At 45.4% G+C, this 57,671-nt stretch carries 49 protein-coding genes (2 of these 49 cut by a window edge); 30 read left to right on the forward strand and 19 right to left on the reverse strand.

Annotated elements, in window-relative coordinates; genetic code table 11:
* The 6 genes from QF041_RS21190 to QF041_RS21215 form a co-directional block, all read left to right on the forward strand.
* A protein-coding gene (locus tag QF041_RS21190; RefSeq protein ID WP_307415543.1) for a DUF8202 domain-containing protein crosses the window boundary here: on the forward strand, positions 1-2,032 show its final stretch. It extends 2,156 nt beyond the left edge of the window; the window shows 2,032 of its 4,188 coding nt (coding positions 2,157-4,188); its start codon lies off the left edge, out of view; the stop codon is at positions 2,030-2,032.
* 337 nt (positions 2,033-2,369) lie between these two features.
* Positions 2,370-4,478, forward strand: coding sequence for a TerD family protein (locus QF041_RS21195; protein ID WP_307415544.1), 2,109 nt, complete (start codon positions 2,370-2,372; stop codon positions 4,476-4,478).
* Between the two features lie 168 nt (positions 4,479-4,646).
* Positions 4,647-5,519 carry an AraC family transcriptional regulator gene (locus QF041_RS21200; protein ID WP_307415545.1) on the forward strand — a complete coding sequence of 291 codons (873 nt, stop codon included), beginning with the start codon at positions 4,647-4,649 and terminating at the stop codon, positions 5,517-5,519.
* A 351-nt stretch (positions 5,520-5,870) separates the two neighbouring features.
* Positions 5,871-7,496: a rhamnogalacturonan lyase B N-terminal domain-containing protein gene (locus QF041_RS21205; protein ID WP_307415546.1), complete on the forward strand. Its 1,626-nt coding sequence runs from the start codon at positions 5,871-5,873 to the stop codon at positions 7,494-7,496.
* Between the two features lie 214 nt (positions 7,497-7,710).
* The gene (locus QF041_RS21210) at positions 7,711-8,661 is read left to right on the forward strand and encodes an SMI1/KNR4 family protein (protein ID WP_307415547.1); all 951 of its coding nucleotides are present in this window, start codon (positions 7,711-7,713) and stop codon (positions 8,659-8,661) included.
* Positions 8,662-8,714: 53 nt separating this feature from the next.
* A complete protein-coding gene (locus tag QF041_RS21215; RefSeq protein WP_307415548.1) occupies positions 8,715-9,089 on the forward strand; it encodes a winged helix-turn-helix transcriptional regulator in 375 nt (124 codons plus the stop codon).
* 60 nt (positions 9,090-9,149) lie between these two features.
* On the opposite strand, the gene QF041_RS21220 is transcribed toward QF041_RS21215, so the two are convergent.
* Positions 9,150-10,220: an SDR family oxidoreductase gene (locus tag QF041_RS21220; protein WP_307415549.1), complete on the reverse strand. Its 1,071-nt coding sequence runs from the start codon at positions 10,218-10,220 to the stop codon at positions 9,150-9,152.
* A gap of 248 nt (positions 10,221-10,468) precedes the next feature.
* A complete protein-coding gene (locus QF041_RS21225) occupies positions 10,469-10,966 on the reverse strand; it encodes a DinB family protein (RefSeq protein ID WP_307415550.1) in 498 nt (165 codons plus the stop codon).
* A 175-nt stretch (positions 10,967-11,141) separates the two neighbouring features.
* Between QF041_RS21225 and QF041_RS21230 the strand changes: the two genes are divergently transcribed.
* The 5 genes from QF041_RS21230 to QF041_RS21250 all read left to right on the forward strand — a co-directional run bounded on the left by QF041_RS21230 (position 11,142) and on the right by QF041_RS21250 (position 17,795).
* Positions 11,142-12,299 carry a response regulator gene (locus QF041_RS21230; RefSeq protein ID WP_307415551.1) on the forward strand — a complete coding sequence of 386 codons (1,158 nt, stop codon included), beginning with the start codon at positions 11,142-11,144 and terminating at the stop codon, positions 12,297-12,299.
* Between the two features lie 3 nt (positions 12,300-12,302).
* Complete coding sequence (locus tag QF041_RS21235; protein ID WP_307415552.1) at positions 12,303-12,662, forward strand: hypothetical protein; 360 nt, start codon at positions 12,303-12,305, stop codon at positions 12,660-12,662.
* The gene (locus QF041_RS21240; RefSeq protein ID WP_307415554.1) at positions 12,650-15,442 is read left to right on the forward strand and encodes a hybrid sensor histidine kinase/response regulator; all 2,793 of its coding nucleotides are present in this window, start codon (positions 12,650-12,652) and stop codon (positions 15,440-15,442) included. Before QF041_RS21235 ends, QF041_RS21240 begins: the two co-directional genes overlap by 13 nt.
* A 168-nt stretch (positions 15,443-15,610) precedes the next feature.
* Complete coding sequence (locus tag QF041_RS21245) at positions 15,611-16,930, forward strand: ATP-binding protein (protein ID WP_307415555.1); 1,320 nt, start codon at positions 15,611-15,613, stop codon at positions 16,928-16,930.
* Positions 16,902-17,795 (forward strand): response regulator, encoded by an 894-nt coding sequence (locus tag QF041_RS21250; protein WP_307415556.1) that lies wholly within the window; start codon positions 16,902-16,904, stop codon positions 17,793-17,795. The genes QF041_RS21245 and QF041_RS21250 overlap by 29 nt, the downstream gene beginning before the upstream one ends.
* 275 nt (positions 17,796-18,070) lie before the next feature.
* Here QF041_RS21250 and QF041_RS21255 read toward each other — a convergent pair whose 3' ends face one another.
* Positions 18,071-18,688: an NUDIX hydrolase gene (locus QF041_RS21255; RefSeq protein ID WP_307415557.1), complete on the reverse strand. Its 618-nt coding sequence runs from the start codon at positions 18,686-18,688 to the stop codon at positions 18,071-18,073.
* 212 nt (positions 18,689-18,900) lie between these two features.
* Here QF041_RS21255 and QF041_RS21260 point away from each other — a divergent pair, with 212 nt between their 5' ends.
* Positions 18,901-19,269, forward strand: coding sequence for a DUF4180 domain-containing protein (locus QF041_RS21260; RefSeq protein WP_307415558.1), 369 nt, complete (start codon positions 18,901-18,903; stop codon positions 19,267-19,269).
* Between the two features lie 64 nt (positions 19,270-19,333).
* Complete coding sequence (locus tag QF041_RS21265; protein ID WP_307415559.1) at positions 19,334-20,458, forward strand: SGNH/GDSL hydrolase family protein; 1,125 nt, start codon at positions 19,334-19,336, stop codon at positions 20,456-20,458.
* A gap of 118 nt (positions 20,459-20,576) precedes the next feature.
* Here the strand turns inward: QF041_RS21265 and QF041_RS21270 are convergent, their stop codons facing one another.
* Positions 20,577-21,143, reverse strand: coding sequence for a dihydrofolate reductase family protein (locus QF041_RS21270; protein ID WP_307415560.1), 567 nt, complete (start codon positions 21,141-21,143; stop codon positions 20,577-20,579).
* 69 nt (positions 21,144-21,212) lie between these two features.
* On the opposite strand from QF041_RS21270, the gene QF041_RS21275 reads away from it, so the two are divergent.
* From QF041_RS21275 to QF041_RS21285, 3 genes are all read left to right on the forward strand, one after another.
* Entirely contained in the window at positions 21,213-22,121 is a 909-nt protein-coding gene (locus QF041_RS21275; RefSeq protein WP_307415561.1) for a helix-turn-helix transcriptional regulator, read from the forward strand.
* Positions 22,122-22,382: 261 nt separating this feature from the next.
* Positions 22,383-22,652: a CD3324 family protein gene (locus QF041_RS21280; protein ID WP_307415562.1), complete on the forward strand. Its 270-nt coding sequence runs from the start codon at positions 22,383-22,385 to the stop codon at positions 22,650-22,652.
* Between the two features lie 233 nt (positions 22,653-22,885).
* Positions 22,886-23,389, forward strand: coding sequence for a hypothetical protein (locus tag QF041_RS21285; protein ID WP_307415563.1), 504 nt, complete (start codon positions 22,886-22,888; stop codon positions 23,387-23,389).
* A gap of 49 nt (positions 23,390-23,438) precedes the next feature.
* Here the strand turns inward: QF041_RS21285 and QF041_RS21290 are convergent, their stop codons facing one another.
* On the reverse strand, positions 23,439-24,299 hold the full coding sequence (locus tag QF041_RS21290) for a GNAT family N-acetyltransferase (protein WP_307415564.1): 861 nt from the start codon (positions 24,297-24,299) through the stop codon (positions 23,439-23,441).
* Positions 24,300-24,567: 268 nt separating this feature from the next.
* On the opposite strand from QF041_RS21290, the gene QF041_RS21295 reads away from it, so the two are divergent.
* Complete coding sequence (locus QF041_RS21295) at positions 24,568-25,161, forward strand: hypothetical protein (RefSeq protein WP_307415565.1); 594 nt, start codon at positions 24,568-24,570, stop codon at positions 25,159-25,161.
* A gap of 168 nt (positions 25,162-25,329) precedes the next feature.
* Here QF041_RS21295 and QF041_RS21300 read toward each other — a convergent pair whose 3' ends face one another.
* Positions 25,330-27,198, reverse strand: coding sequence for an AbfB domain-containing protein (locus QF041_RS21300; RefSeq protein ID WP_307415566.1), 1,869 nt, complete (start codon positions 27,196-27,198; stop codon positions 25,330-25,332).
* A 245-nt stretch (positions 27,199-27,443) separates the two neighbouring features.
* Between QF041_RS21300 and QF041_RS21305 the strand changes: the two genes are divergently transcribed.
* Positions 27,444-28,856, forward strand: a complete 1,413-nt coding sequence (locus QF041_RS21305; RefSeq protein ID WP_307415567.1) for a DKNYY domain-containing protein — start codon at positions 27,444-27,446, stop codon at positions 28,854-28,856.
* 145 nt (positions 28,857-29,001) lie between these two features.
* On the opposite strand, the gene QF041_RS21310 is transcribed toward QF041_RS21305, so the two are convergent.
* The 4 genes from QF041_RS21310 to QF041_RS21325 form a co-directional block, all read right to left on the reverse strand.
* Positions 29,002-30,249, reverse strand: a complete 1,248-nt coding sequence (locus QF041_RS21310) for a TerD family protein (protein WP_307415568.1) — start codon at positions 30,247-30,249, stop codon at positions 29,002-29,004.
* A gap of 191 nt (positions 30,250-30,440) precedes the next feature.
* Positions 30,441-33,542 carry an AAA domain-containing protein gene (locus tag QF041_RS21315; RefSeq protein ID WP_307415569.1) on the reverse strand — a complete coding sequence of 1,034 codons (3,102 nt, stop codon included), beginning with the start codon at positions 33,540-33,542 and terminating at the stop codon, positions 30,441-30,443.
* A gap of 309 nt (positions 33,543-33,851) precedes the next feature.
* Positions 33,852-35,297: a DEAD/DEAH box helicase gene (locus tag QF041_RS21320; RefSeq protein ID WP_091035459.1), complete on the reverse strand. Its 1,446-nt coding sequence runs from the start codon at positions 35,295-35,297 to the stop codon at positions 33,852-33,854.
* A gap of 232 nt (positions 35,298-35,529) precedes the next feature.
* On the reverse strand, positions 35,530-35,886 hold the full coding sequence (locus tag QF041_RS21325; protein WP_307415570.1) for a hypothetical protein: 357 nt from the start codon (positions 35,884-35,886) through the stop codon (positions 35,530-35,532).
* Between the two features lie 427 nt (positions 35,887-36,313).
* Here QF041_RS21325 and QF041_RS21330 point away from each other — a divergent pair, with 427 nt between their 5' ends.
* Complete coding sequence (locus QF041_RS21330) at positions 36,314-37,252, forward strand: macrolide 2'-phosphotransferase (protein WP_307415571.1); 939 nt, start codon at positions 36,314-36,316, stop codon at positions 37,250-37,252.
* A 53-nt stretch (positions 37,253-37,305) separates the two neighbouring features.
* Positions 37,306-37,992: a hypothetical protein gene (locus tag QF041_RS21335; protein WP_307415572.1), complete on the forward strand. Its 687-nt coding sequence runs from the start codon at positions 37,306-37,308 to the stop codon at positions 37,990-37,992.
* A gap of 139 nt (positions 37,993-38,131) precedes the next feature.
* Here QF041_RS21335 and QF041_RS21340 read toward each other — a convergent pair whose 3' ends face one another.
* Positions 38,132-40,414, reverse strand: a complete 2,283-nt coding sequence (locus QF041_RS21340) for a 5'-nucleotidase C-terminal domain-containing protein (RefSeq protein WP_307415573.1) — start codon at positions 40,412-40,414, stop codon at positions 38,132-38,134.
* Positions 40,415-40,676: 262 nt separating this feature from the next.
* Between QF041_RS21340 and QF041_RS21345 the strand changes: the two genes are divergently transcribed.
* Positions 40,677-41,639, forward strand: a complete 963-nt coding sequence (locus tag QF041_RS21345; protein WP_133386336.1) for an endo-1,4-beta-xylanase — start codon at positions 40,677-40,679, stop codon at positions 41,637-41,639.
* A 136-nt stretch (positions 41,640-41,775) separates the two neighbouring features.
* On the opposite strand, the gene QF041_RS21350 is transcribed toward QF041_RS21345, so the two are convergent.
* From QF041_RS21350 to QF041_RS21360, 3 genes are all read right to left on the reverse strand, one after another.
* Complete coding sequence (locus tag QF041_RS21350) at positions 41,776-42,936, reverse strand: MFS transporter (protein ID WP_307415574.1); 1,161 nt, start codon at positions 42,934-42,936, stop codon at positions 41,776-41,778.
* 309 nt (positions 42,937-43,245) lie between these two features.
* Positions 43,246-44,586 carry a glycoside hydrolase family 30 protein gene (locus tag QF041_RS21355; RefSeq protein WP_373461353.1) on the reverse strand — a complete coding sequence of 447 codons (1,341 nt, stop codon included), beginning with the start codon at positions 44,584-44,586 and terminating at the stop codon, positions 43,246-43,248.
* A 273-nt stretch (positions 44,587-44,859) separates the two neighbouring features.
* Positions 44,860-46,377: a leucine-rich repeat domain-containing protein gene (locus tag QF041_RS21360; RefSeq protein ID WP_307415575.1), complete on the reverse strand. Its 1,518-nt coding sequence runs from the start codon at positions 46,375-46,377 to the stop codon at positions 44,860-44,862.
* 379 nt (positions 46,378-46,756) lie between these two features.
* On the opposite strand from QF041_RS21360, the gene QF041_RS21365 reads away from it, so the two are divergent.
* The 7 genes from QF041_RS21365 (at position 46,757) to QF041_RS21395 (ending at position 52,823) form a co-directional block, all read left to right on the forward strand.
* On the forward strand, positions 46,757-47,647 hold the full coding sequence (locus QF041_RS21365; protein WP_307417024.1) for a diacylglycerol/lipid kinase family protein: 891 nt from the start codon (positions 46,757-46,759) through the stop codon (positions 47,645-47,647).
* A 147-nt stretch (positions 47,648-47,794) separates the two neighbouring features.
* The gene (locus tag QF041_RS21370; RefSeq protein ID WP_076213731.1) at positions 47,795-48,712 is read left to right on the forward strand and encodes an aldo/keto reductase; all 918 of its coding nucleotides are present in this window, start codon (positions 47,795-47,797) and stop codon (positions 48,710-48,712) included.
* Between the two features lie 272 nt (positions 48,713-48,984).
* Positions 48,985-50,367 (forward strand): transcriptional regulator, encoded by a 1,383-nt coding sequence (locus tag QF041_RS21375; RefSeq protein WP_307415576.1) that lies wholly within the window; start codon positions 48,985-48,987, stop codon positions 50,365-50,367.
* Between the two features lie 238 nt (positions 50,368-50,605).
* Positions 50,606-50,776 carry an aspartyl-phosphate phosphatase Spo0E family protein gene (locus QF041_RS21380; RefSeq protein ID WP_017691550.1) on the forward strand — a complete coding sequence of 57 codons (171 nt, stop codon included), beginning with the start codon at positions 50,606-50,608 and terminating at the stop codon, positions 50,774-50,776.
* 99 nt (positions 50,777-50,875) lie between these two features.
* Entirely contained in the window at positions 50,876-51,256 is a 381-nt protein-coding gene (locus QF041_RS21385; RefSeq protein ID WP_036611682.1) for a GntR family transcriptional regulator, read from the forward strand.
* On the forward strand, positions 51,253-52,128 hold the full coding sequence (locus QF041_RS21390; protein ID WP_307415578.1) for an ATP-binding cassette domain-containing protein: 876 nt from the start codon (positions 51,253-51,255) through the stop codon (positions 52,126-52,128). The genes QF041_RS21385 and QF041_RS21390 overlap by 4 nt, the downstream gene beginning before the upstream one ends.
* Positions 52,125-52,823, forward strand: coding sequence for a hypothetical protein (locus QF041_RS21395; RefSeq protein ID WP_307415580.1), 699 nt, complete (start codon positions 52,125-52,127; stop codon positions 52,821-52,823). The genes QF041_RS21390 and QF041_RS21395 overlap by 4 nt, the downstream gene beginning before the upstream one ends.
* A 167-nt stretch (positions 52,824-52,990) precedes the next feature.
* Here QF041_RS21395 and QF041_RS21400 read toward each other — a convergent pair whose 3' ends face one another.
* The 4 genes from QF041_RS21400 to QF041_RS21415 all read right to left on the reverse strand — a co-directional run bounded on the left by QF041_RS21400 (position 52,991) and on the right by QF041_RS21415 (position 55,463).
* Positions 52,991-53,506 carry a hypothetical protein gene (locus tag QF041_RS21400; protein WP_307415581.1) on the reverse strand — a complete coding sequence of 172 codons (516 nt, stop codon included), beginning with the start codon at positions 53,504-53,506 and terminating at the stop codon, positions 52,991-52,993.
* Positions 53,507-53,558: 52 nt separating this feature from the next.
* Positions 53,559-53,999, reverse strand: a complete 441-nt coding sequence (locus QF041_RS21405; protein WP_373461400.1) for an isocitrate lyase/phosphoenolpyruvate mutase family protein — start codon at positions 53,997-53,999, stop codon at positions 53,559-53,561.
* Positions 53,881-54,333: an isocitrate lyase/phosphoenolpyruvate mutase family protein gene (locus tag QF041_RS31285; protein ID WP_373461354.1), complete on the reverse strand. Its 453-nt coding sequence runs from the start codon at positions 54,331-54,333 to the stop codon at positions 53,881-53,883. The genes QF041_RS21405 and QF041_RS31285 overlap by 119 nt, the downstream gene beginning before the upstream one ends.
* A gap of 77 nt (positions 54,334-54,410) precedes the next feature.
* Positions 54,411-55,463 carry a bifunctional transcriptional activator/DNA repair enzyme AdaA gene (locus QF041_RS21415; protein WP_133386327.1) on the reverse strand — a complete coding sequence of 351 codons (1,053 nt, stop codon included), beginning with the start codon at positions 55,461-55,463 and terminating at the stop codon, positions 54,411-54,413.
* 303 nt (positions 55,464-55,766) lie between these two features.
* On the opposite strand from QF041_RS21415, the gene QF041_RS21420 reads away from it, so the two are divergent.
* Together QF041_RS21420 and QF041_RS21425 are read left to right on the forward strand one after the other, a co-directional pair.
* Positions 55,767-56,144: a LysM peptidoglycan-binding domain-containing protein gene (locus tag QF041_RS21420; protein ID WP_076252012.1), complete on the forward strand. Its 378-nt coding sequence runs from the start codon at positions 55,767-55,769 to the stop codon at positions 56,142-56,144.
* 177 nt (positions 56,145-56,321) lie between these two features.
* Positions 56,322-56,900, forward strand: a complete 579-nt coding sequence (locus QF041_RS21425) for a hypothetical protein (protein ID WP_307415584.1) — start codon at positions 56,322-56,324, stop codon at positions 56,898-56,900.
* 109 nt (positions 56,901-57,009) lie between these two features.
* On the opposite strand, the gene QF041_RS21430 is transcribed toward QF041_RS21425, so the two are convergent.
* On the reverse strand, positions 57,010-57,671 hold the 3' portion of the coding sequence (locus QF041_RS21430; RefSeq protein WP_076213755.1) for a phosphatidate cytidylyltransferase. 256 nt of this gene lie beyond the right edge of the window; the window shows 662 of its 918 coding nt (coding positions 257-918); the start codon falls outside the window, past its right edge — the gene reads right to left on this strand; the stop codon is at positions 57,010-57,012.

Consider the following 57,671-nt stretch of genomic DNA (forward strand, 5'->3'; position numbering starts at 1 on the left):
CTATCTAAAAGGCGAGGGAGCAGAAGGGACATTGGTTCATGATTTCCAATTCGATTTGGAAGACCCATTCGCGAGCGCGCTGAAGATTACTGAACCATCAGGGAGTACTTCAGATAAGAAGCCAGCGGTTTCGGGTACGGTCCATACGGATACAGATACGCTGAGTGCAGTGTTGAAAGATGCGGATGGAAATGTAGTTGATGTTGCAGGAAGTTTAACCTGGAGTGCTGGGGACCCAAACTGGTCCTATCATCTAGATGAAGATCTGGCACCCGGCACTTATACCGTTGAGGTAACAGCAGTGGACGGAGGACGTTCCGTTACGAAAACGAAAACATTTGCTGTTGTAAAAGAAGCACTGATACAGCTCAGTCTGACCGATTCATTTGGGAAAAATATTGCGTTGAACCAGGCATTTGATCCAAACCAATTCAACTACGCAGCAACGGTAACCAATGATGTGTACAATCTACGTATTTATCCGACTGCTCCTGATTCTGCAGACAAAATTGAGATTTTGCATGATGGAATCTGGAAGGAAGTGGAGAGTGGCAATAGTAGCGATGATCTTGCACTTAAGGTAGGTTCAAACACAATTGTCATTAGAGTTACAGATACGAATGGTTTGCAGACGGAGTACACCACTGTTATCACCAGAGCATCCAGTGACAATGGTAACAATGGTGGAGGCAACAATGGCGGCGGGAATACAGGAGGTAACGGTGGAAGCACACCAGCACCTACACCTGCGCCAGTACCAACGCCAACTCCGGCACCCGTGAAGGATAATTTGGAAACAACTCGGGATGGTAGCCATCAACCATTTGCTACATCCAAACCATCTAACAACAAAGAAACGTTGGTTCAGGTTGATCCAGCCAAGCTGAATGTTGCCATGTCACAAGGCACAGGACAGCAGTTTGCCATTCATTCACCGAATAATGGGGATATGAAGGTGGACGGTTTAACCCTCGAAACACTGAAACAATTAGTGGACCAAGGTTCCAAACTGAACATTAGCAATCCGTTAGCGATCTATCCGGTACCTGGTGGCAAAATGGACCTGAATGGTGTATCCAAACAGCTGGGCAATGTTGCCATGAAAGATATTGCTGTACGAGTCGACATTGCCCGCTCATCGGACGCTTTGATCAGTAGCGCAAAAAGCAAGGCTGCAACGGAAGGGTACGAGCTGTTGGTGAGTCCGGTTGATCTGGATCTCACCTTTACGAAAGATGGAAAGACAGTTCGATCCGGGCAACTGAACGGTTATGCACCGAAGTATATTGCGCTTCCGGAAGGTATCGATCCGAACCGGATTACCACAGGCGTGATCATTAACCCGGACGGTAGCATCTTCCATGTACCAACGGTTGTCACGAAGATCGATAGTCGTTACTATGCACTCATTAATGACTTGCGTAGCAGCGGAAGTTACTCGGTTATCTGGAACCCGCAGGATTTTGAAGATGCCAGATCCCATTGGGGTAAAACTGATGTGAACAACATCGCTGCGAGATTAGATCTGCAAGGTAACGGAGATAACACATTCTCACCGAACCGTCAGGTTACTCGTTCCGAGTTTGCCGAGATTGTTGTGCTTGGACTGGGCTTAATGCGTCAGGATGCACCACAGAATCTATTCCCTGACGTTAACGATTCCGCATGGTTCCGCTCTGCGGTAGCCCTTGCAAATGAATTCGGTATCGTTCGCGGTTACGATAATGGGAACTTCTACGGTAATCAGGAGATCACACGTGAGCAAGGATTTGCCATGGTTGCTCGTGCCTACCGTCTGATTGAATCGGAAGCAGCAATCAGCCCGGATCAGATGAACTCTGAACTGGAACGTTACAGTGATGCAGCCGATATATCGAATTGGGCAAAAGAAGATGTAGCCCAGTTGATTGCAGCCGGAATCATCCAAGGTAATGGGCCAGAGGTGCTGAGTCCGAAGACCACGATGACCCGTGCTGAGGTCACTGCATTGATAGCAAGAATGTTGAAAGTAACAAACTTGATTGACAAGTAAACAGATCGATATGGAAAAGCCTTTGCTGACATTGGGGGTCAGCAAAGGCTTTTTTCTATTTTCATTAAATTCTTAAATTCATGTCGTAATACTTTCGCCCTGTTGGAAGATCGTGGAATCTGAGATGATGGGTTCACCAGAGGTTCGGGTGACAAACTTTGAACTGCTGGCCTTCAGGCTATTGCGATCCTTCCTTCTACAATCATTGGAGATCATAGGGTCGCAGCTCTCCTGAAGATTTATTTCAGAGAGGAGGCGTCCAGGCTATCACATTCCTTCCTTCTAACCCTAACCTTTCACGTTATATAGGGATGTGGCTTTCCTGGACTCTTTTATCATGAACAATACAATCTATTTGCGCAGAGCAAACAAACTCATTATTGAAACAAACGAAGGGGAACAACAGTTGCCGAAGACATATCTGGCGACTGCCCTCAAAAATATTGAAGCACTTGGATACACCTTCTCGGATGAGCTAATGCAGGCGATGCGGCAGCTGTCCAAGGAACAATTTGAAACAGTGTATCATCAACTCGTGGCTGATCTAAGAGTCATGGTCGGCGCACATGTGAATTACACACCGATGTATGCAGGATTCCCAATGCAGGTGATGCAAGCGGATGAGGCTGAGTTATATCTCAATGCGATTATTCATTATCTGACCAACCTGACTGTGGTCTATCCGGATCAACAATCTGTGGAAAGAATGCCTTTGCTGGAGAAGACGGACTTGAAAGTCATTGGTTTGGGAAACCAGCAAGCATTCCAGACGCTCATCCGTCAGATCATTGAAGCAAAAGGTTCCATCTCGGAAACAGACAAGGCAGATATCGACACGGTATTGGAGCATGCAGACCCGGAAGACGTGGATGCGCTATTACCCGCTGAGATTCCGTTCAAAGAAAATGTGGGCTTTGTGGTCGCCTCGCTGTTGAAGCATGAGAAGGCGAACATTGATCGAATCGGTCCGTATTTCAAAACGGCAAGTGATGTCCTGCGTCTGGCTGTTGCCTGGTCCAATGGTGATGTCAGCCTCGCAGCGGCTACTCCCTTCCGAAAATTCAAACGGCGTGAGAGACGCCTTTTGCTCGGATTGCTGGAGCAATGTGGCTCCATCACGGAGGATATGCTGCGATATAAGGATCGCTGGATTCGCCTTAGCGAAATTCTTCATCCTTCGGAATATAAGCTTCGGTATCCGCGATGCGAAGAAGCCTTTGATATTTTGCGTAATAATAAGCCGTATTCGACCTTCAACGGAAGTGTGGAGCTTGCCTTCCAATATCGGAATGTCTGGAGTCTGATCGATCTGTTGTCACAGCGTCCAGGTGAATTCGCCAGAAGACTGGATCACTTGCTGCGGATGACCGAAGATGAAGCGTATGTACTGCTGGCATTTGGTGAAGTTATACCACAGGTATCTACCCTGGTATTGTTGCAGGTGCGACAGCATTTTGCCCGCCGTAATGAACCGCAGGATCTGCGTGTCTTCTTCCCGAAGGGCAATGTAGCCAAAGCTTTTGCTGTTCCGAATGAGCTGCCAGACATCGATGAAGCCACGTGTCGTGATGTCGTGCAATTGTGCGAGCGGGCACTGGTAGAGCGCTTCGCAACCCTTCCCACGCTTGGGAAGACCTATGTCGATCCACAGCTTCATGATTATCTGGTACCTTTTTCCCAGAGATCGGCAAGTAAGGCTCTGCATACCATCGTTCGTGGAAGCCGTGTGCCTATGGCAGAGGGTGATACCATTCGTTTCTTCAACTGGTGGAAAGAGGGGGACGTGGATGGAAAGTCTACAGGGCGCGTGGACATTGACTTGTCTGCGGTGATGTACGATAAGGACTGGAACTATGTGGAGCATATTTCCTATACGAATCTGCGATCTTCTAACTATAAGGCTGTCCATAGCGGAGATATCGTGACTGCACCTAACGGAGCAAGTGAGTTCATTGATCTGCATATTCCATCCATCGTGGCCTATGGTGGACGATATGTGGTGGCAACCCTGCTTTCGTTCACCAGTCATCCGTATTGTGATCTGCCGGAATGTTTTGTAGGGTGGATGATGCGGAAGAAGCCGGGGTCTGGAGAGATTTTCGAACCGTCTACCGTAGCGAACAAAATCGATATTACCGCGGATACGCAGATTGCGATCCCTGTCATTATGGATCTGGTCGAACGCACCGTCATCTGGACAGACCTGGCGCTGACCAGATATCCAGACTACTACAATAACGTAGAGGGGAATCAGAAAGGTATCGTGCTGATGGGTAAAGCACTAACGACTTTACGCAAACCTGATCTGCATGACTTGTTCATGCTCCATGCCAAAGCTAGAGGAGAGCTGGTGGATACAATAGATCAGGCGGATACAATCTATTCGGTCGATCAAGGTGTTACACCGTACGATATCGAGCAGATTATGGCGGAGTATCTAGTTTGACCTGTTTGACTTGACTACTGGTGATATGTGAATATCAAGGTTAGAAAAGAGTAGCTGATGCTGCTCTTTTTTCTGGTTTGGGTGCAAAGAGCCTACAGAATGGTGCAGGTAATGTCGGATGCAAAGAGAATGACTTTGCTAAGCTTGAATTAACGTGGGAGGGATGATATGGATACGCTGAGGCGGTTAAATGAAGCCTTGAATTATATTGAGGAGCATCTGATGGACGTCGTGGACATGAAGGAGATTTCGCGGATTGCCTGCTGCACGGAGTATCATTTTACACGCATGTTCTCTTTTCTTAGTGGTGTAACACTATCGGAATATATTCGACGTCGCCGCTTGACACTTGCAGCCATGGAGTTAAGCCACAGTGACAGCAAAATCATTGATATTGCGCTAAAGTACGGGTATACATCGCCGGATTCTTTCTCGCGTGCTTTTCAAAGCATGCATGGCACTACGCCCTCCGAAGCGCGAAACCATGGTCCATCCCTTAAAGCCTTCCCACGGATGACATTTCAACTAACCATTCAAGGAGGAAGCGAAATGAACTACCGTATTGAAGATAAAGAGGCGTTTCGAATCGTGGGTATTCGTAAAAGGGTGCCGATCGTATTCAACGGGGTAAATCCGGAGATCGCTGCGATGTACCAGAGTCTCACACCGGAATTGATTGATACGATCAAGGGGGCATCGAACGTCCAGCCTCTGGGCTTGATCAGTGCTTCAGCCCATTTCAGTGAGGGGCGGATGGCGGAACAGGGAGAACTGGATCATTACATTGGCGCAGCTACGACAAAAGATACGCCTGAAGGACTGGAACAGCTGGAGGTTCCTGCTTCAACGTGGGCTGTATTTACCGTCGTGGGTCCGTTTCCAAGCACGCTTCAGGAGGTGTGGGGCCGGATCTACGCAGAGTGGTTTCCCTCATCGGACTATGAGCTGAGTGAGGGTCCGGAAATGCTATGGAATGAGCACAAGGATGTTACTGTAGAGCAATATAGAAGTGAGATATGGATACCTATTCGGAAGAGATGATACGTCTCTAGTTTGATATCTGCGGGCGCAGCTTTTTGAAGCTGCGTTTTTTGTATGCAGAATTTGCAATCAGATATACGGGCCGTTTTCATTGCAAATATATGTAATATAATGGTATTATTTTATTGGAATTGTAAGAATACTTGTATGTAGAAGAGTGATTTAAAAAGGGGGTGGCGAGATCAGGTTTACATGAAGTGATGACTCTATTCTATAGGCACGCAGACATAACATTCCATTGATTATGGACAGGCTCACATAGCAGACATATCGATATGAGACGGAAGTGTCAGTTATTATACATTATAATGTAAGCGCTTTATTAAGTGAGTTCCAAGGAGGGATTTACTCATGACCAAAAGTATAGTGAGAAAGGCGCTTGGCTTGTTTTTAGTCATCGTTATGATCGCAACAGCTGTTGTATACCCTGCATCTACCGGACACGCGGCAACCATTAATGTGACCGATAACGGCTCCAGAATTGAAGTAAACACCGGATCAGGATTAGTCTATGTGGTGAACAAAACCAATGGGGATATTATCTCAGCCAAAATGAACGGTACGGAGCTGAACAGCAATAGAGGATCGCATATCGGCTCAGGTTTGGGCTCCTCCGCCAATGTGACGTGGAATACCTCTCCTTCAGGATCAACTGTGTTAATCACGGTATCCACAAGCACACTAACTCACTATTATGCTTCGCGTGGTGGCGAGAACATCATATACATGGCAACGCATATCACGGCTCAACCTTCGATCGGGGAGCTGCGATACATTTTCCGCGGTAATGGTAGTGTGTTGACAGGTGTTCCGGCGAATTCAAATAATCGGGGCAACACTGGAGCGATTGAAAGTCAGGATGTGTTCGGGTTTGCAAATGGACAGTCGGCCTCCAAATATTATGGTAATGATCAGGCCAAAGACTTATCCGTTCGTGGAGTTACGGGGAATGGCGTCGGTGTATTTATGGCCTACGGCAATCGGGAAAAAAGCTCGGGTGGTCCATTCTTCCGTGATATCCAGTTTCAAAGTGGAACAGAGACGGAAGTATATAACTATATGAACTCGGGACATGCACAGACGGAGAATTGGCGCTTGGGTCTGCATGGACCATACGCTTTAATCTTCACAACGGGCGGTACGCCGAGTGTACCCGACTTCAGCTGGATGTCAGGTCTGAATCTGCAGGGTTGGGTATCCAGTCGGGGGAACGTTGTGCTTAATGGTCTCTCTGGGATGGATACAGGGTATGCTTACACAATTGGGTTCGCCAATAGCAATGCCCAGTATTGGGTGGGTACGTCTTCAAGTGGGGCCGCCGCCAAATACAGTATGATCCCGGGCACGTACACTATGACAGCCTATAAGGGAGAACTGGCCGTATATACGGAAACGGTTAATGTCACGGCAGGACAAACGACGACACTGAATACACGTACGATCAACAATGACCCAAGTAAAGCCTCTAACATCTGGCGAATCGGTAATTGGGATGGTACGCCACGGGAGCTCCTGAATGGACAGACGATTCCGATTCGTCACCCATCCGATAGTCGCAACCCAAGCTGGGGACCTGTCACCTATGCTACCGGTAGCGCGACCAATCGATTCCCGGCAATCCAGTTCCGTGGTCAGAATTCTCCAACCACAATAACGTTTAATTTGAATGCATCTCAAGCGGCATCTTCTCATACGCTCAACATCGGTATTACCGCAGCTTACAATAATGGCAGACCTAGTGTAACGGTTAATGGACATGCTTTAACCAATCCTGCTGCATCTTCACAGCCCAATTCTCGTAGCTTCACCATTGGTACGTATCGTGGGAACAACACAACCTTTAGCTGGAATGTTCCATCATCCTACTTCGTGAATGGTTCCAATACCATTACGATTACGCCAATCAGCGGTTCCAGTGACTTGGGTAACTGGTTAAGTGCAGGTTGGGTCTACGATTGTGTTGAGTTGCTGAATTGAATTAAGAATTCAATATAGTGGAAGGAATAAAGGAGGTAGCCTGCCTGGTTTTCTTAACCGGGTTCTGGTTACCTTTTTTAGCTTTGTCACCCGAAATGAAAAGATATCGATTCATGATATCCCTAAGGATCTTGCTTTGCTGGAGATGGTGATCCAGATAGTGGTATAATTTTCAATACGTAATCATGAGTGAATGAACGGGGAGGAAAAGAGAATGAGAGACGATCTGTTGGTTCAATTGCAAGAGTGGCATGAAGAAGATGAATTTCAGGAAATTGTAGATGCAATTCAAGCGATTCCTGTGGAAGAAAGAGATTATGAGCTGGTTAACCATCTGGGACGGGCGCTGAATAACTTGGAACAGTATGAAGAAGCGGTTGAACAATTCCTGACGGTTGCTAAAGAGGGCACAGGTGACCCACTTTGGCATTATCGGATTGGACTGGCTTATTATTACCTGGAGCAATATGCGCATGCGCTGCAGGCGTTTGAAAGAGCGGATGAATTGGACCCTGAGGATGAAGATACGCTGGAGTTTCTGGGATGGATTCGAAGCAAAATGGAGGAGCCGTCCGAATCTGAACCTGAAGTTGAAACGGATCCAGAGGCTGTTGAAGAATTCCGTGTACCCGTTGACGTTGTAGCGACCTTTGAAGCGGTTCCCAGACCGGAATCCGGCGAATTCTGGAACGATAGTGAGCAGGCACTGGAGCACTATGTGTCCAATCCGCCGAGTGATGGTCTCATTGAGTCTGTGGAGGAGCAATTGGTGTTCCGACTCCCTGCCTCCTACATTGAGATGATGAAGCTGCATAACGGTGGCATTCCGTACAATCGTTATTTCCCTGTAGCGAATACAGATACGGGAGCTACGGATTATGTTGAAATTGAAGGTATATTGGGCATTGGCCGTGAGAAGCCTCGCACGTTAGCTGGTGCCCAAGGCAGCTGGACTTTGATTGAACGTGAAGGTTATCCGGAGATTGGTGTGGTCATCGCGGTATCTCCTTCGGAGTCGGGGGTTGTCATGCTCGATTATCGTTCATTCGGTAATGATGGAGAACCTGAGGTCGTTTATGTGAAGAGGGAGAATCCCAAAGAGATCCTTCCGCTGGCACCGAACTTTGAGACGTTTATCCAAGGGCTGATGACTCCAGAAGTCTAAAAACTCGACATAGATTCTTTAAACTGTTGTGTGGAAGGGAGACAGAAGGTGATATGGAGGAACCGCTCAAAGTATATAACACCGCAGTTGAAGCTTTTCTTGAAGTAATCGGGGGAAAGTGGAAGCCTGTTATTCTATTCCATCTTACCTTTGGCAAGAAACGTAATGGTGAGCTGATGAAACTGATCCCTGCGATCACCCAGAAAGTGTTGACTCAGCAACTTGGTGAACTAACGGAGGCGGGGATCATTGTCCGTATTTCCCATCACCAGGTTCCGCCTAAAGTGGAGTATGAGTTAACAGCGTATGGATGGAGTCTTAAAGAGATTCTTCATCTGATGTGTAGGTGGGGCGATATACATGTGGAGAACGTATATGGAGATCGAGGGAAAATTCTGTTTAAGCCGTCAACTACTACTGACCGTTGAGGTACTTATATAAGCCGATTCTGCAATTCAGGAATCGGCTTATTATGCATTTTATCTACTTTACGGAAGGATCTTACGATCACGCAGATTTCTGAAAATATCCATAAACATAGTCTCAGTGTCGATGAAATCATGGAATCCGAAGCGGCGAGCTTTGGAACCATCCGCGAAGAAATCGTAATCCCACGAGAAGACAAAGTCACCAAATGCCCAGGAAGAGACATCGTCATAAGGGGTGTTTACCAAACCATACTTTTCAATCATTGAATTCCAAAGATTTTCTTTATCTGCCATCACTGTTGCAAGTGAAAGGGGCAGTGGAGGGGCTGTTTCCAGTTCGAAAAACGCAGCGATTCTGGGCCATAGCTCATTCCAGCGAAACAGATCGCCATTAGTGATATTAAATGCCTGATTGGCACATCGCGGATCGGTTGCTGCCCATACGGTTGCATGAGCCAGCAATGTTGCATCAGTCATTTCAAGAAGCGAATGATACGCTCCTGGTTTCCCGGGGAATCGTAATGGCAAGCTAAGCTCCTTGGAGATAGACGCATACACGCCAATAACCATGGCAAGGTTCATTGGATTACCCAGGGCGAATCCGCATACCACAGAAGGGCGCAGAGCTGACCAGGTCCAGCTGCTTCCGGGTTGCCGATCCTCGAGAAACCGTTGCTGATCGACATTGAATTCGGGGGGCATATGATATGCGTCCGTTTCTTTGGCAGGTGTTTTGAATGGCCCCAGATGTGCACCGTACACTTTATAACCTTGCATTAGGCTAATATGTTGGAGATTTGGAGCGATCGGTTCGATGGTATTCACCACATTGACGAGCATGGCCAGGTTGGGCTGTACCAACTCGGCCCAAGTTGGGCGATCCTGATACGCGGCGTAGAAAATATGCGTAACGGTCGTTAAATGACTCAGTTTGTCTTGTGTGTCTGCTTCGTTCAGTAAATCAGCTGATATATAACGCAACCCAGGGGCATCTTCCCCTCCGCGGCGAGATACACCAATGACATTCCATTGCGGAAGTGTCATCAGATAATCAATAAGGTTTCCTCCAATGACGCCTCCAGCACCAATGACAAGTGCGGTATGACGGGTAACGGATTGTTCAGGTTTCAATGGACATGCTCCTCTCTTCTTCTGTTCATATTGTGGGTCAGAAAAAGAGGGATGAGAAGTACGCACCTCAAAGTCATATACGCACCTTGAAGTAATATATGAGCCTGGTACAGGATATGAGCGTTACAATTGGCACTTCAATGGAAGTTACTTGCCTATAACCACAAGAAGCTGCAAAAGGAACAATCGTCCTTTCACAGCTTAGATGTGTCTGTATATTCGTCCAATAGATCTGTTGTAAATATGCTTTACGCCGGATATCCGCCACCTGGAGGCGGCCATGCGCCGTAGAAGCGACGCAGCAGAACAATCTCACCCAGATGGTACGAGTTATGGGATGCGATATTGCGCAAAAGTCCTGCTTTAGTTTCACCCGGGAAATAGAGCAGTGAATCATCTAATTGTGCAGTTTCTGCAATGGCTACGGCTTGATCAACCCCATCCAAGAATGCCTGAATATCTACCTTCCACGTGGCTTCGTCCTGTGGACCCTTCTCCTCAGGCCAGCTCTCACTCACGTTAGCAGGGAGCTGTGGTTTGCGTCCTTCCAAGTGATCGAGCATGAATTGCTGCCAATAATGCATGTGCTTCACCAACTGATAGATCGTATATGGCATGGTATCGTGCGTACGAGCAGCAAGTGTGACATCGATATCGGGTAGAGCACGGGCGATGCGGATATGACCGCGTTCCCCCACTAATGATTTGACAAGGGCTTGCCCAAAGCTTTGATTCGAATCTGACATATGGTACCTTCCTCTCTTCCAAGACCGGATCTGATAACCTGTCTTCTATTTAGTATTATACAATTAAATTGCTAAAAATTAAAAATGGATAACCAAGAACGCTAAATACTTAAAATGCCTATGATATAATAGTGAAAATAAATCTCAAGGCCTCAGGGTCGAGGAGGAAGCTCCTGTGAAAGTGATATTGGTTGACGACGAACGTCTAGCGTTGATAGGCCTTCAAAAATCACTAGAAAAAGAAGTAAGCGGCATTGAAATTATTGCTACATATATGAATCCAACAGAGGCTGTGGCGGGTATTGTGGAGCACCGTCCTGATGTTGTTTTTCTGGATATTCATATGCCGGAGATGGATGGGATGGATCTGGGAAGACAGATTCAGGCAGCAACACCGGGCACCGAAATTATATTTGTGACCAGTTACGATCAATATGCGGTGCATGCTTTCGAACTACAGGCTTTGGATTATGTGATGAAGCCCATCCAAAAGGATCGATTGAAGCAGACGGTAAGCCGCGTAAGAGAGAAATTGAGCGTGAAACTGGAGCAGCGGTCAAAGGATACAAACGTACCTTTAATTTGCTGTTTTAATCAGATTCAGTTTAAGCTTCCAGGAAAGGATATCCAGGCTGCCAAATGGCGTACAAGCAAGGCGCAGGAGCTGTTTGCATACTTGCTTCACCACCGGAACCAGGTCATCCATCGCAGTGTTCTGCTGGAGCTTCTGTGGCCGGGAATGGAAGAGGAGAAGACGGCACACCAACTCTACACTGCGATTTATCATGTCCGCCAAACCCTGAAAACTTGCAATATGAATATGATCACGATTCAGAGTGGACACCTGGAGGCAGGCTATCGACTCGAATTGGGTGAGGCTCAGTTGGATAGTGAGCAGTGGGAACGGGAAATCAGGCAATGGAAAGTCGTAGACGCAAGTACCGTTCATGCCTATGAGCAAGCGCTTCATCTATATAAGGGTACCTATCTTGGCAATTATGAATACATGTGGGCTGAACCTGAGCGGGAAAGATTACGCTATCTGTGGCTGTATCATATGAGACAACTAAGTCTGTATTACCAGCAGCATGGGCTGGCGGAGAAATTGGTCGAGAGTACACAACGTATCCAGCATATGCTTCCGGATGAAGAAGAAAGTTATTTTATGCTAATGAAGTTATATGATGAAATGCACAACGATCTCGGTGTGGAGGAGCAATATCGTCTCTTAACCACCAGAATGGAGCAAGATTTGGAGATACCGATCAGTGAGGACATTACCGAATGGTATCAGGACTGGAAGCTCGGTTTAACCAAAGTCATGAAAAAATAATTAATGAAATTAACTCAAACGAAACGTATGGACCGTTACAAATATTTGTTCATTGTGCTAATCATTTTTGGAGTGTTAATTGGCATGCGCTCGGTATGGTCAGAGTTATTCAACACAGTAGATGAGCATCGCGCCGTTAACGGGGTGCTGGATTTGAGAGGTGTGGATCTGGATCAGTCCCCTGTCATGTACTTGAATGGGGAATGGGAAATATACCCGGATGAGTTGCTGACCCAACAAGATATTGCGAAGAGGGGTGTGGCGGCGCGAAGGCTGTCCAGGTCCCTGGGGACTGGGGGAGTGCACAGAGTCAGGAACAAGAGAATTCTTTCGGATACGGAACGTATCGATTGCGCATTTTAACAGATCCACTTCAGACTCCTGTTACCTTCTGGTTCAAGGGAATCCGAAGTTCATCCGAGGTTGAGATGAATGGATACAACGACGGGGGCATGGGTGAGATCTCCGCGGATAGCAGTACATATATACCCAGAAGCACTTCATATACAGCGACCTATGATCAGGAAGGAACAACCTCCATTGAACTATTGGTCCGTGTAGCCAATTACGACAGTCCGTATATGGGCGGAATTAGCAAACCTGTTCGCTTCGGTTCACAGGCAGCCGTTGATTTTTCGCGTTGGTATTCCATTGGTTTTCAGATGCTCACCTTTCTGGTTCTGCTCCTCCACGGCATATATGCCTGTATTCTTTACGCATTTAATCGACAGGAACGTTCCTTGCTGGTTGGAGCCGTATTAACTTTATCTGTTGGCATCACGGTTACGATGGGTCATGACAATATATTGATGTTATGGCTTCCAATTAATTATACTTGGGGCATTAAAATTCGATTGATCTCATTGTTACTGCAAAATGCTTGTATCCTTCTGTTATTCCAGAGATTAACGGTGGTTCATGTACGAAAGGCATGGCTAAAGTGGCATGTTGTCATGACCTTGATCTATACGGCCGTGATTGTGGTGGTGCCCATTCATATTACATATGCCATGATCTATTACAACGTCATTAACCTATTCTTTCTTCTATCCCTGATCTGGTTTCTATATATCGTTGGAACGATGATCTTCAGGAAACAGTCGGACCGGGATATTGTTTTTCTGCTGCTTACTGCAGGAGGTATTACATCCAACCTGTTGTGGAGTGTGGCCGAGACAGCCAGAGATGTGACAACAGTCTATTATCCTATTGACATTATCTTTGCCATTACCGGCTTCTCCGCCTATTGGTTCAAGAAATACTTCAGGAATGCCAAAGAGAATATGAAGCTGAATACAGAACTGCAGAAGGGTGACAAAATTAAAGATCAATTCTTGGCGAATACATCACATGAACTGCGGACCCCGCTGCACGGGATCATTAACATCGCTCACAACGTGATCACCCGAGAGAAAAACCGGTTGGATGAACGGAGCCTGGAGGATATGGAGTTGCTGATTACGATCGGTCGACGGATGTCACATCTCCTTGGTGATCTACTGGATGTAGTTCGGCTGAAGGAGCACCGAATTGAGTTACGTCAGGGGCCTCTTTCCATACAGTCGGTTGTGCCTGGCGTTATCGCCATGCTGCAGTTCATGGCAGAACGAAAACCAGTCCGCCTTCATATGGAGATTCCGGAATTGTTCCCTCAGGTCATGGCTGATGAAGAAAGGCTTGTTCAGATTTTTTATAATCTACTGCATAACGCGCTTAAACATACAGAGGAAGGAACGATATCTGTAAGTGCCGAAATTCGTGAAGGACATGCTCTGATTCATGTGACGGATACGGGCATTGGCATGGATGAGGATACACGGATGCGTATTTTCCTCCCGTATGAACAAGGGTCGTATGGAATCAGTGATGGACAAGGCATCGGGCTTGGACTGAACATCTGCAAAGAGCTCGTAGAACTGCACGGCGGGGCACTTACGGTTCGCTCGGAACTCGGAAAGGGCTCGGTATTCAGCTTCGATCTGCCACTCGTGGATGAAGACGCCGATCAGGCTCAGTCACAACTTCCCCTGATATGGGAACAGGCCGCCGAGATGATGGAAGATGCACCTAGCGGATTCCTGCTACCCCGCCCAGGTATGGGGGACGCGGAAGCCTTGGCGACAGCAGAGATGGCTCCGTTGTTAAAAGAGGGGAGAGCTACCATTCTGGCTGTCGATGATGATCCGGTTAATCTGGATGTGCTGGTCAGCATCCTTTCGACGGAACCATACGATATAACTACAGCAGGTTCGGGTCAGGAAGCGATGGAATTGCTCGGCACACGTCAGTGGGATCTGCTCATTACAGATGTGATGATGCCCAATATGTCCGGATATGAGTTAACCCAGAAGGTGAGGGAACAATTCTCGATGTCGGAGCTTCCTGTGCTGCTGTTGACGGCACGAAGTCAGCCGCCAGATATCTACACGGGGTTTGCATCGGGGGCCAATGATTATGTCACGAAGCCTGTAGATGCGGTGGAACTGAAATATCGGATACGTGCATTGACCATGCTAAATCAGTCTATCCAAGAGCGCCTGCGCATGGAGGCTGCTTATTTACAGGCTCAGATTCAGCCTCACTTCCTGTTTAATACACTGAATTCACTTATGGTTTTAAGTGATATTGATACAGAGCATATGCGGAAGCTTGGCGATGCTTTTTCATCCTATTTACGGATCAGCTTCAACTATCTCAATACAGGGGAACTGGTGAAATTATCATACGAGCTGGAACTCGTTGAAGCCTATCTTTTTATTGAAAAAACACGATTTGAAGATCGATTGTCGGTGGTATTAAACATAGAGCCGGACCTTCCGTTGCTTCTCCCGCCGCTATCGATCCAGCCTTTGATTGAAAATGCCGTCAGACACGGACTATTAAGCCGCAATGTAGGCGGTACATTATGCCTATCCATCACTCGTCATGAGGGTTATACCCGTATTGAGGTGAAGGATAATGGTAAAGGCATCGAACCGGAGAAGGTTGCAGAACTGCTACATGCTACGCCAGGTGGAAAAGGTGGAATAGGCATTGTGAATACAAACCGCAGATTGCTGCAACGGTATGGTCAGGGATTATCCATCGTAAGTGAACCGGGTGAAGGAACGATGGTTTCATTTGATATTCCGGATGAGATATAAGGAAAAGGCCGCAGAAGTGAAGACTTCCGGCCTTTTTGTTCTGCTTGCGTGTTCACTCCCTAATTTTAATTATTTCTAATGCTTCTTTCATATGTTAGTATATTTAACATTAGAAGCGCGGGTTCCGGCATTGGGCGCTAAACGTTGTTATAGTGGGTGAAGAGATCGATGCGCAATTGGGTCAAAAATGAGAATGTGCAGATGACGGCCATTGCCTTTACCACTGCGGTAGGGGCGCAATTCAAGATAAATCCGTTCCGGGAAGATTACTTCCGAATCGGGCTGGGGGTTAGCATCCTTTTATTTCTGCTGATGATCATGCCACACTTGTCTTATGTGAAGACAGGAATTCTGACAGGCATCGCGAATTTGCTGTTTCAGTCGGCAGATCTCATCAATCATGTACAGACCGTGTCCATTCTTGAAAGCATGCGGGACAATCTGGGGGCAGGCGTGTATTATGTTGTCTTTGCCTATGGGCTTAGCAAATTCAAGCATCGATTCCATGAGATGCAGCCTCTTCTGCTCGGCGGGTTAATCACATGTATCGATTTCTCCTCTAATCTTGTTGAGCTGCTTTTTCGCGGAATGTTAAGCGGGACCAATATCTTTTATATGAAGGAATGGTTGTATCTGCTTGTGGTAGGCGGTCTGCGAAGTTATTTTGTGATTGGGCTATATAACAGCATTGCGGTGAGGCAGATGCGGCTTTTACATGCAGAGCAGGAGAAGCGGATGGAGCAGATGCTGAGTGTGAACTCGGGTCTGTATAGCGAGGTCTTTTACCTGAAGAAAGCGATGAATACGATCGAAGGCATTACGGCAGACAGCTATGATCTATATCGCGATCTCCGGGAGCAGGACATGAATCAATACAGTCAGCGCACCCTGGGCATCGCTCAGCAGATTCATGAAGTGAAGAAGGATTCACAACGCATTTTGGCGGGTCTGCTGAAGCTGTATGATAACGAAAAAGCGGTTAACATGAGCTTATCCGAAGTGCTTAACTTTGCCAGTAAAGCAAACCGAAAATATAGTGAAATGCTGCATAAGCAGGTCGAGATTGACATCGAGCAACAGTATGATTGTGAGTCTCCGTATTACATTCCTCTTCTTACGGTAATAAACAACCTGATTGCCAATGCGGTGGAGGCGATTGAGCGTGATGGAACGGTCCGAATTCGTGTGTATGAGCAGGAAGATGACGTTCATTTCGTCGTGATGGATTCTGGGAAAGGCGTACCTGAAGCCAAACGGGATGTTATCTTCGAACCAGGCTATACAACAAAGTTCAATGAAGTTGGCATTGCCGCGACGGGCATTGGCCTGTCCCATGTACGTGATATCGTTCAGTCGTTGGCGGGACAGATTAAAGTGCAATCGGCGCCTCCAGGAGAGCCAGGGACAACATTTGCTATAGCTATTCCCAAAATGAATTTAATCAAGGGGGCCGATGTCGATGACACTTTCTATCATGATCGTGGATGATGATGTGGTGAGCCGGAGCATGCTGCATGATATCATTGAATCCTGTGGAATCGGCGAGCTTGCAGGCATGGCGGAGGGCGGCATAGAAGGAGCACGGAAGATCATGGATCTGCGTCCCGATGTGGTGCTGATTGATCTGCTGATGCCGGATCAGGACGGAATTGAGACGGTAGCGAAACTGAAGCACAACGGTTATACCGGGAAATTCATCATGATCTCTCAGGTAGAGAACAAAGAGATGGTAGGGGAGGCCTACCAAAACGGCATTGAATTCTTCATTCATAAACCGATTAATCGGGTGGAAGTGGAGCATGTGCTCAGCAAAGTGAATGAACAGTGGAAGTACGAACGATACGTGCTGGAGATCAAGCAGTCGATGGCTCGATTGAAGCTGGTGGAAGCGCCGGCCCCTGCCCAAGGTCGTACGGTGCGATATGCGGCAAGAAGCATTCTAATGGATCTGGGGATCATCGGAGAAAGTGGTAGCAAGGATATTGTGGCTCTCATGGAGTATGCGATTGAACAGAAGCGTGCCGGGGAGTGGCCACCCTTGAAGGAGTCCTATGAAGCGGTGGCTCAGACGTACAAGTCTACGCCCAAAGATGTGGAGAAAGAGAGCAAGGCGATGGAACAGCGCATTCGCAGAACGGTAATTGCCGCACTGAAGAACATGGCCTCGATTGGACTCACCGATTATAGCAACCACAAGTTTGAACATTATGCTCCCCTCTACTTCGACTTCCAGGATGTTCGAATGAAGATGAGAGCCATGGAAGAAGATCAGGCAGGTGACAAAGGCAAGGTTAATATCAAAAAGTTCCTGCATGTGTTCTACATGGAGACGCTTGAAAAGATGAATAATTGAGGCATCATATGCCTCTGTCTGTTGGAGGATATGAAAACCCGGGAAGGTGACCATCGGCGGTGTCGAGGTCACTTCACCAAAGACGGGCATCGGTCTATTGCGAACCAATGTAGGCAGGGTGCTCCAGCAGTTTTCAACCTATTCCCGCATTTAACTGTCTTCGCCCCCGGTGTTGGCGGATCGGGTTTCGAAGCAACATCCCCTCACGGCAGACCGTGCACTAAAGACATCAGGTATGATGGGCTTAGGAACGGGAAGCTGAAGGGGTTATTATTTTAATCCAGAATGACTTCTTTATCTGGTTGTTCAAGAAATTCGAATATGATTTTAATTTGTTCCAGCGTATTTCTTTCCAATGATAATTCAGGTAAAGCGTCGATAGCAAAAAAATCAACTGCGCTGGTTTCTACACCTGTTTCCGCATGCCCTCCCACAATGTCACAGCGGATAAACATCTTATATACGTGATAAGGCTCAGGTGGGTGTCCATGGAATTTTTTGTCCAATACTGCTAATAACCGCATCGGCACAACATCAAAACCGGATTCTTCTTTAATTTCTTTCACAGCTACTTCTGATGGTGATAGGCCGATGTCACTCCATCCCCCTGGTAATGCCCATGCGCCATCTATTTTCTCTCGAACCAAAAGCACTTTGTTTTCCCTGAAAACAACACCGCGAATATCGACTTTAGGCGTTGCGTAACCTGAATCACTTGCAAATGTAAGTGATATTTTCTCTTTGTTAACAGAAGTATAGTTGCTTAAGATATCAATACTAATGCGCCTCAATTCCTCGTATCGCTCGATATCATAAACATCCTTGGCATAGGTTAAACCTGTTTGTGAGATAGCTTGAATCTGTTTTGCCCATTCTAGCCACTTTGTGTCCATGGACTCCTCTTTTCTTCGCAAGTCACGAGATTTAGTTTAGTTAGGAAATAACCCCATTATATCATATGAATTACAGTCTATAACTACTAAGAAAGGACAACTCGAAGTTAAGGAATCACGCTAATGATTGAACGCACTTTACGATTATTGCTTTTTATTATAAAACTGCGAGATATTATAAAGAAACGATGTCCAGAAGAGGAGAAAGGGAAATGAACATAACTATTGATCAACAAGGCAATTCCAAGGTCGCCATTATTGAAAGTAATGGCATCGTCATCAACAATGCTCAAGATGCACTGGATTTGATGGCCTCGGTAAGGTATAGCGATAATGCCGACAAACTCATTATCGACAAATCGAACATCACAGAAGAGTTCTTCGAACTGAAAACCAAGCTTGCAGGCGAGATTTTGCAGAAATACGTGAACTATCATGTTAAGCTTGCTATTGTGGGAGATTTCGAAGGACATAACAGCAAGAGCCTGAGAGATTTCATCTATGAGTGCAACAATGGCAAGCATTTTTTCTTTTTGAAAAACAAAGAGGAAGCGCTTCAAAAGTTGCATAATATCAGTTAAGCGCATATCCGAAGCATGTAGAGAGCCTGCTTATAATCTGAGCCAAACGTAGGAGGTTTGCACCGTGATATCTAATGAGAATTTAAAGTTATATGCTCTGCCTGAGATCGGAAATCTTAAAGTGCATGGCAGAACAACTGGTGAGCGATCGCCGTTGACACTATTTTGGACGGGGAGTGCAGTTGAACTCAATGTACGGGGCTCCGAACTATGGGTTGAGGTAGAGTCCCAATATGATATCTATGAGTCATGGATCAGCATTTTGATCAACGGTGTTTCGGTAAGCAGACAGATGTTAACGGCGGGAAGGTACTGGGTCTGTATTTTCCGGGGAATGAACGAGGATGTGGTGAAGAATGTTCGGATCGTTAAGGATGTTCAAGCGATGAGTGGTGACCCGGGTTGCTCCTTGCAGATTCATGCGGTGAAATCCGATGGAGCGTTCCTGCCTGTGCAGGAAAAACCGTACAAGATCGAGTTCATCGGTGACAGCATTACATCTGGCGAAGGTGCGATTGGAGCTAAAGCGGAGGAAGATTGGATTCCGATGTGGTTCAGCGCCATACATAATTATACGTTTATGACAGCAGAGGCATTGAATGCCGAATACCGGGTTATCTCGCAAAGTGGCTGGGGTGTGCTGACAAGCTGGGATAACAATCCGAAGGGGAACATTCCTTATTATTACGAGCAGGTCTGTGGCCTGCTTGCCGGAGAACGTAATGAAGCGCTTGGCGCAGGAGGTCCGCATGATTTTGGTTCGTGGCAGCCGGATGTGGTGGTTGTGAACTTGGGTAGCAATGATGGAGGTGCATTTCAGTCACCTGAGTGGAAAGATCCCGACACCGGCAAGGTGTACAAGCAGCGGCTGAACGAAGATGGTACGTATCATGAAGGTGATTTGGCTGTTTTTGAGAAAGCGGTAGAACAGTTCCTGTTCAAACTTAGGAAAAACAATCCGGCGGCACATCTCGTATGGGCTTATGGCATGCTTGGTTTTCCCATGATGCCTGCCATCTACCGTGCGGTTGATACGTATACGAAGGGGACAGGAGATCGTAAGGTTACGATTATCCAGCTTCCAGATACAACCGAAGAGACCATAGGGGCGCGCACTCATCCAGGCGAGTTATCTCACCGTAGGACGGCAGAGGTGTTAGCGGAATATGTGCGAGGCATGCTAGGATAGCTTGAAACATGGTAATAGAAAGACCACTCTTTCATGAATGGTACCCCAATGGTTAGATGGTGTCTAACTTTATGAGGTCCCTTCATCATAAGAATGGTCTTTTTGCTTTTCTACTTATCTAGACATTCGATGGTGTGTCCACTGTTCCGCTGTTCTGTACCTCATAACGAATCGAGATGATCTGTCCGAGCGTCTGGGTTCGGATCATTTTGAATTGACTTGGCACAGTGCCTGTCGGGAATAAGGGGATGCCTTCACCAAGAATTTTGGGAATGATGGCGACTTCAATCTCATCCAGTAATTTTTTTGCTAAAACAGCTTCAACCAGTATTCCGCCACCCACAATCCACACATCTCCATCAGAATCCTGCTTTAACCGGGGAATGAGCGTATCTACTGTCTCGGTTGTAAACTGTACATGCGGAGCGGGCGGCTGTTCCGACCGAGAAAGCACATATGTTGGCCGATCCGCATAGGGAAATTCTTCAGACAGTGTGAGCACCTCTTCATACGTATAACGTCCCATAACAAGGCTACCGATCGTCTGATAGAAGGCGGCATACCCGTTATCTCCACCATCACCCTCCACATCAAATAACCAATCGACCGAACCATCCAGTCTTGCGATATATCCATCCAAACTCATAGCAATGTACAAAATTGTTTTGTTATTAGACATGTTCATCGCTCCCTTCTAAAATGTATGATACACTTTAACTATGACAAAAGTTGACGTAGTTAGGGTGTTGAATACATGAATTATCGAAAACTGGCGATCATGCGCCTAATGGATTCCAGACAAAAATTCACTGCCCGGGAACTGGCAGAACGGTTCGACGTATCGATTCGTACGATCCAGCGAGATCTGGATGCATTGCAGGCGCTGGGTTTTCCTTTGTACACAGAAGTTGGCGTGAACGGAGGATACCGGGTGTTGCCCAATCGGATTTTGCCACCCCTTCAACTGACACAGCAGGAGGCATTAGGGTTGTTTATGATGCTGGAATATCTACAGCAAGTACCGGATTTTCCATATGGATCAATGCGTGAACATCTGGCTGAGCAGTATTTCTCTACTTTGCCCGAAGACGTACAGGATCTGATTATGCAAATGAGAGAGCATATCACCTTTGTCCAGCACCCCGGTGGGCATTCCGAGCCTTTAACAACCGAGATATTGAGTGCAGCGGTAGAAAAGAGAGAAATCGAATTTATGTATCATGCCCGAGGTGGGCATAAAAAAGTCCAGGTCTTCCCATATGGTATTTACTATGAGCAGGGACATTGGTACATGCCAGCCCGAAATAGGGATCGGGTATTGTTGTATCGGGTGGATCGCATGCAGCAGTTGACGGTTATGGAATCGGTGGATGAATCTGTTCCGAGTCTGAAGGCATGGCTAGATGCCAAAGAAGATAGAGCAAGCGTAGAAGTGGTGCTGCAATTTACGGAATTTGGAGCAAGGATTGCTGCGTCAGATGTGTTGTTCAAGTCGGTTGAAGGCCATGAGTGGCGCGGACTTGTTCCGCCCGAGGAGTTCTCTTTTACAGCGCGAAAGTTACTCTCCTATGGGCCGGAAGTGAAGGTGATCTCACCACCTGAGTTAAAGCGTCAGGTTAGAGAGTTACTGGAACGGAGTGTTAGCCAATATATCGACGAGTAGAAGGATATAAGGTTCTGACATGGAAGATATAGGAGTACATCTTAAGTAACCTGATCTTGATTACTGAATGGGGGGCTACCATGATTCGATTCATAATAAGTTTAACGACCCGCTCTATGCAGAGTCCATGTGATGAACAACGGCGGTTGTTTGCATAGAGCGTGAAATTCATTTCCGCCATATCACTATAGTGCATATCCAATGTGTTCTTCGTACGACTCTGCTACCTTAAAGATTTTAACTTTTAAGGAGTGGAGCAACGTGAAATATATTAATGCGGATACAATCTTCCCGGAAGAATTGCTCAAAGAAATTCAGCGTCATATCTCTGGTGGCTTGATCTATATTCCGAGGCCCAAGGATGCCCACAAGAAGTGGGGCGAGAACTCGGGCATCAGAAGAGTTGTCCAGGAGCGGAATGACGAGATCCGCCGGCTTTTCGCTGCGGAAACGACCATCGATCAGCTTGCGGAACAATATTGTTTATCCATTGATAGCATCAAGAAAATCGTGTATTGCAAAAAGGGATGAAATTATAGAAGCCATGTTCGAGCAATCGAATGTGGCTTTTTCCTGTGAGAATAAAGAATGGTTATTAAGGATTCTTTATATATTCGAGGTGGTTAACTGCGCGTACAATTCATTTGATGGTGCAAGGATGCGCGATGAGAGTTCTCGAAATAAGTTTTCATATCATCTGGTAAGGTTGGTGAATATAAATAATATGAATATAGAAGAAATTAACGAATAAAGACGAGGCGTATGTGATTAAAAATATGTACCCGCTATACCTTCATGATCTATCCGGACATTATGGTCTGGGTGGAGAGCATACCCCGAACGAACATGGCATTTTTGAGCCAAGTCCTAATTACAAAACGTTACAGGATCAGTATGATGTGCAGAACATTTGGTGGGAAAAACCAGAGTGTCTTTACCCATTCCTGATGATTGTGGATGGCCTACCGGCAGGTTTTGCATTTGTGGCTACCCCGCCATATTGCTCACAAGGCACGGAGTACTTTGTACATGACTTCTTTCTGATGCAGCCGTTTCGAGGTGTAGGCGTTGCTGAACACGCGGCATCGACGATCTTCGGAATGTTTATAGGAAACTGGGAGTTGTTCACCAACCCATCGGAGAAAAATAAGATTGGCCAATCTTTCTGGCGAAAAACAGTGGCTAATTATACCAAAGGTAACTATCGGGAAATGTACGGGCATACATTCGATGGCTATAAATTGATTTTTCAATTCTCCAATATATAAAAAGAGAGACCGTCTCCCAATGAGGAAAACGATCTCTCTCCGCTGCCTTTTATAGATTGCCGTTGAAATAGTGATACTCAGAATTCACTTCAAAACCAACACTGCGGTACAGATTCAAAGCTCGTTTGTTCTCGGTAACAACGGATAGGCGAATATCTGTGTAACTTTGTTTCCTTAGGAGATCAACCAGGATGCTAAGCGCAGTGCGCCCCAGTTTCTGTCCTTGATAAGCAGGCAAGATACAGAAGTTATGAATAAATGCGGTTGTTGCATTAATGGAGTTGACCCGTACCAGCCCAACAGGCAGTTGATTCTGCCATGCAATATAGGTGACTCGGCTGGGTTCATTTGTTTGCATAAAGTACCCGCGTGTCCAGTCCTCCGAATCTCCAAAGGCCTGGGAGGAGCAAGTGACCATAAACTCCATATCCTCGGCTTCTGCCACGGACAACGTTAGTTCAGGCGGCTCCACAACCGAAAGGACCTCATTCACAAGTTGCATCGAGTACTCCGCACGATCATAGATCGCTCCAAGGGATTGGGCAGTAAGAAGACCCGGAGATAATCCCTGAGGAACGCGATAACTGAGTTGGTTGATCCCTTGTGGTTTCATGTCCAGGATGGCCCTTTTCAGTAGGCTGCTGAACACACCTTGGCGACGAAAATCTGGGTGTACGATGGCATTAATATTCCCGGTTACAGCGTCAGATGGATACCAACTGAGGAGTCCTACCAAATCACCGTGGCGATAACAGAGGAGCGCGTGGTCTCCGTCTTTTTTACTAATATGGTCAAGGTCTGCTTTCAGATGAATGGAATCAAGCTGTTTACATTGTTGTTCGAGTAAAATAATAGCTTCAATCTGTTCCTTGGAATCATAGATCATAGGAACGACTTGATAAGTTGACATAGCTTTCACACCTTCATTGTTGAAGGAAACACGCAGTTATTGGACCCGCAGGCGCTATCCTTCGAGAGTTGGTCCAGTTGTAATTTTGATCATCATCATTATCTCCTCCAAATCACTTCCCGATGACTATAACACAATCTATGATGAAGATGACACCCATTGGATGTAATTCACTGGGTGTCTGTTCAGATGCGCCCAATAACTGGACATTATATCCTATTGAAGGGATAATTGAGAGTAATACTGACGAGAAAGGGAGGGATTAACTATGCGCAAGTTGGCATATGTGATGGGGATATTATTTCTTTCCGCCGCCATGTTAATGGGATGTACACCATCTGAACCAGCGGAAAGCACTGAACCCGTCACTCCACCAGCAACGGAGCAGCCAAGTAATACGGAGGACCAGAAGGCGACTGCGGAGGAGCAGCAACAAGCGCTCGAAATGTCACTGAAGTATAAGACAACAGAACTCACTGTGGATGGCAAGGACTATGAGGATACGTTAGAGATGGAAGGGTTATTGGCCAAAGGAGACACGATGAAGCCATTCCTGACCTCCAGGAATTATGAGGCTTATATGGCAAATCGATATATTGTCTTGCCTCTTCAGGTTGCACACATCGAACAAGCGAAACTGCATCCTGAAAATATACAAACCAAGATCAAAGATAACAAGAGCGACTGGATTCTTGTGGAATATACGCTTGATCTGAAATTTACAGACGAGAACGGCAAGGAGTTCAAGTCCATTCCGTTATCGGGCGATATCACCTTTTTGCAGGATCAGGGGGAATGGCGCATCCAGGATGATACGTACAACAGGGATGCATTCGCAGACATCATTAATAATTCACTGTAGTTCATGAAGTGTCTGTGAATCTGGCAAACACCTGCTCTTTGATTCGTCCGCAGCCCAAAGAAGGCCGCTTCTCAGAAGATTCTGTTCTGAAGAAGTGGCCTTTCTTGGTTAAGACGTAGATTCTGGTGTCCAACGTTCAGTTCATCCTATTACCATCCAGTTAGTTCATTAGAAATTGGTTCGCCCAAACGTAGCATCACTCTTTACCGTTGAGCTGCTGGATGCATTGATGGCATCGAGTTGTAACACGTAGTCATAATGCCGGATGTAATATCCGGGCTGACTGTACGATTGAAGGGATACTTTGGTGCTGTCAGCCCAACCAGGGCTGCTCAGGAACGTAGCATCTCCTTTGTAGGCGGCGGTGTCGGCATAAGCTTCAAGTACAATTTTGTTGCTGGTGTTACGCTTCAAGAAGTAACCCGGGAAGTTGATGGACTCCAGTGATATTCCCGTGGAGCTGGCAAGACCCAGTACGACGCGGAATTGTGAGTCCTGGGCAGGAGAGACGTTGGCATCCACGCGAGCGATGTAATTGGCATGACGGATGTATCGATCCGGAACGTTGTGTGAACTGAACCGGCTGTAACCTGTGGCTTCCGGTGTTGCAGGGCCCAACATTTTGACCTCGTGCAGAGTTGGGGTATACCAGTTCCCCGGATTATTCCACAAGACGGCGTTCACCATATTAATCCGCACATAACGAGCTGTGAAATGCACAGCATCGGTCGTAAAACCATAGGTAAGATTGTTGGTGCGATCCAAGGTGGAGTAATTGACTCCATCGTTGCTAATCTCGATTTTGTATTTGTAGTACCCTTCAGAACCTTTATACATAAACCAGGACGTGTTGATCTCGGTGATCGTCTTCGGTGCGCCGAAGTCCACCTGCCACCAGGCAGGCCAGCTATTGGAGGAAGCCACCCATGAAGTCTGGTAGTTGCCATCATTGACGTTGGATGCAGACGAACCGGAGGCTGTGGAGCTGGCGGTAGCTGTTTTGCCTTGGGCGTGATTGACGAGAGCAGGCGGTGTTACCACACCCGTTACTGCGTCGATATTCCATGTTTTATACCACTCCAGTGATGCTGTTCCGTTCGAATCATTCAAGGTTAGCGGCAGCCAGATATGCTTGTGCTCTCCGAGGTTCATCGGATTCCAGCGATCCCCCATGTAGATGTAGGATGTGGTGTTGCTGCCTGTGATCGTGGCAATATCATGAATCTGCGAACCGAAGGCAGATGGATTGCCATATTGCGTAAGCGCAGTCCATGGACCCGTCATGGAAGTGGCTGTAGCATAAGCACCCTGATTCGGATACCAGCCAGCGGCTTGGGAGGTGAAGAGGTAGTAACGGTTTCCTTTTTTCACAACAGCAGGCGCTTCGCGATAGGCATTCTCGAATAGCCATCCCTCGAAGGATTGTATTCCGGTGTAACTTGCATTCATTTTAAAAATAGCCATCGTATCATTGGCTCCGCCATTCTTGCGTGAAGCGGTAACCAGATATCCTGTGCCATCTGTATCAACAAAGACGGTCATGTCACGAGATTCATAATTCATTGGGCGGAAACTGCCCTCATAGGTGAATTTGCCATTCGGGGTATTGCTTGTTGCGACCGCTACACGCCCGAGGTTGTAGTCCGTACCGTTCTCGTAGTGTGCCCAGAGCACATACTGGTTGGTGGAGGCGTTATAGATGACTTTGGGGCGTTCAATCTTGCTGGAGGCCAGCTCAGTTGCGGAATCTTTCGTCAGGATGGCGTTGCTGAAAGTCCAGTTCTTCAGATCAGTGGAGGTGTAGACGTTCACACTGTCGAACCTGCCGCCCACCGCATGTTCACCGTACAGATAATACGTCGAGCCTACCTGCAGAATGTTGCTGCTGTTCGCATGGATGGGGTTGCCTGCGGTATCGAGCCAATCGGTGCCATTGGTTATTGTGACACTTGCTGCGTTTGTTCGTTCAGGATGAAGTCCAAACAGAGTGAACGTGAGTGCAAAGACCAGAAACCAGACGGCTTTCCTGCTATCCATTACATACACCTCCCGAAAGATATCAAATTAAATGTAGCGCTTTCATTTATATTTTAGTCTAGCTAGACTCTTTTTCAAGTGAACAATCCATCCATTGCTGAACAAACCTTCATTTCATCGTGGCTGAGCGGTGAGAGCGGAGGAAATATTCCTAAATATCAAGTACGATGATGTAGAGAGGATCAGGTACACACGTTAAAATAAAGCTAGACTGAATTCACATCATGGTTGGAGGGCGAACCGTCATGAACAAGTTTATTGTAGATGAAGACCTTCAAGTGAAATTGCATAATGACGAGGATGGAACTAACACTCCGATTAAGGGAGGCATTACTGCTCAGGATTTTGAAGTCATCTCTACGTATCAAAAGGGATGGTTGACCTTCGCCTACCTGCGTGATCGTCAGGGAATATGGTGGTTCAATGCCCGCAAGCATAAGGCGAGTTTGTTCAGTCGGGATACGGAAGCTTTTCGTGTGATCGATGAAGATTACTGCTGCGACTCTCAGTATGTCTATCTGGAAGATCAGGCCGTGCCTGACTCCGATCCGAACAGCTTCCGGCTGTTGCCGGATACGCCCTACTTTGCTCAGGACCAACGTTATCTATATGTGAAGAGTAGCACGCATTTTCATCAATTTGAGGATATCGATACGAACTCTGTGATTGCTCATCACGACTATTGCACCGACAAGGACCATCTGTTCCATCTGTCCAGCTCTCTTCGTTATGCGAATGGGGAAAAGGATGAGGTGAGAGCGTGGTTGCGTGAGCATCATTCCGACGTACCTGGCTGGTGGAATGATCATTATGCCCACAGTGCAAAGGGCGCTACGCAGATCACAGGGAACTGGGTTGAGACGGCGTCGTCTATTTTTTATAGAACCGAATGGGGCGGTACGTATCGTCAAGAAGCAAAAGCCGTATTAAACCTTGTTCGTGGAGCGGACGTGTCTACCTTTGAACCGTTGGACGAGCAGTTTGCACGGGACCGGGAACGTGTTTATTTTCAGTGGCGTACTGTAAAAGGAGCAGACCCGGATACGTTCCAGTCACTAGGTGGACCCTTTGGTCGTGATGGCAAACATGTGTATTACAATGGTTACCGTGCGGATGGAGCTGACGCTCAGCATTTTGAAGCTTATGCCGGGACGGAGCATCTTGGACTTTCCAAGGATCAGCAACATGTGTATCGTGCCGAGGTTGTTCGGACAAGTCACCCTTTCGGTCATCCGGACGATGTGCTTCAGATGATCAAGGGGGCAGACGCAGCAACGTTTGAGTTAATAACACCTTCCGGTAGTTGGGCGGTGGATGCCGATCGTGTGTATCTATGGGGTAAACCAAATAAACATATGGATCGAGCCAGCTTTACACATCTATTTGATGCCGATCCCCAGAGTTGGGCCACGGATCAGAATGGTCTATATAATGCCAATGGCAACCGTACGGTAAAGGGTGTCAACGGAAGTACATTTGTCATGCTGAATCAATATTGGGGCAAAGACGACCGTGTAGTGTTCAGCTTTGTGACGGGTGGGGTTTATAAGTCGGGAGATGCAGCGACATTTCAAGTTACAGATGATATCGGGGGCGCCGAGGATGCGTTATTTCGGTATACGGTGGAAGGCGGTACAGTGCGGAAAAAGAAGAGGTAAGTCGGACAGTAAGATTGTGTGTTCAAAAAGACTGGTTTTTAGTACCTAAAACAGCCGCGGTCTAAGACTTTACTTCAAGTCATAATCTGCGGCTGTCTTCATTTTAGGGTGAGTCTACTGTTACTAATCTGTATCTCCAGATAAACTATTTATAATTATTTAGGGGGCCTGTATCCATTTCAACTTCTACCATCTTTGAAGATCCCATCTTGAGCTTAGGTCTAAACTCTGAATCCGGTTTACTGTAAAGCTCCAGTGGGCTAATAATTACTCCATCTGGTGTATTATGAAGAATTCCGGGCACACAGGTATAAATCCGATCGTTATTATTTGCATTCTTAGCGGATATTGTAACGGAGGTTCCATTCAGATTATCTATACTCATGGACACCTTGTATCTGTAGAATGAGCCTGATCCATTGGACTGAGCTGAATAAACCACAGGAACAACTGCAAGAATATCATCGTTTAACCTTAGTTTAATAACTTCTGTCTTCGTTGATTGGCTGCTTCTTCCAACATCACCCATATGTTCAACTATCCCTTTACCATAACTTTTGAGGGGTGGGGTTCCTGCCGCTCCAAACATTGCTACATCGATCTGCTCACCATTCTTTGTGTAGACTAAAGCGTATATATCATAATCTGTCCCAGTCTGCCAAGATACAGTCGCTGTAATTTCCGGTGTTTTATCAATGATAACCGATTTCTGCCCTTTAACCAGATTGATATTTCCCTTTACCTTTTCGAGGTTTATCGACGATAAGGTTTGGTTACTATTCTTATTTTCAGGAACTGTTACAGCCGGATCAGGTTCTGTTGTTGTTGAGTTTGGAGTAGTCTGGGGTTCAGAAAGCTTGTTCTGCTCATCCGCTTCAACCTCAACACCGTAAAGTTTACATAACCCTTCAAGCCCGGAATCAAATCCACGCCAGATTGCTTTTGCTTTTGTCTGACCATTCCTTAAATATAATTCCAATACGACAATTCCATTTTCATTGGTGAAACTGGATGGGGTTAACTGAATAATCGTCTTTCCGCTATCGATCTCTGCTGTTAAATTCTTTACATTTGAAAATCCAGCGCTGTTATCCTCTGTAAGGGTTATAGCTATTTTGGTAATACCTTCAGGAACTTTACTCATATCAAAATTGATTTTATGTACTTTTGTATTGCCTACTAGCTCAGATGGCATGAGGGTAGCTACACCTGATGAAGTTGTAGGTTGATTATAAAATATGATTCCACTATCACCTTGTACTCTATCCGAATCCGTTAAAAGGAATGCTGTTAAAGAAATATCTATTAAATTAGAAATTTCATGGCTAATTATAACGCTACCTTTTGCAGCACTCAGGGTTGTGTTTGCTCCCATTTGAAGAAACTGATTCATTTAAACCACTCCATTCTATAACAGTTCTTAATATAAATAGACTCTTTAATAGTGCCATTAAATCAATACATACTCAATAATTATTAGGCAGAGTGAGGCACTTCTTCCATCAGGCATTTTCATAGAAAGTAACTCAAGGAAACCCCTGTTCCGCAAAAATACTGTCACTTTTGGTACAGCGTAGGATCATTTCAGACCACAACATTGTTATAGTCGTCAATAATTGAAATCGTTTTATTTGCTACTTCACTACCGAGGGAGGCATACAATTTCTTATCGCCAATAATATAAAATTCTTTTTTTGCTCGTGTAGCTGCAACATTCATCATATTTGGAACAGAGACAGCCCATTTTGCCGCCCCACTGCTATCAGAGTCAGCCCCAAGAACAAAGTAGACAATCTTGGCCTCTTTCCCTTGAAAAGTATGAACAGTTCCAATATTCGTTGTTTTTCCATTTTCTCGTTTTGTGAAGTTAATTCCATCTAATACTTGTACAAGTTTATTAGCCACATTGCTAAATGGGGTGATAACATAAATTTCATCCGCTAAATTCGGGTCATCTTGCAAACGTTTATCAATTAGACTTTTCAGTAAATCAGCTTGTTCTTTAACAAATTTATCATTTGCTTTCCCCGTTGAGTCATACCATCGTGATTTACCTTGTGACTCATCTTCTGATTTACCTTGTACCATCAATTCGTCATACGATATTTTATTTGAAATCGTAAACATCGGATAGTCCGAACGTCTGTGCACCCAAAGAGGTATACCAATCCATTCATCCTCATTTTTTTGAAAACCATACTGACTTGTGGCATCTACAATGGTTTGAGTAGAAGCATCAGCAGAGACAAATTTTTCATCAACTCTGTAAATTCTTCCGATCAAGGTCAGCACATTTGAATCTAACGTCATTACTGGTTGTATTTGTGATGGATCGCCGACCACCATAACCTTTTTGCTTCTATAAATTGCGCCAACACTAGCTTGTGGTAGTGCTTGACCAGCCTCGTCTATGAATAGATTGCCTATTGAGTTTTCATTAAGATTTTTAAACATTCTCCCAAAACTGGCAAAAGTCGTGCTGATAACAGGGATAGCCAAATTCAACCATTGCCATGATTCCGAAATTAACTGAAGTCCGTTCTCTTTTCCAATGTATTCAGACGGTTTGCTCCAGATAATTCTCGCGGCCTTCAAACTCTTTCTGTTTTCATACAGAAATTGCTTTCTAACTTTTAAAGCTGAAATAAACAACTCTGATTGTAATTTACGAAATTGCATTGTAAACCATGGGTTAGACTTTTGAAGTTCATCATAGGATAGTGAAAAATCTAGTTCCTTAATGCCACTTTGAGATTTGAGGTTTTCCAGTACTGCAATTTCTTGTGCCGATTTTTCTAAAGCGTTATGTTGAGTAGTCATCCAGTGTTCGAAGTCTGCTTTTGTGTCCTGGGTTTGTTTTTGAATATGCTCACTTTTTGTAGCAGTTTCTTTTAATCTATTTTCGAGTTGGATGCGCTCATTTAACCATTTCGTTTTTTGTTTAGATAGATCATTTAAATGATCATTCGCATCATTCAGTTTTTTGAAGTACTGCTCAACTTTGGGTCGATTAAATATTTTATGAAACCACAAAGGGCGTGGTGTTTGTGAAGTGACTACATCATAATTTCTTTTAGCTTGAGCTTGTGGATCGATTAGGTTTTCTATCTCAATAGAAGCATTCGATATATCATCTTGAAGATTTAAACTTTCTTGTCTCAGTCTTTCAAATTCACGCGTCGCTTCTGCTTCTTGTGTGATTAGACTTGTACGTTTCTTTTTTTCTTCTTGTTCAAAAGCAATATTTTGCTCGGTATGCTTGGTTTTTAATTTTTGAAGTGAATGTATTTTCTCGCTATATTCCTGCATTTTTTCTCTTTCAATTTTCAATTCCTTATAGAGACGGGAGAATTCTTGATATACACCTTCACCTGTACTGGATTGATAATTATCTTCTAGATCTTTTTCAATTGCTTCTATGCTTAAAAGTAGCTTGTTCACATTTGTTGACGCGCCACCCTCTAACGAGAACACACCCCAATTCTCCTCGTTTAAAGTCTCCCTTTTAATCTCACGATTTTTTCCGAAACCTTCACCGGTTAGTTTAGAATTAGATATATCTTTGAAATAATCTGCTTCATCCAATTGCTTTTGAAAATCGTCAGCAATCGTTTCTTTCTTTGGTAACTCCTTAACAATGTTTTGGACTGCCCCATTATTTGAACTTGCAACAACAATATTTTTATCTGAAATGGAGGATGGTAAAATACCAATTTTAGCACTTTGCCAATAAACTAAACTTCTTTTTATCGTTTTATCAGAAAGTTGCACCATTTCCACTGCCTGTTGAACCACCAAATCAGCGAAAATATCTTTTAACAGAGTTGTTTTCCCTGTTCCTGGAGGACCATTGACACTACGAATCTCATTTTTATCGTGTAATGCTAGATTCACCGCAACCTGTTGCATGAATGAGAGTGCAAAAGCAGGGTTACTTGGAAAACGTCCTAACGGGTAATATTTAGGTTGTAAACTGTTTGTCTCAAAAATTTGTGAGTTAAAATGAATTGACTTTTTATTTCCATCTAAATTCTGCCTGAATCCCGAAAAGCCATTAAAATAACGATCTAAATTTTTAGTAGTGATTACCTTTGCTTTATTCAGATCTTCAATAAAAAACGAATGTAAATTTACTTCTCCATTATCTAAGTTTTTCACAAATGCATAGCGAAAATTATTAGTGGAAACATTATACTTTTGCAAAAGTTCAGAAATGGCACTGTTAAATCCATCTTCAAATTTACTGTTCAAATCTTCTCTAAATGAGTTTTCAAATTTCGAAAAATCTTCTGGTAAATCACCATATTGGCGGATATAACCGCTCATGGTAAAGAATAATTTGTCTGCTATAAATTCTAATTGGTTATCAAAATATATAGCGAAGGTGAATTTGTCAGATTTACTAACTTCTTCGTGGGTTTTTTCGATCTTGTGCTTCTCCCTCAATATTTCAACAACCTCTTCAAATTCGAAAATATCAAAATATAATACTAAACCCGAATTTTTATAGATCTTATCTTCTACATTTTGTTGTTCTTTTTGTTTAATTAAAAAGTCTGTAAAAAACGTATTCCAGTCTTCTTCCATGGTATGTAAGAGCTTTAGCGGTTTTTCTTTCTTAATAGATCCTTCGGATAGCTGCTCTATTGTAATCCAAGCATTTAAAATATCTTTCTTTTTATTCATGTTCTCCCCCCATTATCATCTGAAGACAAAAAGAAAAGCTCTTCAACCTTAGAGAGCTTCATTACACTAATGTACCGATCATTCATATACGATTTGACTTCTTCTAATAATACCATGGACTTTCCGCCGTCAGTCATTTTGCCCTACTTGTAAGCGTTCCAACGTATCGGTTGATAGGTAAACTCGAATGATTCTTTATTGCAATAAATACAATCTAATAACGACAAGCAGACCCTTTCATAACTTCATGTTAGCAGGTCTGCTTGTCTTGTTTAAAGCGTTTAGGAAGGCAGTGCGACATTTACCAAACTATTTATGACCTTTGCGAACCTTGAGCTGCATCTTTTTGATCGTTGTATTCTGCATGAGCTCCAGTACGAGAGGGCCTTTACCGTTCAGAATCTCTACATCCGTCACATTATCCAGAATTGTAATGATCCCGATGTCGTCTGCGGTTACCCCTTCAAGCTTGGCGATGGTACCGACAAAGTCAACGGCACGAAGTTTCTTCTTCTTGCCTCCGTTGAAGTTCAGCTTCATGATCTGTTGGTTCAGCTGTTCACGCTTATCCTTTTTACGTTCAGGAACGATCTTCAATCGTTTCTCAAAATCTTCTCTGCGGCGATCTACAGCTTCCTCGGAAGGTGCTTTCACGACAGGGATTTCGAATCCAATATAGGATTCAATCTCCGCCAGACGTCTGCCATCTTTCGGTGTAATCAACGTAATGGCTTTACCTGTTTTGCCTGCGCGCCCCGTACGGCCTGTACGGTGAACATATCCCTCTTTTTCCAAAGGAATATCGTAGTTGATGACATGTGTAATATTCGTGATATCAATACCACGTGCGGCTACATCTGTCGCGATCAGATAACGGAATTGTCCCCGTCGGAATGCGTTCATTACTTCGATCCGCTCATCCTGCTCCATACCACCATGGATACGATCTGCTGGGTAGTCAAGGTCAGCCATGACCCGGAACAGTTTATCCACATTTTCCTGCGTACGGCAGAACACAATGCAGCTATCCGGATTTTCCACAATGAACAAGTCCTGAAGTAGCGCGGTTTTGTTCACCTCTGGCACATGAATCACAGCATGTTCGATGGTGGCAGTTGTCAGTCCACTTGCCTTGATCTCGATCTCCACCGGTTTGTTCATGTATTTGCGTGACAGCTTGGCTACATCTTCAGGGAACGTAGCGGAGAACAACATCGTTACTCGCTCCTGCGGCAGTTTCTGAATGATGGATTGTACCGTCTCGATAAAGCCCATATTCAGCATCTCATCGGCCTCGTCAATGACAAGATAAGCGATTCGTTCGAGTGGCAGCGTGCCACGTTCGATATGATCCAGCACCCGACCTGGCGTACCAACAGCCACATGGGTTCTTTGTTTTAACTCCGCTTTTTGGATATGAAAAGGGGACTGTCCGTATAGTGCGGTTGCTTTAATACGCTTAAAGCGCCCGATATTCGTAATATCTTCATTAACCTGCAAAGCCAGTTCCCGGGTTGGGGTAAGAATCAAAGCCTGTGGCTTATTCTCATTCCAATCCACCAGCTCGCAGAGCGGAATGCCGTAGGCAGCTGTTTTACCACTACCTGTCTGTGATTTGACCACAAGATCCTGATTCTCCAATGCTACCGGAATAACTTTAGTTTGAACCTCGGTTGGTGTCTCATAGCCCAGACTGTCCAGTGCTTTTACGATCTCTTCACCAAGTCCATAATCTTTAAATTGTTGCTCGCTCATTGTTTACCTCTTTTGCGTTAGTTTTGAATACTCTACATACAAGCATTGCACCGTACATTTATCGTATACCTCTTCATTATACTCTATATGCAGGCAGGCTAACGGAGTAAATGCTTCAAGTGTGTAAATTGTTTCATGATTTCTGATTTGAGGGAGCAACGTTCGTTGCTATTCCTATGTGTATCATAACGTTCCACGTGAAACGAAATGTATCGGCGTATTTTGCTTGGTGTTAATGAATGACCATTTTTACAGCCTTGGTTTGGGGAGGGTAAGATTGAGCAATAATTCCATTGATCCACACTTCTGCACTTCGACCAACGAGTGTCCCATCCAAAGAGGCGGTGACAGTCTCTCCTCCGACGATGAGTTCGGCGTCCTTGCTGAGCGAGACCCAAATTGGTCCTGAATCAACACCTCCATCTTCTTTATTCTCGATGAGTACCTGGCCTTTTTCTTCCTCAAAATCCGTAATAATTCCTCGTACATGTGGCTTCTCTTCCCCCTGTTCCTCGGATTTCTCTGCGCATCCGAGCGTTAGCAGAAGCAAGATAAACGGGAATGCGAATAATCTTCGTAAAATGGACATCGAGTTGCTCACCTCCTTTTTAATACATCTATAACTATGGACGTTAACTGAGGCGACGAAGTTCCTGCATATCAATAAAAAAGAACCTAAATCATTCGATTCAGTCTGGAACTGAGATTTGGAATATGTTAGCATATGGGTAACTTACTGAACGGAGGGATACGTGTGCAAAATTTTTCCCGATTGAGATAGTGTGGCGAAAAACGTCTGTTTACGCTTGCTGTTTTCTGCCTGTGTGCAGTTCATCGGGATCGGTTTGCCATTTTACACGTATGCCACTAGTCATGAAAGAATTACTCTTTGGAGTGGTTCTTTGATGTACTACTATTTATTTGTGAGCATTCAGGTATGCCAACATCCGAAATGAACTGCACAGGCGAACATGTCTGTGTTTTTTATTTTATCCAGGAAAAGGGGAGTACCTGATATGACAAAACCAAACTTGAATGAAAATTTGGCAATTCAAAAGGAACTATTATCTTTAGCAAAACAGAACGGACTTCTTATCGTTGAGGAATCCTTGGACATCAACGAGTCGGGTATGGATTTTCGTGTAGCATTTGCCACGGATGAAGAAGGCCGCAGATGGGTTCTGCGTCAGCCGCGACGCGAAGACGTGTGGGAGCGAGCCGAGAATGAGCGCAAGGTGCTGGATGTGGTCCGAGGAAATATACCCGCACAAGTACCGGATTGGAGGATCTTCACGCCAGAGTTGATAGCTTATCCTTTGCTTGATGGTGATCCGATCGCAGTTGTGGATCCCGCAGGGGGAGGGTATGTGTGGCGATTCCCTCAGGAGAGCTTATCGGATACATTCCTGGATTCACTGGCTACGACTCTCGCCACGCTGCATAACATCGATCCCGACAAGGCGAAGAAAGGTGGAGTGCGGATCAAGACACCTATGGAAGCTCGCAAAGAGTTTGCGGCAAATATAGAGGAGATTAAAAAGAATTTTACGGTACCGGACCAACTGGCGGAACGCTGGACGGTGTGGCTGTCTGTAGGTAGCTATTGGCCGAAGCACTCGACGTTTAATCACGGTGATCTGCACCCACCGCATATCATTGTCGATGATACACAGCGGGTAACCGGACTCATCGACTGGACGGAAGCGGAGATCGCTGATCCGGGTAAGGATTTTGTAATCCTTTATGGACTTTTCCAAGATGATGGACTGCGCGATCTGCTGAAGCGATACGAGAAGGCAGGGGGAAGGACATGGCCTCAGATGTTTGAGCATATTCGGGAACAATGGGCTGCTTACCCGGCACTGGTTGCCAAATTTGCTCTAACCACAGGGGAAGAGTCGACGATGGAAATGGCGAGAGGCATGCTGGCAAACTGGGATGTGAGGCGGGATTAGGTGCTCCAGTGAAGGTGTAAATCTAAGTATGTCGAATGAGGGGAGGTGGATATGTGGCACGAGAGGGTAAGACGCGATGGTTAATAAGCATTGTACTGACGGTTAGTTTAGCCGGTTGCTCGGCCCCTTTTCCCAACTCACATGAAGGCGCAGGAAACAGGCTGTCGCCAGAGCGGATGGAAGAATTGAGGAAGGAATACCCGCTATCTACTGACACCCCGGTGATGATCAATATCAGAGAAGTAAGTTTCAGAGAGATCATGACATATGGGGATGGGGTCGTTGTGGCAGAGGTTATGAACGTTTTGCCGAGTTTCCGTGTGGAGTTGACTACTGAGCCGGGCACGCCTGAGCGAAAGATGGCTGATAAGGATAGGGCTAATGGAATCACACCCTACCAACCTGAATTCATCTCTTATCAGGTGAAGGTACATGAAGTGGTAACAGGTGATGATGTAGCCGATGACACTTTTTTGTTTTACAACGCTGACTTCGCAGGTGTGGAGCCAGAACTTAAACCGGGTATGAAGATTATCGCTGTAGTCAAAAAGGGGACGACCGGGGAGCAGGTGGGTGGATATTCGTTTACCCGCTACGGCACTTACTATATTGTCGATGATGACTACGTACTTGCCGCCTACGAGGGTGAATCGGAGGAATTGCTTGATTTTACGGAACAAACGAATGGCATACAGCTGGACGCTTTTATGGATAAAATCAAGAACCTGCCAAAAGGCTAAATGACTTCATTCCCGTAGGGCACTTACAGCGATACTCCTAACCGTTTGTTAACCTAGCAAAGGGCGATCCCTTCCATGATAACCATGGGAGGGATCGCCCTTTTTCTTTTTCGTTAAGCGTGGCGCGTAACGATTGTGTCTATTTCAAAATACTCACATATTTCCCGTATACAAATGCTACACGTCCATCCAGCTTCACTTTTACCCATCCATACTTGTATGTACTGATCACCTCAAGCACAGTGCCCTTTGGAACGGCAGCAACGACCTTCGCTTTGGATGAAGCGCCAGCACGTACGTTCAGGTAAGCCGCAGTAACCTTGGCTTGTTTGCCTTTGTTGGCGGTATCCGGCTTACCCGTGCTTGGTGTTGATGGTTTACCAGGTTTCGATGTGCCTGGAGTTGGTTTTGGTACTGTTGGTGTCGTAGGTTTCTCAGGAGTAGTTGCTCCCTCACCATTGCCTGCCGCTTTGCGAGCTTTGTTCAGCTGTTGATAGAACGCTCCCTTGGTTTTCACGCCTGCGAATTGTGCTGCACTCACACCTGCTTTGGCAGATAGCGTATCGATCTCTTCTTGAGTCACTGCATCCAAAATGTTAATGGAGGCAATGTTGGTGTACTTGCCATCTTCTGTTGTTGGCACAGACATAATGCCATCGTTAATTAACTCCACTACATCTGCACGCTCCGGTGCAGTCAGGTCTACGCCAGTGATTTTCCAGTTGTGTTGAATCTTCGGTTCGTAGACACCTTTCATGACATCTTTCAGATAGGCGATGGACAGGTTGCGAATTGTACCTTGAATCTCACCAAATGCCGAAGCGTCCTTGGAGGACCATAGCTGCTTGAACTTACGTCCTTCCATCGCGCCGCCTTTGGCAATCAGGGCTTCCATCCGGTAGGCATTCATACCGAGCTTCAGCGTATCGTCTTCTTTGACCACTGACCCATCGCTGTACTTGAGATTTGTAATCCGATTGCCGTATGGCTTGGTCAGGTCAATCTCATATGTTACGCCACCGAAGAAATCATCGGTGCTGTATTTGGAAGCACGTCGTTTCGGATCAAAGCTGACGGTCACATCACCCGGGCGAGTGGAGTTGAAGTACCCCGCAGACCACTCCATATAATCCATCAGATCGCGTCCGGTCACTTCATATACGGTCACTTCACCAAAGGTGTATTGGTAGTTGAATGCAATATCCTTTTTCTTGATCGGGCCTATATCCAGCTTGGCCTTGTCGTTATCAATCTGGTGCGCGACCACATCGGCATCACTGTAATGCAACATCACTTCGGTGAAAAAGTCAGACAAAGGTGTTTCCTGGATCTGCACCGTAGGAATACCCTTAATCTCATCGGCAGGCACCAGGTTTGTTCCTTTCAGTTCAGCCACTTCAATGTTGGCATCGGCACGAGCGAACTCGTGGAATGGGTGCAAAGTCTCTTCCAGCGCAGGATCGGAGACTTCATATGTTCCGTCTGCTGCTTTCACAGCGAGAGCTTGAGCTTCCTTGCTTTTCAGCACAACTTTGTCGCCGTCTTTTTCAAATGTAAGGTCAATTCGAGAGATATGTGAGCCATATTTATTCGGTTCGGAGATCAATACACCGTTAACCGTTTGGGATTCAATCAAGGTATGCATGTGTCCGGCAAAAATGGCAGCCAGCTCCGGGTTGGCGTTGGCGATATCTGTCACTCCGGTGCCCTGATTTCCGTTCTCGTTATCCAATCCCATATGCATGAGTCCAACCATGACATCGACTTTGCCTTTCAGCTCAGCAATGGCCTTTTTGGTCTCTTCCACAGGATCTTTGACGATGATACCGTCCAGGTGATCCGTCCCTTTCTCAAACTCGGTAATCATAGGTGTGTTCATTCCGATAACACCCACTTTGATTCCGTCTTTCTCGATAATCGTATAGGCAGGCATGTAGCGGTCGCCGTTTTCTTTGAAAATATTACCCACGAGAGGTTGTCCATTGAATTGGGAAGAGATCTTCTCCAGTACGTCCAGTCCAAAGTTAAACTCATGGTTACCCATAACCCATGCGTCATATTTCATCTCGTTCATTGCAACCATCATGGGAGATTGAGGTTGATCATTAAACAACTCAGCTGAGTTATCCTGAATCATGTCGCCTGCATCCAGCAGGATCGTGTTGGGATTCTCCGCACGGACTTTTTTCACAATGGTGTAGAGCTGTGTCATGCTACCAGTTGGATTTGGACCGTCCAGAGCATAGTCCCACGGCATAAATCGACCATGTATATCCGATGTACCCAGCAACGTGATCTTGGTCTCCTTGTCTGCCTCAGCAGCCTGAACCGGAGTGGAAGCAAAAGGGACAAACAAAATGGAGGCACATAAGAGGAATGATAAAGGCCATCCGGCGAAACGTTTTGTTGAAATTTTGCGCATGTTGTAATCTCCCTTGTTATCTAGTGTCTGTAAAGATATGTATCATTTCATACTAGATAAACATGCGGTGAATGTAAACTCCAATGTAAGAGTTATGTTGGATTTAAGAGAGTGAATCTATAAATAACTTCAGAAAAAGCATTTAATTCTATTTTCTTTACAATAAAATACTATAATTTGACAGGTGTTAAAAACCAAAATTATCCAGTAAAATGATGTTTGTAAGCGCTTAACAAAAAATGAATACTAAGGAGGAAAATCATTGATTAAGTCTAAGTGGTTCAAAACAGTCGGCTCATTGGCATTGGTAGGGATTCTCGCTGCTTCTGTTGCGGTTGGTAGTGTGAGTGCTGGTTTGGCGAAAGGTAGCAAATTTCTGGGCAATATTATTGCCAACCAGGTTCCTTCGAATTTTAGCCCATATTGGAATCAGGTAACTCCGGAGAACTCTACCAAGTGGGATGCTGTTGAAGGCACACGCAACGTAATGAATTGGGGCCAGGCGGACATGGCCTACAACTATGCTAACAACAACGGATTTCCGTTCAAATTCCATACGCTCGTATGGGGAAATCAACAGCCAAATTGGATTAACAGTCTCTCAGCCGCAGATCAGAAGGCTGAAGTGACACAATGGATTAAAGCCGCAGGACAGCGGTATTCGAAGTCTGCCTTCGTTGATGTGGTGAATGAACCTCTGCATGCGAAACCATCCTATCGCAATGCCATTGGTGGAGATGGGGCAACGGGTTGGGATTGGGTTATCTGGTCATTCCAACAGGCGAGACAAGCCTTCCCTAACTCCAAACTGTTAATTAATGAATATGGTATTATCGGTGATCCCGCTAAAGCGGACCAATATATCCAGATTATCAACCTTTTGAAAAACAGAGGTCTAGTTGATGGTATTGGAATCCAGGCGCATTACTTCAATATGGACAACGTTTCTGTGAGCACGATGAACACGGTATTGAACAAGCTTGCAGCGACAGGGTTGCCAATCTATGTATCCGAGCTGGATATGACAGGTGACGATAATACACAATTGCAACGTTATCAGCAGAAATTCCCTGTGCTGTGGAAACACTCTGCTGTTAAAGGTGTGACGCTGTGGGGTTACAACCAGAATCAAACCTGGCAGGCTGGCTCCCACTTGGTCAACAGCAATGGAACAGAACGTCCGGCTATGCAATGGCTGAGAAATTACTTGGCGAACAATCCTTAAGCTCGCGTTTGGACGAGTCTGATCTTCTATGTAAATTGGTTGATTATATAACACCATATAGCGCCTGTTCCACATGTTGAGCATGGGAATATGGCGCTATTTGTGTTAATGCTTTGTCTCAACAGTGTTCGGCAATTTATGGTGCAGGGAAACATTTGATTTTAATCCAAATCAAGACAAAAGCGATCAGCGCAAAGATCATTCCGCTCCAGATCAATTGATGTATTCCCAGGTTCGCGATGAACCAGCCGCCGATGGCAGTACCCAAGGTAATACCAAGGTTGGAAAAGGATACATACAAGCTGTTGCCGAATTCAGGCGCGTCCTGCGCTTCAGCGGTTAACCAGGTTTGGCTTACAATTAATCCTCCTGAATGCACGGATGCCCAGAGGATGACTACAATAACCATCCACATGAAGTGAGGACCGGCCCAATAGACGAGTGCGTAAGCTGCTACATACAGCAGGGGGAAGATGAGGACAGTTCGGACCACACTCTTACGCAGAAACTGTCCAAACCCCAAATTTCCGATAATCATGACGACACCAAAGACGGTCAGCATGACGCTGATCCATGATCCGCTCATGTGAGTGACCTGTCCAAGATACTCGGCGAAATAGCTGTACACGGAAAACATGGCGGCGAATATAAAAATGACTGCGGCAACATTCAGCCATAATCCAGGTTTGCGCAGAATACCGAGCTGCTTGCCATAGGACATCTTTTCCTTCACGGGCATCGAGGGTAACCAGATCCATATGCCGATCAAAGCGACCACACTGACCATCGCTCCAAACAGGAAGGCGATTTCGAGGGATAGGCGTTCAGCAAGATACGATGTGAGTGGCACGCCAAAGGCAAAGCCCGCTGTAACTCCAGTGAATACTTTGGCGACGGCCTGACTGCTTTTCTCTGCCGGAACAAGTTGGGCACTGGTGACGAGGGCTACGGAAAAGAAGACGGGATGGAATAACGCGGGAATGATACGGAAGATAAGCATGGTATCAAATGTTGTGGCGTAGGCATAGACGACGTTTGAAATGGCAAACATCAGCACAGCGGCTAAAAGGATAATTTTGCGATTCATCCCGGATGCCAGTAAGGTGAGAAAAGGGCCTGCTATGGCTACAACCAGCGCAAATATACTGACCAGCCAACCTGCCTGTGCAGCCGAGATACCGAATTTATGCGCAACCTGAGGCAGTACCCCCACGATTCCCATTTCTGTTGTAATAATTCCGAATACCCCGAGTGCCAGCATCAAGATAAGGAGTGGATTGACCTGTTGTGATTTCATGCAAAGCGTACCTCCAATAAATTTAAATATACAGAAAAGTAGATATATCATGTCGAAATGAGCCTGCCTTGCCTCCTATAATAAGATGGACATGAGAGTAAGTTCTCTGGATTACATTATATCTAGATTTATAGATTTGTAAATATAAAAGGTGAAACGTCATATCTTTAAGTCGTCTTCGGCTTGTGTTCTACAGGAGTAATAATGGTGAAAATAAGCACGGTCTGGTCCATGAAAAATAGCGCCGGCTCAAGGAATTCCTGAGCCTGACGCTATTGATCTCTATTCTTTTAACGATGTGTTAAGTTGTTATTTCGGTTGAATAACCATGCTGTTGAATGAATCGGCTTCCAGCTCCATGTGTAGGGTCTGTCCTTCCTCGATGGTCAGATACAGATTTCGACGGTCTTGGAATGGATTATTAATGACAATGATGAGACTGTTATCCGGGTTGCGGAAAGCAACGGATTTACCGCTCCAGGCGCCAGACAAGCCGACTCTTCGAGCACCAGGAACAATATGATGAGCGAAGTGTTTCATCACATAATACTCAGGGTTCCGAGTAACCTCCTTATTGTCGGGATCTATCGTAATCATGGAATTCTGCTCCCAGCCCCATGTGCTGCGGCCTTTGGGTTCCAGAACCATGTTCCAGTAGATGTACGCGTTCACTCCGTTGCTGAAGTAGTGCTGGTAGAGGTTATATACATATTTGGCATAGTTCCATGAGTTGTTGCCATCACCGCATTCGTTCTCGGTCTGCATATAACGCAGCTCCGGATAACTGGCCGAGGTACGTTGAATGGCATTTTTGCCTGCCCATTGATACCCAACACCTTTGATATAGGAATAGGCCTTTGGATCACTCAGGACAAGCCCGGCATACTCATCGAAGTCATTTGTTTTTTTCTTGATTAATTCTTCCCATGGATCAGGTGCGTTGATCGTTCCCAGCCAGATCTCCGTATCCAGACCGTGTTTGTCAAAAGCCGGGCCCAGATAATCGGCGATAAACTCACGAAGCTGCTCGCCTGTCCACATGCAAGATGGGAATTTCTGATCTGCAATCACTTCGTTCTGTACATGCACCTGATGGATCGTAATGCCTGCTTCACGGTAGGCCTGTACAAATTTTACAAAATACAGGGCGTAGGCCTCCAGAATATCTTTCTCCCAGCGCAGTGTCCCATAGTTATAGGCTTTCGGCGACTTCATCCACGTTGGTGGACTCCATGGCGAGGCGAAGAATTGCAGATTCGGGTTATAAGTCAGAGCTTCCTTGATGTAAGGAATCAGATATTTGAAATCACGTTTGATCGAAAAATGTTCCATGGCCACGTCGCCATCCACTTCATTGTGGCTGTACCACTGTTCTGCATAATCACTTGCGCCGATCGGCAGGCGACAGATGTTAAACTTGTGCTCACCCTCCGGATGGAAGAGAGAGTGAAATACCTCATGGCGCTGCTCCTCATTTAAGTGGGACAGAGCCATATAACCAAGCTCGTTGAAACATCCGCCAAACCCTTCCACAAGTTGGTGCTGTTCACCCGTCAGTTTTAAGTTAGCGCTTTCATTTGTCGGTACAAAAGATAGCTCTCTCCACGGGTTGTCTTGGGTTGTGGAATAACCAGTGAGCATGAGTGTCATGTAAATTCCCTCCTCGATTGAACTTCAGTTGTCATATATATTACGTTCAGTATAACAACTGCCGCTGTAAAAGAAGATATGCTAAACCGCGTGAAATTTACCCTAATCCAAGATAGAGCATCACGAGTTCGTATTCGCACAGAGAGATCGTATGCTGTATTTGCTTGTGATCGGCGATGTCTATATACCATTATCCAATGTTATAACACAACTGTCTTAACACAACCAAAATCCCCGCTGATCGTTCAGACGGGGACTTTCGCTATGTTTTTCTTAAGGCTGTACACTCTCACCAAGCTGTTTATCTTCAAAAATCAGAATCGTTTTGCTGCTTCCGATGTAACCAACAGAGGTATTGAATTGCTCCGAGATGAAGCGAACCGGTACAAAAGCTTTACCATTTTTCATCAGAAGAGGAGCATCATTGATCGCAAGTGTATCATTCACGACAACTTGTTTGTTACCCACGCTCCAGCGGATGGTCTTATCATTCTGTGTGATCACGGCTTCCCGCGTACCGCTGTTCCAGTTCACACGGGCGTTTAACTGCTCCGAGACAAAACGCAGAGGCACATAGGTGCGCCCTTCATCGATAAAAGGTGCAGCATCCAGTGCATAAGCACGGTCCCCGACATAGGCGGTGGTAGACCCTTCAATCAGACGCTGGAAGCTGCCCTGCGGCGTTCGTTTCTGCTCCCGCACATTCATCCGGTTCAGAAGCTGCATCGTATGACTGCCACTCACAACATCCAGATAGTTGTTCTGCACCGTGAGCCCGGCAGGCTCAACCTCTGAGACAGAAGTCTGAATACCGGAGGATAAAGAGGTAGACGCCGAGATATCCTGTATAGCATTTGTCGCTGACTGATCACGGGTAAACGTAAAACCTGCGATCGGTGTCAGATCCCACACCCGGTTGTTGGATAATTTCAACACGTCCAGGCTGGAAAGCTGCCGTAAAGGTTCCAGATCATAGATCTGATTGGACTCTGCATTTAGTTCCGTCAGCCCAGTCATTCCCTCAAGCCCCTTGAGGTGCTGTACTTGGTTACCAGAGATATCAAGTGTCCGAAGGCGTGTCATGTGCTCCAGTGGTGTCAGATCCGTGATTTGATTACCTGCCACATTCAGATTCCGCAATGTATTTGGCAATTCAGCCAGTACGTCCAGCGTCTGAATCTGGTTATTCGCTACATTGAGTTGTTGGAGCTGGGTTTTACCCATGAGCGGTGTCAGATCGTTAATCGTATTGTTCGAGATCTCAAGCCACTTCAGTGCATCCGCATCCGAGAGGGCCGCAAGACTGGCAATCTGGTTACCGCTGGCGTGGAACGTATGTAATCGGTTGAACCCACGTACAACCTCTATGGAAGAAATGGAATTGTTGCTGATATACAGCCGTCCCAAGTCTTTTAATTCAGCAAGTGCGTCTATGGATGTAATGTAATTATTGCGAACATCGATCTCGCGAAGCTGGGTTAGGTGCTCCAGCGGTGTGAGATCCTCAATCTCATTCCCATATAATCGGAGGTGAGTCAGATTGGTTGCATATTCGAGACCAGTCAGGCTGTGAATACCTGCATTGCTCAGATCTACCACCTCAAGCTGCTCCAGATCCGTTGAAGTTAATGGCACATCCAGAGGTTTGTTCAGGATTAACTTCAGTCCGTCCTCCAAAGCGGGATCTTCAATGATTCCCTCGCCCAAGTCTGTAGTCGTGTAAGCCATGGCTTGCCCCGATGCCCCGAGACTCAGGATGAATACTAGCAATAGTAGCGTCATTCTTCTCATTGCATGCATTCCCTCCGATTTTTAGAATTATAAAATAATCCGAACAGATTGAGTTAGATAAGTATAGTATTTACACGATAACAGCGACCGGAAGGTTGATCTGCCCACGGAGTGTTCAGTGTGAATTGAAGAGTTTCACATATGTAGGTTCGGCTAAAAGCACATCTATAGTTATTAACCCGTCAACAGGGAAAAGGAACAAGAAATTTCGTAATGGTTATTTCTCTACTTCTATTCTATATGAAACAAACCCTGCTCTGCACTCTTCAGAGAAATATTTATCAAAAAAATGGAACATCTCCCGTAGACGCTATTCAACCCACCCTTGAAACGGGTATAGATGAAGTAAAGATGCCAATGTGGAGGGGAAGATGTGAGTATGCGCCAAGCCATGATCATTAGTAATCCATCGTCAGGTAAGGAAGAGGCCGAGCAGTATGTGTCCCAAGTCAGAGAGATTCTGGAGTCACAGCAGTATGAGGTGGTGGTTAACGAGACAGCCGGGGAAGGTGATGCCACGAACTACTGCCTGAGTGCCTGCAAAGACGGCTGTGATCTGGTCATCTCTATTGGTGGGGATGGTACGCTGCATGAGACGATTAATGGCATGATGGATCAGGATTATCGTCCCCGATTAGGCGTTATACCGCTAGGTACGGTGAATGATTTTGCACGAGCGCTGAATATCTCGCTTGACCCGGAAGAAGCCATTAGGCAGTTACGTTCGAATCAGACCCATATCGTGGATTTGGGGAAAATCAATGATCGCCTGTTTGCCAACGTTGTGGCTGCGGGTTCTTTGGCAGAAGCTTTGTTCTCCGTATCCTCGGAAGAAAAGTCGAAGTTGGGATCATTCGCATATCTGAAAGAAGGCTTGAAAGACCTGGTGAATACACCAGCCAATCATCTAACCATCGAGTATGATGGACAGATCTGGGAGGGGGAATCGCCACTTTTTCTGGCGGCGCTGACCAACTCGGTCGGAGGATTCGAGAAGTTGTCTCCGGATGCAGAGGTGGACGATGGTCTGATACATTGCTTTGTTGTTCGTAATATCAGTGTGTTCAACAGCCTGACCCTGGGCACTTCCCTGTTATTTGGTAGTCTGAAAGACCATAAAGATGTAGACTATTTTACAGCCAGAGATGTCCATGTCCGTTCAGTGGAAGCCATCCGCACCAATGTAGATGGGGAGGAAGGTCCTGCCCTTCCGATTCATATCCGTGTCCTGCCAAGGCACATTGAGGTTATCATACCGGAAGAAGTATAACTTATTCTTTTGGATCTATAGGCTGGAACGAAGAACCTATCATTTCTCCATATGAATGTAGGATAAAGCTATTGAAACCGATTGCAGATATATGTCACAATCAAAGGTAAGATACACGATAATATTCGAATATGGAGGGAAAACATCTTGAGAACGATTAAATTGGGCAGCAGTGCACTAGAAGTACCTGTAGTCGCGGTGGGCTGCATGCGGATTAATTCACTAGACGGTAAGGAAGCCGAACATTTTGTTCGTTCTGCAATGGAGGTTGGCGCGAATTTCTTTGACCATGCCGACATTTATGGTACAGGAACATGTGAGGAGATCTTCGCCGAAGCGGTACAGATGAATCCCCAAGTTCGTGAAAATATGATTCTTCAATCCAAATGCGGTATCCGAAAAGGCATGTTTGATTTCTCCAAAGAGCACATCCTGAATTCAGTCGATGGCATCCTGCAACGTTTGAAGACGGAATATCTTGACGTTCTACTTCTGCACCGTCCTGATGCATTGGTTGAGCCAGAGGAAGTGGCTGAAGCCTTTGATCAACTGGAGCGCGAAGGTAAAGTGCGTCACTTCGGGGTATCCAACCAGAATCCGAACCAGATCGAATTGTTGAAAAAATACGTGAAACAGCCACTGGTAGCCAATCAGTTGCAGATGAGTATTACCAATACGACGATGATTGACAGTGGAATCAATGTGAACATGGAGAACGATGCTGCGGTTAACCGTGACGGCAGTATCTTGGATTATTGTCGTCTGCATGATATCACCATTCAACCTTGGTCTCCGTTCCAGTACGGATTCTTCGAAGGTGTCTTCCTGGGTAGCGACAAGTTCCCGGAATTGAATGCAAAGATTGACGAGATTGCTGCGAAGTATGACGTGAGCAATACAACGATTGCAATTGCATGGTTGCTTCGTCACCCTGCACAGATGCAACCTGTGACAGGCACGATGAATATTGAACGTCTGCAAGACTGTGTAAAAGCAGGAGATGTTCATCTCACTCGTCCAGAGTGGTATGAAATTTACCGTGCGGCAGGTAATATACTGCCTTAAATCCAAGTTATAGTGAGTATACTGACTGCTGAGTCAGTTGAGAACACGAGCCCGTGGATGGCTCGTGTTTTTTGTCTATTTTCAGGTTTGATGCCAGACGTGTTTCCGATATAAAATAAGGATAGGATTGTCCGTTTTATAAAAGGATTAAAATGGTTTTAATACAAATTAGTTGAAATTATCATATTGACCGATACTTTCTAATTACATATAATTACTTTTGCATACCGATAATCCCGTTTATGTTTTTTATTTTGGAGGGTGGTGTTCGTTTGGAGTCGACAACCACGATACGCGATCACTTGGAAAGTTATCTGAAGCGTGAACAGATGTCCATTAGTCATTTTTCGGAAACGTCAGGGATTAATTCGGGTACGCTCAGCAATATCTTGAATAAAAATCGGCCTATTGCCATGCAGCAGTTGGATCGCATTACTTCCGCCATGAGACTGGAAGAAGGTTACTTCTATGAGTTATACATAGATGAGTGTTTTGTACACGCGACCCCGGACTGGCGAAGACTGGGACCCTTCCTTCATCGCTGTGCCGAGTTGGACAAGTTGGACTGTATTGAAGAGGTTATTCGTCTGATGATGGATAATCTATCCTATATTCCTTTGTTATTTGATGTGGCTGAAGAATTCTACCAAGCAGGTAAATTCAAACCAGCCATTCTTCTATATGAAAACATTGCTGAAAGCGAGAAAATGCAACATTCCGAGCGGCTTGCACTCTGTCAGTACCGACTGTTCAGGCTGGGACTGACCAATGATCAGCACCGGAATCTGATTATTGCATCTCGGTTCGAATATTATGTGGATCGGCTGGATGAACGCTACCAGTTGGATGCGCTTAACGAACTGATTAATGCTTTTGGAGCATTGCATAGATGGGACAAGGTTCAGGAGTTATCTGAAAAATTGAAAGTGAAAGCTTCCATCCATTATGAGATGAATGGCCGACGGAAACAAGAAGAGACCAAAAGACCAATTATTTTCTATATTCTATACTCCGATCTAGCTGCAGGAAGTGCCTGTTATCATTTGAAGGACTACACTGGGGCACTTAAATATGTTTCTTTATATTCGGATAATCGCTGGGTGAGGAACCCGGATAAAGATGAAATCGTAGTTATGAATCAGTTTCAAGAATGGGCTGAAGCTAATCGATATATATATCATTTAATGGGCGGTCATTTTGAGGTGTTACCTGATTATTTGGCGTATATCTCAACGAAGGAAAATGAGATATTCCCAGCGCTTTGTGATATTGTAACAGCGGCTAATCGCTATGATAAGGATATAGATCATGTACTCAAACAGTATGAATCCTACTTCACTTATCAGGAACAGAGTAACCGAATTGGTAAAGTAAGCAGACAAGTTACAGATGATCGATATTTACGACTTTTAGCAGACTTGGGCGCATATTATCTAAAGAAAGACGAGTATCATTTAGGTATAGAATTTGTGCTGGATAGTTTAAAATTTTCTATTGAAATTAGCAGTGGACGAGGTATGCTTAGAGGTGTCGGACTGTTTGAGCAATACCGGGAATTTGCATCTGAGACGGCGAAACAGCAATACAAAATGATAATTAGTGAGGTGCAGAAACTCAATGAAGAGAAAGTTGGCTTTGCTGATAGCTACCTGTAGTATCGTTGTATTCATCGTAGCCCCTGCTACGGAACCTGTCCCAGGCAAGGAAATCCCGAACCCCGAAATTATGAGACCCGCTGATCATGGATTTGGAACTTAATAAAGGTAAAGAACGCTTCTGATTTATTCAGAAGCGTTCTTTTTGTGTATCAAAGTGGAAGAATAAGTATGTCGTATCTCACATGCGCTTATGATTGGCATAATACACTAAAATATGACAAAAAGGAGGGATACTATGGATCGCCTGGATTTGATATCACGGATCGAAGATGCCAGACAATTGTTATATCGCATGCATATGGAATACGGCAGTCTGCTTCATCCGGAAGTGATCCAGCAATCCGTAGTCCTGGACGGGCTTATTAATCAATACAACAGAGCAAAGGTAGGAAAGGCGATGAATTAAGTTCGCCTATTTACATTTGCGTCTTTGTATACTATAGTTAGTTACATGAGTAACTAACCGACTAACTGACTAATGAATACGTATGAAAGTTGGAAGCACATGAAATCGACTTTGGATGAATCTCAGCCTATTTTTCATCAGATTGCCACGATGATTATGGACGATATTGTGGAGGGCAGATTGAAGGTGGAAGAACAGGTTCCCTCAACCAATGAACTGTCACGCTTCTACAATATCAATCCGGCTACAGCCCGCAAAGGACTGCAGGAGCTCGTGGACAAGGGGATTATATACAAACAGCGAGGTGTTGGAATGTTTGTTGCAAAGGGAGCAAGAGAAGCATTGCTCGTTGAACGGAAGCAAGATTTTTATGAAGAATACATCAAGCCTTTACTTGAAGAAGCCAGACGGATTCACATGAATGAAGACATGATTATTGATCTGATTCGCGGCAAGAAGGATAAGGAGAGTGAGTTATGATTCATATGGAACAGGTCAACTACAGCTACCAGAAGACGCCCGTTCTGAACCAGGTTACGCTACATGAGAATGAGCCAATCATTAGTGCAATCTGGGGAAGAAATGGAGCGGGTAAAACAACACTGATGAGTTTACTTGCAGGGCATAACCGCCCGGACAGTGGAACCGTTCAGATCATGGGTCAAGACCCCTATAATAATCTGGCTGCCCAAGAGCATCTGTGTTACATCCAGGAGAATCATCCCCTGGGGAAAAACTGGACGGTTAGTGACATGGTTCAAATGGGACAATATTTTCATCCGCAGTGGAATCAGGATTTGGCGGAACGTTTAATCGATGTGTTCGAACTACCGGCGAAGAAAAAGATCATTAAATTTTCGAAAGGCATGAAGACTGCTGCCCAGATTATATTGGGTCTTGCCAGTAATGCAAAGATAACCATTCTGGATGAACCTACTAATGGACTCGATGCTGAGAAGCGTAAATTCTTCTATAATGCGCTACTGGAAAGTTATGAAGATAACCCGCGTCTGATTCTGATATCCAGTCATCATATTGAGGAGATTCAGCCTTTATGTGAGTCCCTTATCGTTTTGCAAGCTGGAGAGGTGTTGTTAAATCAATCGATGGAAGAGATGCGCGAAAAAGGAGTTCTTCTAACAGGGGGAATTAACGATATCAACCGAGTCACAGCAGGTGTTAAAGTTATAGAGTCTTCCCATATGGGATCGACTGTAAAAGTAATGATTGATGAGCCCTACTCGAAAATGTGGAAGGATATCGCTCATTCGCAGGGGCTTTCCATTGAGAAAGCGACATTACAAGATTATTTGGTTAACAGGACCCGTTATCAAGAGGGGGTTAAACCATGAATGCAGTAAAAGGTACGAACCGACTGATTCGCGATGATATGCGTTTGTTTCTGAGCATATTTTCATCCATCGCTCTAATGCTCACCGTTGTATATTTGGCCATTGGCTTCATATTTGATGTCTCGTATGCTACGCAACTGTTTGGTCCCATGTACGGAGGGATATGTGCGTTTGCAATCGGGGGAATTATTACACTGTTTCCGGTTGCGATTGGTATGGGCAGTACACGAATTCAATTCATGAAATCCTTCTATATGAATTCGGTATGGATGGTTGCAGGCACCATGATCATTCTGCATGTGGCGTATTTCCTCTTACACCTGCTTCAGGAAAAAGGAATTGTTGACGTAACCCTTTATCAACCGGGCATGTTGTATTCAAGCGAATATCATTTCTTATCCTACCTGTGGATCGATCTGATGTGCGGCTTTCTTGTACTGGGAATCTCTGTCTTCCCAACGGTTTGTTGGATGCGCTTGGGGATGCGTAACTTCTTCATTATGTTCTTTGGGGTAGGCCTAATTATCACTCTGATCGTTATCTTCGCAGATTTTGGGGAGTGGATGAAGTGGTTTTCGAGTGTGAATATGATGACATTGTTCACCGTTCTGGGATGTATTGGTGGTGCGCTACTTCTATCTACGTACCCGATGATGAAGAATGCGCCGCTTACTATGAAATCCAAAAAAGACTGACAGGAAACAGTTATAAAGGAACTGGGCAAGGAATCTAAGCGAAACTTCCTGTAAATCAGAAAACACGAGTGCGAACACGCCTCGTGTTTTTTTTGTATCATATTAAATCACTGAATATACCTATTCAACAATCTTTGTGCGGAATTCCAAACTGAAATGTGTATGAGTTAAGCCTGAGCCTGCGGTTTGAATCCTTCGTCTTTGAGATACTCGCCAGCTTCGCTACGCGTTTCAAAAGCCATATCCAGGTTATCACCGGAATACACATACCACATGTCATCTTCGTATTTTAAAGTCAGCGTATGTCCATCTTCATCGATCCACATTCCGCCACCCGTAGAGGTTGTAGACAATGCAGGAGCAGCTTTTACTTGTTCTGGTTCTTTAAATTCAACTGCGTTGGGATTGTGAGACATCGCTTGGATCGTTTGATCTAACAAGGTGCGCAGATCTGCTTCGGAGTAATCACGAATATTGACGAATCCTTTAGCATCGGTCTCATAGTCAGGCAGTAGCCCTGCATAGATATAACCGTTACCGTTAGGGTGAATATGGAGAGCAACAATTTTTTTATCATACGCACTTTCCTCGTAGTGGAAATTAACTCGACCGAGAGAAACATCTTTGCGTTGCAGTTGGGGATACGATTGTAGCACTTCTAGCTTTTGTTCCACGTTAAGCATAATTGCCTCCTGTAAATGTTCAATAGAGGTGATTATAACATGCCCTCCTCGGTTAATTTCCCGATAAAATGTTTCTCCCCAGTTCTTTCAGGTGTTCCATAACTTGCACATAGGGATAAGGCCCATAGCTTACACGTGCTACACCCAGTGCGGCAAGCTGTTTTGGTGAAGGCTCAGGAGACGTAACCATAACGTTAATTGGCAGCGGTGAACGCTCACACAATTCTTGAATCAGTTGGTGATCCTGCAAACCGGGTACAAACAGACCACTGGCTCCTGCATCTGCATAATGGCTCGAACGTATAAGTGCTTCCTCTAGGAGGGAGTGGTTATGGTGTTCAGGTGCATGTTGCAGAAAAATATCTGTGCGGGCGTTAATGAACAACGGTATGCCTGCCTGCTCCGCAGCTTCCCTGGCGGCGGACAATCTTGGGCATTGCTCCTCCACAGTGTACAATCCCAAGCCAGCGGGAAGTTGATCTTCCATGTTGATTCCTACAGCACCATGATCGATGACTTGCAGGATATTTTTCTTCACTTCTGACACAGACCCTCCCATACCCTCCCTCTATATCGATCGTTACAGGCAGATCCACGCTCGCTGTAATCCTTGCAAGATTGGCAAGCACCAGATGGAATGGCATGGCTTCACCATCGTGTTCACCGTGGGCAGCAGCAACGGACCAGCTTCCGGTAGCAATGGCCGTTGCTCCAGCGGATTGAATGGCTTGCGCACTTCCGGCGTCCCACACATTGACCAGAACAAGTGGTTTTCCTTTCACATGGTATTGTTGGAACAACGTTGCTTTTTCTTCTAAGGTACTCATATTATGTTGACTCTCCTTTGTTATATCATGCATTTCTTTGGACATTTGATGCGTACTTCATTACTTCATTCTGTTTTTCAGCTACCCTGTTTTTGTTTCTCGTGAGTCAAAAGCCAGTTTTTGCGAGTTAATCCCCCGCCATATCCACCCAGTTCGCCACTGGCATTAATTACACGGTGACATGGAATCACAATCGCAAGCTGATTGGCCCCATTTGCCTGTGCCACAGCTCGGCAAGCAGTCGGTTTTCCCAGTGCATTTGCAATCTCCTGATATGACCTCGTTTCACCAGCCGGAATGGCCAGCAACTCGTCCCACACACGCTTTTGAAATGGTGTTCCTAAACAGAACAACGGTGTGTCGAATGCTGTCCGAATACCTTGAAAGTACTCGTTTAGTTCACGCTCAATGGACTGGATGGGAGCTGTAGTGCCGGGTACAATCGCTGATTTGGTTCGTTTGCGCAGACGCTCAACTTCGCGTTCCAGACCTCTGCGGTCCACAAATTCCAGTAAATATAGCGACTCCTCATCTGCAATGGCCATCATCGGGCCGAGGCGGGTGTCAATCCAGGACGCTTTTAGGATATGTCCTTCATCGACTTGTGTAGGGGCAGCACCCATGATCCGTGAAAAGGCATCGCGGAAGCCGCTGCTTGATTCATATCCAGTAGATAATTGGCTATCAATCACGGTGCGGCCGGAGCGAATATTTTTCAGGGCAAGTCCCATGCGGCGAGCGCGAGCATATTCGACAAAAGTCATGCCGAACCGCTTCTTGAACTGTCGGCGAGCAGTGGATTCGTCGATGGAGAGGGCCTTGAAATCCTGTCCTTTCCAGCGTTTCTCCGGATTTTTCTCCACAGCTTCCACTAATATGCGAACGACATCGGATACTTGGTTGGGGTGAGAGAGCGGACGACAGCGCTGGCAAGGGCGATAAGAGGCCAGAAGTGCCTGCTGTGCCGTCTCATAGAATTCGCAGTTTTCGAATTTTGGCTTTCGCGCAGGGCATGTGGGACGACAGAACACACCCGTGGTTCGGACTCCAACATAGAATAAACCCTCGTATTCCGAATCCTTGGCCACAAGCGCCTCGTAATATTGTTCCTTCAAATCAGCAGAAATCATGGGGCACGTCCTTACTCATTAGAATCTTTATCTATACCTATTATAGAAAAACGTTGCAGCAAGCATCGCCGAAAATCAGGCATGAATATTGGATAGATTAAATCGGATATAACATTGAAATTCGGTTGTTCAGAATTTGTTTAGAGTGAACTGATAGTATAGACCTATCAGGGTAGGGTAACTTAGGTAAAGATACCTATATAGCGAAAATGTGAGTTATTGATCATTCATTGTTATAGGAAAAATACATAGGTAAACATGAAATTAAAGATTAGCGGAATGAAAGTCTGGAGGTCGACTAGAATGAGATATTCTACGTACAAAAGTATTTATGAATCCGTTTATACCAAAACGTCCGAGTCTCGCACCATGTATGTTAAAGATCAATTCATGCAGCGTGTGAAGACGCCAACCTGGCTAATGAAGATCGTCACTATAACTCTAATTATAATCATAGGGTGTAGTGCTGTATTCACTGCATTTGCCGGGGATGAGCAATTGTTGTCGGGTGACCAGATCGTTGTATCTCAGGGAGATACACTGTGGGGCATTTCATTGGCACATAAACCTCAGCAGATGGACACTCGTGTGTATGTAGAAGCTATCAAGAAAGTGAACAAAATTGAGCATAACGCCATTCAGATTGGACAAGTGTTGGTCTTGCCTGGGTTTGATCGATAAAATAAACGGTGCATGACGTCATGAACAGAGTTCTTTTTTTACTCATCGAGGTGCAGTTACATACTGAATTTATTAATCATTTACATATAATGGAGCTTCACGTGGGACGATATGGTGTAGTGATTAATAAGTGGTGTGCTGGATATGCGTGCTGAAGATAAATGAAGGGAGAATTAGATGATGAAAATAAATATAAAAAAATCTGCACTTTGCATGTCTGTGCTCTGTATTTCGCTATTCGTCAGTGCCTGTGGTGCCAAAAATAATAACGAATCGGTTCAGGAGCACGCCTATCCGCAATCGAAGCAACCTGTAGAGGAAGCTGGAGAAAACTCTGTTCCGAATGCGGATGCGAAGAATAACAATGATCAAGGTAGTGCCAGTGGTGATGAGGGCAAGCCTACGGCTCAATCGGAATCCACTGAACCGTCTGAGCAGATTGATATTGTCATTGACCAGTCGGAGAAACCGAGCGAGGGTAACAGCTTTGATTTTGGAATTAAACAGGTTCCGAAGGGGTATACACTAACGGAGATGCGATGGACGTCTAACACGGTGACGATTGTGAATTCACTACAGGAAGCCATTGAACATGGTGGAAATGGTAAAGAGGGGTTTTACTTTAGCGGCAATGGACAATTCTCCGGCTTTATCTATTCGGATGAGATGAAGGGCGAGCGGGGCAAAGCGACATTTGTCTTCACAAATGATGATGGGAACGAAATCATGTCCGAGAAAGAAATTACGTTGAAGTAGCGCAGGCACATCATGAAGGCTCTGCCCAGAGCCTGTTGAACAGGAAAAGCAGCCACATGGGCTGCTTTTTTTGACATACATGACTACAAGATCGCCGATCTATCTGTTGCTACATAAAGTCAAAGAAATATCGGACCACGTGGAACATAACCGGAGAGGTATAGGTCAGACTATCGACCCGGCTCAGGTAGCTTTTTTTGAGCGAATCGAACTTGTTGTCATCCCCGATTAACAGGTCGCGCTTCAGTACAGACACCGTCAGACTGCCGAAGAATCCGGCCAGACTGATCAACACTCCGATGAACAGCGAGAATTTCCAATCAAATGGCGTCAGGTAGGGATGGATGAAATAAGACGTAGCTGTCGTTACAATAAACGCACACGCGAACCCTTCCCAGGTGACAAAAGGATTGGCGGTAGGCACCACTTTTCGTTTGCCCAGATAGAGAGAGACCAGATAGTGCACCACATCATTAAGCTGTGTTAACACGACCAAGAACAGCACCAGCTTGGACCCGTACTCCGGTGTGGCAAATGGAAAATAGGCTAGGTGGCTCAGCCCAAACACCATCAGCATCAGTCCCCATTGTGTAGAGCTGACACTGCGCAGGAACCCGACCGTACCTTTGTTGATCAGGCGTGGCAAGGGCAGCACCAGGAACACATATAGGGGAATAAACACGATAAACATGCCATACCATCCAATGTATATCCAGTAGAACTGAACCGGAATCGCCAGATACGCCCAGAGGAACAGCCTGCGGTCGGCTT

The organism is Paenibacillus sp. W2I17, assembly GCF_030815985.1.
In the GTDB taxonomy this organism is placed as follows: Bacteria; Bacillota; Bacilli; order Paenibacillales; family Paenibacillaceae; genus Paenibacillus.

What these genes read in the sequence shown, in the direction of transcription:
- QF041_RS21195 (WP_307415544.1), top strand. Translation starts at nt 2,370, where the DNA reads ATGAACAATACAATCTATTTGCGCAGAGCAAACAAACTCATTATTGAA.
- QF041_RS21200 (WP_307415545.1), top strand. Translation starts at nt 4,647, where the DNA reads ATGGATACGCTGAGGCGGTTAAATGAAGCCTTGAATTATATTGAGGAG.
- QF041_RS21205 (WP_307415546.1), top strand. Translation starts at nt 5,871, where the DNA reads ATGACCAAAAGTATAGTGAGAAAGGCGCTTGGCTTGTTTTTAGTCATC.
- QF041_RS21210 (WP_307415547.1), top strand. Translation starts at nt 7,711, where the DNA reads ATGAGAGACGATCTGTTGGTTCAATTGCAAGAGTGGCATGAAGAAGAT.
- QF041_RS21215 (WP_307415548.1), top strand. Translation starts at nt 8,715, where the DNA reads ATGGAGGAACCGCTCAAAGTATATAACACCGCAGTTGAAGCTTTTCTT.
- QF041_RS21225 (WP_307415550.1), bottom strand. Translation starts at nt 10,966, where the DNA reads ATGTCAGATTCGAATCAAAGCTTTGGGCAAGCCCTTGTCAAATCATTA.
- QF041_RS21235 (WP_307415552.1), top strand. Translation starts at nt 12,303, where the DNA reads ATGAAATTAACTCAAACGAAACGTATGGACCGTTACAAATATTTGTTC.
- QF041_RS21245 (WP_307415555.1), top strand. Translation starts at nt 15,611, where the DNA reads ATGCGCAATTGGGTCAAAAATGAGAATGTGCAGATGACGGCCATTGCC.
- QF041_RS21250 (WP_307415556.1), top strand. Translation starts at nt 16,902, where the DNA reads ATGACACTTTCTATCATGATCGTGGATGATGATGTGGTGAGCCGGAGC.
- QF041_RS21255 (WP_307415557.1), bottom strand. Translation starts at nt 18,688, where the DNA reads ATGGACACAAAGTGGCTAGAATGGGCAAAACAGATTCAAGCTATCTCA.
- QF041_RS21260 (WP_307415558.1), top strand. Translation starts at nt 18,901, where the DNA reads ATGAACATAACTATTGATCAACAAGGCAATTCCAAGGTCGCCATTATT.
- QF041_RS21270 (WP_307415560.1), bottom strand. Translation starts at nt 21,143, where the DNA reads ATGAACATGTCTAATAACAAAACAATTTTGTACATTGCTATGAGTTTG.
- QF041_RS21275 (WP_307415561.1), top strand. Translation starts at nt 21,213, where the DNA reads ATGAATTATCGAAAACTGGCGATCATGCGCCTAATGGATTCCAGACAA.
- QF041_RS21290 (WP_307415564.1), bottom strand. Translation starts at nt 24,299, where the DNA reads ATGTCAACTTATCAAGTCGTTCCTATGATCTATGATTCCAAGGAACAG.
- QF041_RS21295 (WP_307415565.1), top strand. Translation starts at nt 24,568, where the DNA reads ATGCGCAAGTTGGCATATGTGATGGGGATATTATTTCTTTCCGCCGCC.
- QF041_RS21300 (WP_307415566.1), bottom strand. Translation starts at nt 27,198, where the DNA reads ATGGATAGCAGGAAAGCCGTCTGGTTTCTGGTCTTTGCACTCACGTTC.
- QF041_RS21305 (WP_307415567.1), top strand. Translation starts at nt 27,444, where the DNA reads ATGAACAAGTTTATTGTAGATGAAGACCTTCAAGTGAAATTGCATAAT.
- QF041_RS21310 (WP_307415568.1), bottom strand. Translation starts at nt 30,249, where the DNA reads ATGAATCAGTTTCTTCAAATGGGAGCAAACACAACCCTGAGTGCTGCA.
- QF041_RS21315 (WP_307415569.1), bottom strand. Translation starts at nt 33,542, where the DNA reads ATGAATAAAAAGAAAGATATTTTAAATGCTTGGATTACAATAGAGCAG.
- QF041_RS21320 (WP_091035459.1), bottom strand. Translation starts at nt 35,297, where the DNA reads ATGAGCGAGCAACAATTTAAAGATTATGGACTTGGTGAAGAGATCGTA.
- QF041_RS21325 (WP_307415570.1), bottom strand. Translation starts at nt 35,886, where the DNA reads ATGTCCATTTTACGAAGATTATTCGCATTCCCGTTTATCTTGCTTCTG.
- QF041_RS21330 (WP_307415571.1), top strand. Translation starts at nt 36,314, where the DNA reads ATGACAAAACCAAACTTGAATGAAAATTTGGCAATTCAAAAGGAACTA.
- QF041_RS21340 (WP_307415573.1), bottom strand. Translation starts at nt 40,414, where the DNA reads ATGCGCAAAATTTCAACAAAACGTTTCGCCGGATGGCCTTTATCATTC.
- QF041_RS21350 (WP_307415574.1), bottom strand. Translation starts at nt 42,936, where the DNA reads ATGAAATCACAACAGGTCAATCCACTCCTTATCTTGATGCTGGCACTC.
- QF041_RS21355 (WP_373461353.1), bottom strand. Translation starts at nt 44,586, where the DNA reads ATGACACTCATGCTCACTGGTTATTCCACAACCCAAGACAACCCGTGG.
- QF041_RS21360 (WP_307415575.1), bottom strand. Translation starts at nt 46,377, where the DNA reads ATGAGAAGAATGACGCTACTATTGCTAGTATTCATCCTGAGTCTCGGG.
- QF041_RS21365 (WP_307417024.1), top strand. Translation starts at nt 46,757, where the DNA reads ATGCGCCAAGCCATGATCATTAGTAATCCATCGTCAGGTAAGGAAGAG.
- QF041_RS21380 (WP_017691550.1), top strand. Translation starts at nt 50,606, where the DNA reads ATGGATCGCCTGGATTTGATATCACGGATCGAAGATGCCAGACAATTG.
- QF041_RS21385 (WP_036611682.1), top strand. Translation starts at nt 50,876, where the DNA reads ATGAAATCGACTTTGGATGAATCTCAGCCTATTTTTCATCAGATTGCC.
- QF041_RS21390 (WP_307415578.1), top strand. Translation starts at nt 51,253, where the DNA reads ATGATTCATATGGAACAGGTCAACTACAGCTACCAGAAGACGCCCGTT.
- QF041_RS21395 (WP_307415580.1), top strand. Translation starts at nt 52,125, where the DNA reads ATGAATGCAGTAAAAGGTACGAACCGACTGATTCGCGATGATATGCGT.
- QF041_RS21400 (WP_307415581.1), bottom strand. Translation starts at nt 53,506, where the DNA reads ATGCTTAACGTGGAACAAAAGCTAGAAGTGCTACAATCGTATCCCCAA.
- QF041_RS31285 (WP_373461354.1), bottom strand. Translation starts at nt 54,333, where the DNA reads ATGAGTACCTTAGAAGAAAAAGCAACGTTGTTCCAACAATACCATGTG.
- QF041_RS21415 (WP_133386327.1), bottom strand. Translation starts at nt 55,463, where the DNA reads ATGATTTCTGCTGATTTGAAGGAACAATATTACGAGGCGCTTGTGGCC.
- QF041_RS21420 (WP_076252012.1), top strand. Translation starts at nt 55,767, where the DNA reads ATGAGATATTCTACGTACAAAAGTATTTATGAATCCGTTTATACCAAA.
- QF041_RS21425 (WP_307415584.1), top strand. Translation starts at nt 56,322, where the DNA reads ATGATGAAAATAAATATAAAAAAATCTGCACTTTGCATGTCTGTGCTC.